We start from the raw sequence: 57671 nt of genomic DNA, 5'->3' as shown, positions 1-57671 counted from the left end.
TTATTAATAAGGGAGACGTACTCGTAGTTAGCACAGCAGATGGAAAATATGTATCACGTGCTTAATTTAATAGAAAGTTGAAAAAACAGTCCAAACGGGCTGTTTTTTTTAGTAGAAAGGAAAAATATATTTCTTTTGAAAATGAGCTCTTGTTCGATGTATCCGATTGTCATAAATTCGATTCATAGACATACATTTTACTATAAAGCCTTAATTAATAAAGTGGGGACATGCTATGAGAGAGATATTACGTTTATTTCCAGAAGAAATACAGCAAGCCGTACAGGTAAAACTATTAAATCGTTGGGATAAGCTACAGGAAATTCGATTACGCTTGAATCAACCAATAGAATTAATATTTGATGATGGCATCGAATGGTTACTAACATCTAAGCCAACCAGAAAAGATGGCATGTACTTAATTAACCAATTAAGTGAGTTCTCATTATATCGTTTAGAGGATGAACTTCGTGAAGGGTATATTACAATTGAAGGTGGGCATCGAGTTGGTTTGTCGGGTAAGGTGAACACTTTAAACGGGTCTGTTAAAGCGATTCAGCACATTTCCTTCATGAATATTCGAATTGCAAAAGAAAAAATAGGTGTAGCCAAATCGATCATACCGTACCTATATGATAACGGATACTTGAATACATTATTTGTCGGTGCTCCTCAAACGGGTAAAACAACACTAATACGAGATGTGACACGTATCATGTCAACTGGCTGGGGGGAAGTCGCTGCCCAAAAAGTTGGAGTAATAGATGAACGTTCAGAAATTGCAGCATCAATTAAAGGTATCCCGCAACACAATTTAGGTCTACGAACTGATGTGATGGATGCTTGTCCAAAAGCGGAGGGCATGATGATGATGATTCGCTCGATGTCGCCTGAAATTCTAGTTGTAGATGAAATAGGAAATGAAAAAGATGTTGATGCGTTATTAGAGGCTATAAATGCGGGAGTAGTCGTTGTCTGTACGATTCATGGACAGACCTTGGACGAGTTAAAAAAGCGTCCTTCTTTACAACCTTTATTGCACCAAAGTGTATTCCAGCGGGTAATTTTATTAGAATCTAACCGTCCAGGAACAATTCACAGAATATATAACGAAAAGGAAGAGAATATAATACGACAACCTGGGGTGCTAACCAGATGAAGTGGATAGGAGCTCTTCTTTTTATAGGTACGACAACCTGGCTTGGTTTTGAGTGGAGTCAAAATTTAACAAAACGCCCAAAACAGATTAGACAAATGAAAAATGCACTTCAAATATTAGAGGCGGAAATCTTATATAGTCAATTACCATTGCAAGAAGCTTTCGAGACGATTGCTAAACAAATTCCAGAACCGAGTAAGACACTTTTTAAATCCATGTCTGTATCAATGGAACAAAGGAATATCGAGTTCGTTACAACATGGGAAAAAGCGGTAGAGGAATTAATAAATATCTCTTCTTTAGGGAGTAATGAGCAAGAAATCTTAAATCAGTTTGGTCGAACGTTAGGACAACATGATTTTACACAACAGCAAAAACACATCCAACTTACGATTAGTCATCTAGAAAGAGAGCTACAGGATGCTATAGATGATCAAAACAGGTACAGTAAAATGGCGAAAAGTCTTGGATTTTTATGTGGTCTATTTATCGTATTATTGCTTATTTAAAAAGGAAGGGGCATTTTTATGCAAATGGATGCATCCATTTTATTTCAAATTGCAGGGATAGGAATTATTGTGGCATTAATTCACACCATACTGAAACAAATGGGGAAGGAAGAAATAGCCCAATTTGCCACTTTAGTCGGGTTCATTATTGTATTAGTTATCGTCATTAATGGTCTCTCTGATTTATTTCAACAGATAAGATCCGTATTTCTCCTCCAAGGGTAGTTCAATATGGATATTATTCAAATTGTTACCCTTGGAATTATTGCGAGCATCCTATATATCGTACTTAAGGATCTGCATGGCCCCTTTGCTTTTGTCATTATACTAGTTACAGGTTTAATCATCCTATTAGTTGTTATGAAACAACTCGGATCGATCATACAGCTTATAGAATCTCTTGGAGAAAAGGCTGCAATCGATGGGATGTATATTAATACGATTCTAAAAATCATTGGCATCGCCTATCTTACAGAATTAGGTGCAAACATAACCAAGGACGCTGGTTTAGGCGCAGTTGCAGCAAAGATAGAATTAGCTGGGAAAATCTTCATTTTATTGTTAGCGATCCCGATTATCACAGCAGTAATCGAATCCATATTGAATTTTTTACCATCAACATAGTGACTACTTGAAAGCTTGTAAAGAAGAAGGGAGTAAAGGGTGTGAATGAAACGATTTAGTAGAATAAGCCTTTTGGTTATCCTATTTTTCTTTATTGTACAAGCTGATGTATCTGCAGATGAACTAGAAGATGGGGAGCCGATAGAAGATCAAATATTAGAGGAAGTATCCTTTGAGGGTATGCAAAACCATTGGAATACTCTAGTAAATGATTATGGTGGTTACTTACCAGAGTTACAGAAGACAAATGTCTATGAATTTATCAAAAATAAGGATTCGTTTTCCATCAAAAATACGATAAAAGGAGCCCTAGAATATCTTTTTCATGAAATTCTTCTAAATGGGAAGTTACTTGGCACTTTATTACTATTAACCCTTTTTTCGGTTTTCTTACAGACAATGCACGGAGCATTTGATCAAGGAGCTGTCAGTAAAATTGCCTATTTTGTAGTTTATATTGTATTGATTTTTATTGCGCTAAATAGTTTCTATTTAGTTGTTTCTTATACAACCGAAACAATAGAAGCCATGAGTGGGTTTATGATCGCGCTCATCCCTTTGGTGTTAGGATTGATGGCAACCTTTGGAAATGTTATTTCCGTGGCCTTTTTTAAACCAATCATTATATTTTTAATTAATTTAAGTGGTGTAATCGTCTCAAAATTTATACTTCCTTTATTACTTCTTTCTGCAATGCTTCTAATTGTTAGTAGTTTAAATGAGAATTATAAAGTTACCCAGTTAGCAGATTTATTTAAAAAAGTTAGTTTGGGAGTGCTTGGAGCCTTTCTTTCTATATTTTTAGGGGTTATGTCTGTTCAGGGAGCTGCGAGTGCAATTCAAGATGGTGTTGCGATGAAAACGACGAAATTTATTACAGGCAATTTCATTCCTGTTGTAGGAAGGACAATTACAGATGCAGCAGATACCGTTTTAAGTGCTTCGTTACTACTAAAAAATGCTGTTGGTATTGTTGGTGTTGCGATTGTTATTTTCATATCTTTATTTCCTGCAATAAAGATATTTGTCATTGCTCTAATTTACAAAATAGCAGCTGCAGCAATGCAACCAATTGGTGACGGACCATTAATTACATGCTTGGACACAATTAGCAAATACATTATTTATATGCTGGCTTGTCTATTGGTTGTTTCCTTAATGTTTTTTTTAGCTATCGCGATAATAGTAATCTCAAGTAATATAACGCTGCTTCTTCGATAGGATGATGCAATATGGATCTACTTATTCAATGGGTTACCCAAATTATAATCTTTATTATTCTGGCTACAATTATTGACTTATTAATCCCTGCTACTTCGATGAAGAAATATATTAAATTTGTAGTTGGATTGATCCTTATTCTAATTTTTTTAAAACCTTTCTTTAGTTTATTTAATATAGATCTACAACACGCATTTGATACGCCTATAGAAAGTATTTTCGAAAGTGATTATGAAGAATCAGATATAGAAAATTTAATTGATTTGCAAAAAAGTGAAATAGAATCATCACAAAATGCATATATATCTGAACAGATGGCTGTCCAATTCATAGATTTAGCGAATCCCCCTCTTAAAGAGGAATATCAACTAGAGATTTCAACCATGGATTTCACTTTTCAAGCTGAATCAAACTACTCATTTGAAAATCTGGAAGAGGTCATTGTCTATATCCAAGAATCTGAAGCAGGGGAGGGAACAGTAAATGCAGTCGATGACGTAGTAATCAACACAGAAGATCCAGTAGTTAACGAAAATAATGCAGACCTAGAAGGAGTAAAACAATTTTTAACTGAGGTTTGGGAACTAGATGACAAGAAATTAAGCTTAAATTGGGAGGGAGGGTCATCTTGATTAATAAACTACAAGAGTTCTTTCAATCAAGGATTAGTTCATCAAAAAAGACTTCGTATTTAATAATTATTGGTCTAGTTAGTTTACTACTACTTCTTGTTGGAAATATATTCAGCACCTCATCCCAGGAAGATACACCAAAACAAAATATAGAGATGCAATTAGAACAGCAGTCAAAGAGTACCGAATCGGAAGTAGAAACCTCTACTACATCTGATATCGATGAGTTAGAGCAAAGCTATAAAAGTGATCTAGAACCATTGTTAGAACAAATTAGTGGGGTATCTGACGTAGAAGTGATGGTAAATCTTGACTCTACAAATGTTAAAGTCTATGAAAAGAATCTAATTATTGGACAGCAACATACTGATGAAAATGACCAAAATGGTGGAACAAGACAGATTGAAGAAAATACGGAAGAGGCACAAGTAGTGTCAATTAGGCAAGGAGACCGAGAGGAACCGTTACTCGTTCAAACGAAACGGCCAGAAGTAAGAGGAGTATTAGTAGTTGCTAATGGGGTAGACCATGCATCTGTCAAGCAATGGGTAGTAGAAGCTGTTTCTAGAGTGTTAGATGTTCCTACACACCGCGTTTCCGTAATGCCTAAAAATTAAGGAGGATGAAAAAATGTTAAAAAAACAAACTGTTTGGCTTTTGACTATGCTTAGTTTAATGATTGTGTTAAGTGTTTATTATATGACGTCACCGGATAATGATGATTTAGCTTATATCGATACTGGACAAGAAGCAACAGAAAATGAGACAGAAGAGGCGACATCTGATTCTGCTGATACTACTACAGAGGAAACAGAAGTTGGAGATATTACGAATATGGGTAAAGATGAATTATTTACAACAATTCGTATGGATTTACAAGATGAACGCAGTGCACGTATGAGCCGATTAGAAGAAATTGTTGCCTCAAGCAGTGCTTCAACTGAAGAGAAAAATAAAGCGTTAGAAGACATCGATGTAATTGAACAAATTAGTACAAAAGAAACAATTATTGAGGAATCTATCCTTGCAAATGCGGAATACCAAGATGTTTTAGTTCGCAATGACGGTGATGTTGTACATGTACATGTACGTGCAGACGAACTATCAGAAACTGAAACTGTAAATATTATGCGTATGGTGCATGATGAGTTTGGAGACATCAGAGTAGACGTTAATTTTCAACCAACAACTGAAAGCTAATCGATCTTTTCATAATAAGCTGGCCCAAATTGGCGCGACTCATTAGATGGTCTTTCCAATGGTGGGGCAGCTTTTTATAGTTTATTCGGATACCAAATGTTAATTGAAGCAATGTTAAAAGGCTATTTATCATGATAGTTTTTTATCTGTTATAATAAATGTAACCGTTTTAAATGATAACGGTTGATGTTTACCCTGTATTTATCGTAAAATGTTAAGAGGAGTTATTAAGACCTAATAATAAATGTTTTATGTAAAGGGGTGCTAGCTATATGTTAAAAGTACAAGAAATTCGCGAACTTATTAAATTAATAGATCAATCTACTATTAATGAATTTACCTATGAAACAAACGGAACAACCGTAAGTATGAAAAAATCTACGGAAATGGACACTGTACAAGTAACGCCTGTTCAACCCGTACAAGAAGTTAAGGAAGTAAAACAATCTGTTGAAAAGCAAGAAGCTCCTATTCAAAATAAAACAGAATCCAAGCAAGAATCCTCTGAAGATACTACTTCGAAACAAGTAGAATTTGATTACGAAATAACATCGCCAATGGTTGGAACACTTTATCGCGCACCAAACCCTGAAAGTGATCCTTTTGTTAACATTGGAAGTAACGTAAATAAAGATACCGTTGTTTGCATCGTTGAAGCAATGAAACTATTTAATGAAATTGAAGCCGAGGTTTCTGGTGAAATTGTTGAGGTTTTAGTGGAAAATGGTGAACTTGTTGAATATGGACAGCCACTATTTAGAGTAAAGAGTAAATAAGGGGACGGTATCATGATAAAAAAACTGTTAGTTGCAAATCGAGGAGAGATTGCTGTTCGGATTATACGAGCGTGTAAAGAACTGGATATTGAAACAGTAGCTGTATATTCTGAAGCTGATAAAGAATCATTGCATGTTCAATTGGCAGACGAAGCTTATTGTATCGGTCCTACATTAAGTAAAGATAGCTATCTCAACTTTACGAATATTATGAGTGTCGCTACTTTAACAGATGTTGATGCAATTCATCCAGGGTATGGTTTTCTAGCGGAAAATGCTGATTTTGCAGAGATTTGTAAGGCGTGTAATGTTACTTTTGTTGGGCCAAGCCCACAATCTATTCAAAAAATGGGCATTAAAGACGTTGCAAGAGAAACAATGAAACAAGCAAATGTTCCAATTGTCCCGGGATCAGAGGGGATTATTGAAAGTGAAGAGCAAGCAATTGAAATAGCAGAAGAAATCGGATACCCGGTGATTATTAAAGCTACTGCTGGTGGTGGAGGTAAAGGAATACGTGTCGCTCGTTCGGAAGAGGATTTAATCAAAGGGATTCGTGTTACACAAAAAGAAGCCGAAACAGCTTTTGGTAACGCAGGGGTATATATTGAGAAGTTTATTGAGGACTTTCGCCATGTTGAGATTCAAGTTCTTGCTGATAATCACGGAAATGTTGTGCATCTTGGAGAGAGAGATTGTACAATACAACGTCGATTACAAAAATTAATTGAAGAAACTCCTTCACCTGCTTTAAATGAAGACATTAGAGCGAAAATGGGTGAAGCAGCAGTAAAAGCTGCTAAAGCTGTTGACTATCGAGGTGCAGGTACCATTGAGTTTATTTTTGATCGTAAGTCAAAAGACTTTTATTTCATGGAAATGAATACGCGTATTCAAGTGGAGCATCCTGTAACGGAAATGGTAACAGGAATAGATTTAATTAAAGAACAGATTAAAGTTGCGAACAACGAAAAATTATCCTTCACTCAGGAAGAAGTTACATTTGAGGGATGGGCGATCGAGTGTAGAATAAATGCCGAAGACCCATTTAAAAACTTTATGCCTTCCCCAGGGGAGATTGAAATGTATTTACCACCTGGTGGTTATGGTGTTCGAGTGGATTCTGCTGCATATCCCAAATATCGGATTCCGCCGTACTACGATTCCATGATTGCCAAATTGATTACGTATGCTCCTACTCGTGAGGAAGCAATTAGTCGGATGAAACGGGCACTAAGTGAGTTTGTCGTAGACGGAGTGCATACAACCATCCCATTCCATGAGAAGATTATGAAGCATGATGTATTTGTACAAGGAGATTTTAATACAAATTTCTTAGAAGAGCATCCGATTGTGGAGAATGAATAAAAAAGCTTATAATCTTAACTGTACGATCTTTTAATTTTGATAAGGAGTGAGGAAATGGCTGATCAACCTTTAGTTAATGTGAGTGAAAATACTGGGTTAGGTACTGTAGAAATAGCTCCAGAGGTAATTGAGGTAATTACCGGTATTGCAGCTTCGGAAGTAGATGGACTGTATACAATGCGAGGAAATTTTGCTAGCGGAGTTGTTGAACGTTTAGGAAAAAAAACGCATAGCAAAGGTGTTAAGGTTGAATTAACAGAAAATGGCATCGTAATCGATTTATTTGTTGTACTAAACTTCGGAGTTTCTATACCAAAAGTAGCACAAAAGCTTCAAGAAAATATCAGACAAACATTAAAAACCATGACAGCTTTAGAAATAGCTGAAATCAATGTTCATGTCGTCGGTGTTCAAATGGATAAAGAAGACACGGAAGAGACGAACGAATAGAAAACAAGTCAGAACATAATGTTCTAGTCATAGAAAAATCTGAACCTTTTTGGTTCGGATTTTTCTTTTAGGTAGATATTGAAGTTTTCGAGAGCCTAATAGTCATTATCATGTTGTTGGAGGGAAATAATGCATTCGTACATAATAATAACGAAAAATTAGAGTAAATCGGTAAAAGCAAAATATGATAAGCACCTATGATTAAATCGTTCGTTTATAGAGTTAGACATCCCATTTTGTTTTTTTTTAAAGTTAGAATAGAAAGACTTTATTTAAGATGTCCGAATGCAGGATTAGACATTACTTTTTTGAACAAGTTACATAGCATTAGTTACTGACGATAAATAGTAAAGTTGTTTGTAGCTTTTGCCTGTATAATCATGTTATTATTTGGTGTAGATAAGATAAAAGGAGTAGTTATATGAAACGTCATGCAGCAAGAGAAAAAGCTTTCCAACTATTATTTCAACTTGATATGAATCCATCAACTTCAAATGAGTCCATTAGTGAGCAATTGCTAGGAGAAGAAAAAGATGAATTTCTTCGTTCGTTGGTTGAAGGAGTTGTAACGAACCAAAAGGAGGTTGATCATACGATAGCTACACATTTAGAAAAATGGACTATCCAAAGACTGGCCTCAGTAGAAAGAACGATATTACGAATTGCAACCTTTGAGATTACGTATTTAGAGGATGTTCCTACTAATGTTTCCATCAATGAAGCAATAGAACTTGCACATATGTACGGTGATGAAAAATCGGGGAAATTTATTAATGGGGTTCTATCCAAAATTATTTCCAAATAATTTAATTTAGCATAGGGATGGTAAAGGGAGGAATCGGAGTATGTCTGCTAACATTATTAATGGGAAGGAATTGGCTCAAGAATTAAGGCTAAACATGAAGGAAGAAGTATATCAGTTAAATGATCAGGAGATTTCGCCTAATCTAACGGTAATACTTGTTGGTGATAATCCAGCATCCAAATCATATGTTAAGGGGAAACAAAAAGCGTCTGCTGAAGTAGGAATTAAATCAAATGTGATCGAATTACCGGATACGACAACAGAAGAAAAACTGCTGAACGTTATTCGGGAACTAAATAAGAATGATGAGGTGCATGGTATCTTAGTACAACTCCCACTTCCAGCTCACATTAATGAACAACTTGTAATCGAAACAATTACCCCATCCAAAGATGTCGATGGCTTTCATCCGATAAATATTGGTCGGATGATGACAGGACAGGACACATTTCTTCCTTGTACACCTTTTGGTATCTTAACAATGCTTAAGTCTAAAAATATTCCATTAGAAGGAAAACATGCAGTGATAATTGGTCGTAGTAATATCGTTGGGAAACCAATTGGACAGTTATTGCTAAACGAAAATGCTACGGTTACATATTGTCATTCTAGAACGATAGACCTTAAGACATATACAAAGGATGCTGATATTTTAGTTGTTGCAGTTGGTAGAGCACACGTAATTGACGATACCTATATAAAAGATGGTGCCATTGTGATAGATGTGGGTATCAACCGATTAGAAGATGGTTCTCTAACTGGAGACGTAGACTTTAATAAAGCGGTTGAAAAAGCTGCTTATATAACACCCGTGCCAAGAGGTGTTGGTCCGATGACAATTGCCATGCTATTACATAATACAATTAAAGCAGCTAAAGGACTGACTTAAGTGAGCGAAAAGTACCTAACCGTTACAGCCTTAACAAAGTATATCAAGCGAAAAATTGATACAGATCCACACTTAAGAGATGTTTGGCTAAAAGGCGAGATATCGAATTTCAAACATCATAGTCGTGGCCATATGTATCTTACAATTAAAGATGACCAAACAAGGATACAATCCGTAATGTTTGCAGGTAATAATCGATATTTGAAGTTTACACCAGAAAATGGAATGAAGGTTCTGATTAAAGGTGAAATAAGCGTTTTCGAAATGAACGGCCAGTATCAATTATATATAAAGCAAATGGAACCAGATGGAATTGGGTCACTTTATTTAGCAATTGAGCAATTAAAAGATAAGTTACGTAAACAGGGATATTTTGAAGAAGTATATAAAAAAGAAATTCCTGCATATCCAACTTCTATCGGTGTTATTACATCTCCAACTGGTGCAGCGGTAAGGGATATTATTACGACGATTAAACGTAGATATCCAATTGTCCAAACAACGGTTATTCCTGTCCTAGTTCAAGGAAAAAATGCAAGTAAATCGATTCGAAAAGCGATTGAATTTGCAAATGAAAAAAATATATTTGATGTATTAATTGTTGGTCGTGGTGGAGGTTCTATTGAGGAATTGTGGAGTTTCAATGAAGAAGAGGTTGCGAACGCTATTTTTCAATCTCAAACACCTATAATTTCGGCTGTTGGTCATGAAACCGATACTACAATTAGTGATTATGTAGCTGATTTACGAGCTCCTACTCCAACTGGTGCTGCTGAGCTTGCTGTGCCCTCCATTTACGAACTAAGAGATAAACTTTTAATTAAAAAGCGTGCACTATCTAGAGCAGTTCATAATCAGATGGAACATCAGCAGAAAATGTTAAACCGGATTACACAGTCTTATGCTTTTCGATACCCTAAGCAATTGCTTCAGCAACGGGAGCAGGAATTGGATCGATTGCAAGAAAGCCTTTATAAGTTTAGCCGTAGTAATCTACAACAAAATTTTCATTTTTATAAACAAATTAATGTGCGTTTAATGAATCAACATCCTCAAAAACAATTAGAGCAATCTAAAAAAGAATTGAAGCAATTACAGAAACAAACTGTTCGTATCATTACAGAATACGCGGAACGAAGTAATTTACAATTGAATCAGATGATAGAAAAGCTGTCATTACTTAATCCGCTAGAGATTATGAAACGAGGTTTTGCAATTCCATATACTTCTGATGGAAAAATAATTAAATCGTCTAAGCAAGTTGCTGTAAATGATAACATTTCTATTGACGTGGAAGATGGCAAGCTAAATTGTCGCGTACTCAGTATAGAGGAGGGGGAAAAGTAAATGTCTGAAGAGAAGAAGGAAGTAAGTTTTGAAGAGGCCATGCAACAATTAGAAGAGATCGTTGAAAAATTAGAACAAGGGGACGTGCCTCTTGAAAAAGCTATTTCTTATTACCAAGAAGGTATGAATCTTTCTAAAATTTGTAGTGATAAATTAAGTGACGTACAAGAGAAAATGGTACAAATTATGAATGACGAGGGAGAACTCGAGCCTTTCGAGTTACAGGAGGATAAATAACGTGAAAGAAAGTTTACGTGATTATTTAGTATCAAAGCAAAAGTTGATTGAAAAAGAAATAAATAAATCCGTGCAATCACTGAGAGTTCCACCAAAACTAAAAGAGTCCATGCTGTATTCATTAGAGGCAGGTGGCAAAAGATTACGTCCTATATTGTTAATGGCTAGTTATGAAACGTATGGGAAGGAGAGTGCAAAAGTAATTTCTTCTGCAATCGCGTTGGAATTGATTCATACATATTCATTAATTCATGATGATTTACCAGCCATGGATGATGATTCCTATCGGAGAGGAAAGTTAACCAACCATAAAATGTTTGATGAGGCAACAGCTATATTAGCAGGTGATGCCTTATTGACTTACAGCTTTGAGATCGTATCGAATGATCCTTTGTTAAGTGATAAAGAAAAGGTTGATATCATAAAAAAATTATCAGAATGTAGCGGCCCAAATGGCATGGTTGGAGGGCAGATTCTTGACATGGAAGCGGAAAATCGTAATGTTTCCTTGGAAGAATTGGAAAAAATTCATGAACTTAAAACAGGTGAGTTATTAAAGTTTGCCATTACATCAGGGGCTTTATTAGGTAATGCATCACCGAAGCAATTAGAAGCATTAGAAGAGTTTTCGTATTATTTAGGCTTAATTTTCCAGGTGCAGGATGATATTTTAGATGTTATTGGCGACCAAGAGAAGATTGGAAAAACAGTGGGTAGCGACGAGTCCAATCAAAAAAGTACCTATCCAAAATTATTGGGGTTAAAGGGAGCACAAGACAGAAAAATGGACTATGTAAACAAGGCTAAACATGCTTTAAAGAAAGCAGATGCGGATGTATCCATGTTAAGTGCATTGACGGATTACTTTAGTGAGAGAGATTATTAGATTGTATATAAATTATTCTATAAATGTGTTATAATAGTTTCAAAAGGAATGGTGCAGTATTCTAGTCAATCCTCCGTTCCTGAAGGCGGGCCTAAAAATCCGCCAAAGGGCACATCGATGAAGTTCCTTGTGTTGGCTTGAGGCGCCCAGCCTTGGGTCGATGCTGGGAGTTAAGGTTTTCGGGCGATCCACAAAGGCATGTGGGCGTTGACCCGATTACCGCGGAGGCCCATCTCTGTAGTGGTAACTAAGCCTAGGAGCCATTATGGAATGGGGTATGAACCTGCATGAAGTGGTTAGGGGAACCTAACGTGCAGCGTAGCCTGCCTTGAGTGGTATCCGAGGGGATTAGAGGCTCAAATAGCTACTATAGATGGCCACTATTGTAGACTATTTTTTCTCTATGAAATCGATACTGCAAAAGAGGCTAGGGAACGGCTAAAGATTGCTGAGGAAATCTCCTAGACTGTTCTATGGACATTTAAATGGGATTATAGTGTGGACTAAGTGGTAATCCAGTCTAGCATACGGTGACGTAGCTAAGATGGGTTTAAAGGGGAACCGCCTATCGTGGTAACACGGGGTACCTATCTGGGAAAACCTACTGGACCTAAGCCACAGTTTTTACCATTTAAATGACCATTCCTTCATACATATTATTTACGAACATGATAAAGCTTATAATATATAAAATCATTATGAGGTAAAGAATGAATCCACAAATAAAACGTTCAATTAAATTTAGTATAACTATTGCCGTTATCACTTTTGTGTTAGCGGCTATTTTTTCAATTATAAGTTCATCTGTGTTGAATCAAGTAACATGGATAACAGGAATTGTTGTCGTATTAATCATTGTATTATTGGGAGTTGTCTTTGATACACTAGGTATCGCAGCAACAGCAGCAGATGAAGTACCTTTCCATGCGATGGCTGCTGAAAAAGTCCCGGGAGCAAAACAAGCAGTAATAATTACCAGAAATGCTGATCGGTTTGCTAGCTTCTGTAATGATGTTATTGGAGATATTTCAGGTATTGTTAGTGGTACTGCATCTGCAATCGTTATTCTTAATATAGCGAATTTAATGGGACAAAGCGATGGATCGACATTTGAAATTACATTAAATGTTTTGTTCACTAGTCTAGTTGCTGCTTTGACAGTTGGAGGAAAAGCTGTTGGGAAATTTTTAGCTATTAATTTTTCTACGCAAATTATTATTTTTGTAGCCAAAATTATTGCATTTACAGAAAATACGTTTAAAATTAAGTTGCTTCCATATAACAATGGAGATAAAAAGAAAAATAATAAAAAATAAAGGATTCATGCAAATGAGCAAAAAACGATTAGATGTATTACTGGTGGAAAGGGATTTGATTGAAACCAGAGAAAAGGCGAAACGTGTTGTTATGGCTGGATTGGTTTTTTCTGAGCAAACCCGTCTAGACAAGCCAGGTATGAAAGTTGATGATGATATACCTATAACGGTTAAAGGAAACGTCATTCCTTATGTCGGTAGAGGTGGGTTAAAACTTGAAAAGGCCTTAAATTACTTTCCGATTGAAGTACGTGACAAAACAATGGTTGATGTTGGGTCTTCTACTGGGGGCTTTACGGATTGCGCCTTGCAAAATGGAGCAAAGAAATGCTATGCAATCGATGTTGGATATAATCAATTAGATTGGAAATTGCGTAATGATCACCGAGTTATTGTTATGGAACGGACAAACTTTCGCTATGTAACCAGGGAAATGTTAACAGAAGGTTTGCCTAATTTTGCTACGATTGATGTTTCGTTTATTTCGTTAAAATTAATTTTACCAGTACTGAAGGAATTATTGATGGACCAAAGCGAAGTGATTGCGCTAATCAAACCACAGTTTGAAGCTGGCCGCGAGCAAGTGGGAAAAAAAGGTATTGTTAGGGATAAAAAAGTGCATCGAGAGGTACTAAAAAAGATAATCACCTTTGCTATCGATGAAGGTTATGAATTTTATGGGCTAACTTTTTCTCCCATCACTGGTGGTGAGGGAAACGTAGAATTCTTAGCTAATTTTGGTTGGAAAAAAGAAAAAGCAGGAATATCTATATCTGATGTCGAAATAGAACAAGTAGTCGAAGAAGCTCATCAAAAATTAAAGGCATCAAATGGTAAGTAAGAGTGGGCTGCAATTTATTGTAGTCCATTTTTTCTGTTAACCATGTCGGGAAAAGGAGGTATATTATGAGTAAAATTCAACGGCATATAAAGATTAGGGAGCTAATTACCGAGAATGAAATCGAAACACAAGATGATTTAGTAGATGAATTAAAGCGATTAGGTTATAACGTAACACAAGCTACGGTTTCTCGTGATATTAAAGAATTGCATTTAGTGAAAGTTCCAACAAATAGTGGTAAGTACAAATATAGTCTTCCAGCCGATCAACGTTTTAACCCATTAGATAAGCTGAAACGATTGATAATGGATGCATTTGTGAAAATTGAGCATACAAGTCATTTTATTGTATTAAAGACGCTGCCAGGAAATGCTCATGCGATTGGGGTTCTTATTGATAACTTAGATTGGGATGAAATTATGGGGACAATTTGTGGAGACGATACATGTCTTATTATTTGTCGGACGGAACAGGATTCTACAAATATTAAAGACCGGTTTTTAGGGATGCTTTAATTACAATGTAATGGGGTGTGAAATCACATGCTAACCGAATTATCTATTCGCAATTTTGCAATTATCGATGAAATCAGATTAACGTTTCATGACGGTTTAACTGTATTATCAGGTGAAACTGGTGCAGGGAAATCAATCATCATTGATGCTGTCCAATTACTAGCTGGCGGACGTGCTTCGGTTGAGTTTGTCAGACATGGTCAAGAGAAAGCCGAGATAGAAGGGTTATTTATTATCGATTATCATAACCACCCGATCTATGCGGTAGGAAAGCAATTTGGGGTTGAAATACAAGATGGACAAATCGTGCTACAACGTATTATAACCTCTAGTGGTAAAAGTATATGCAGGGTAAACGGTAAATTAGTTACATTAGCGATTCTTAAGGAATTTGGGAAAACCTTAATTGACATTCATAGTCAGCACGAGACACAATCATTAATGGTACCGGATAACCATATCGATTTATTGGATTTATACAATCAAGATAAAATAAATCAAGTAAAGGAAGAGTATTCCTATTTATTTAACAAATACCAAAACTTGAAAAAGCGATATAAGGAGTTAAGTGAGAATGAACAGGAGATGGCGCATCGCTTAGATTTATTAGAATTTCAATTTAAGGAAATAGAGCAGGCAAATTTATTACCTGATGAAGATGAGAAGTTAGAAAAAGAGCGTCATCAATTAGCAAACTTTGAACGGTTATATAAAGGAGTCCAAGATGCTTATTTTGCATTAAATGGGGAACGAAAAGGTATCGAATGGCTTAATATCGCACAGCAATCGTTGCAAGACATTACTTCTTACGATGACTCCATCCAAGAAAAAGCAGAGGAATTATCTAATTATTATTTTTTAATAGAAGAAATCAGTATGGAATTACGTAATTTCAATGAATCCATGGAGTATGATCCAAATCGGTTAAATGATGTAGAAGCAAGGCTGAACGAAATCAGCCGACTTAAGAAAAAATATGGATCAACTGTGAATGAAATACTGCAGTATATGGGCAGTATAGAAGAAGAGATTGAACAAATAAAAAATAAAGATTCGCATTTAATAAAACTGGCCGATCAAATAAAAGAACTCGAACAAGATGTATATTTAGAAGCGAAACAATTGCATGATTTGAGGAAAAAAGCTGCAAAATCTTTAATCGGTGAAGTACATAAAGAGTTAACTGGTTTATACTTAGAAAAAACGACCTTTTCCATATCGTTTGAACCAGAAATTCATCATTTAAGTGAATTAGAAAATGATAAAACAGTAAACCTCCATAAAAACGGATTCGATCACGTTAAATTCTTAATTTCTACAAATTTGGGTGAACCATTAAAGGAACTGAATAAAGTTGCATCTGGTGGAGAGTTATCGCGAATAATGCTCGTTCTTAAAAAGATTTTTGCCAAACATCAAGGTGTCACAAGTGTTATTTTTGACGAAGTGGATACAGGAGTGAGCGGTAGAGTCGCGCAAGCTATCGCAGAAAAAATATACCAGATCTCAAAAGAATCCCAAGTTTTGTGTATCACGCATTTACCACAAGTTGCAGCGATGGCAGATACACATAATTTAATTGTTAAAGAAGAACACAATAACCGTACAAAAACCACTGTTAGTGAATTGTCTCTTGATGATCAAATTAATGAAATAAGTAGAATGATGACAGGGACAAAATTAACAAATACTGCAAAGGAACACGGAAAAGAATTACTTGATTTAGCCTCAGAATTTAAAAAACAAATGCTTTAAGAATTTTAACTAGAGCCAGTAAGTCTGGCTTTTATTTTATCAGCGAGATCAGGGTATTGCGATTCATTATACATTTGTACTCAAATTTTAATCAGGAATTCTTACCATCTTTTCTAATCTCTCACCAGTTTAAAAAATGCCCAAAAGGTAAAATTAGAAGTACGGAAATAAAAATGGTATGGGTTAGGAACGAGGAGAGTGAATTGCGTGAAAAAGACAAATAATATACGAACAATATTGGGCATATTGCTCCTTATTGCATTGTTTTCAGTTCCTTTTATGCCCCCAATTCAAAATTATATATCGATCCCCAATGAAATAGTTACTGTAAATAGTGATTCCCCTATTGATGTACCTGCGCTAGGCGGTTCTGTAGATGTTGGTTCATCAGATCACATGCAAGCAATTGATTCTACAATGTTTCATGCACAAGGCCCAGGCAATAGTGAGTTAACTTATTCTGTGGCTGGTATGCCAATTAAAAAAGTAGATGTTTCGGTTTTAGAGGATATTAAAGTAATTCCAGGTGGGCAATCGATTGGTGTACAACTTCATACTCGAGGCGTATTGGTTGTAGGTCATCACTTAGTAAATGGAGAGAGTGAATCTCAATCACCTGGTGAGGATGCAGAGATTGAAGTTGGAGACGTAATTTTAGAAATTAATGGAACAAAAATCAAAGAAATGAAGGAAGTAAAGCCTTTGGTGGAAAAAGCTGGAGAGAATGGTGAGGAATTAAACGTAAAAGTTAAACGTGGAGAAGAAACGTTGGATACCAAACTAAAACCATTATATGATCCAAAAGAAAAAGAATATCGAATTGGCTTATATATACGTGATTCAGCGGCGGGAATTGGTACAATGACTTTCTATGAACCGGAATCGAAGAAATATGGTGCATTAGGTCATGTTATTTCGGATATGGATACAAAAAAACCGATTGAAATCCATGATGGTACGATTGTTAGGTCTTCTGTTACTTCCATTGAAAAAGGGAATAACGGAACACCAGGTGAGAAACAGGCCAAGTTTTCTATGAAAGACAATAAAATTGGTTCCATAACAAAAAACAGCCCTTTTGGAATCTTTGGAGAGTTAGATGACAATATTAAAAATGGTAATTATGACGAACCGATGTCTATAGCACTTTCCCATGAAGTAAAGGAAGGTCCCGCAAAAATATTGACCGTAATCGATGGGGAAAAAGTGGAAGAATTCGATGTTGAAGTTGTGAGTAGTGTTCCACAAAAATCTCCAGCTACGAAAGGAATGGTTATACAAATAACGGATCCTGAATTATTGGAAGCGACTGGTGGAATTGTTCAAGGAATGAGTGGCAGTCCGATCATTCAAGATGACAAAATTATTGGCGCTGTGACCCACGTCTTTGTAAATGATCCAACTTCCGGCTACGGTGTTCATATCGAATGGATGTTACAGGATGCGGGTGTAGATATTTATAAAGGCGAAAAAGAAAAAGCTAGCTAAAAAATTACTTGTAGTGGAGACACTACAAGTAATTTTTTTACCTAAGTTTAAAAAGTATTATTTCAATGAACGTGTTATACTAAGAAGTACTAAATGAAATATTTTTCGACAAATCCAAGGTTGTTTTGTCATATAAAATCGAATGCTATCGAAAATTATAGTAAATCGAAGGAAATAGAAGAATTTATAAAAAAAACCAAAGTTTTTTTAAAAAAAGAAGGATATTTCGAAGTTATGTCGAATACATAGTATGGACAAAGACAAAGCTCGAATCATTAAAGGAGGAACTTTTTGTGGAAAAGATATCAGTATGTTTAGTTGACGATAATAAGGAACTCGTTCAACTAATGGAAGAATACTTTGACGAAAAAGAAGACATTGAAGTGATAGGTACTGCTTACAATGGCAAAGACTGTTTGGCGATGTTAAATGAGTTAAAACCAGATGTTTTAATTTTAGATATAATTATGCCTCACATCGACGGATTAGCAGTTTTAAATAAACTAAGAGACATGGGGCGCGATACGAATGACCCTAATGTCATTATGTTAACTGCTTTTGGTCAAGAAGAAGTGATGAAAAAAGCAGTAGATTTAGGTGCATCTTATTTCGTACTCAAGCCATTCGACTTAGACAACTTAGCAGATCAAGTGCGTCAGGTTAAGGGGAGTCCGGTGCTATCGAATAAATCAAGTGGCGCAAATAAAAAAGAAAGAAAGAAAAAAGATTTAGAAGCAAGTATAACAAATATTATCCATGAAATTGGTGTTCCAGCGCATATTAAAGGCTATATGTATTTAAGGGAAGCAATTACAATGGTGTATAATGATATTGAATTATTAGGGTCAATAACGAAAGTACTTTACCCTGATATTGCTAAGAAATATAATACAACTTCGTCTCGTGTGGAACGTGCCATTCGTCATGCGATTGAGGTAGCATGGAGTAGAGGAAATATTGATTCCATTTCGGCATTATTTGGCTATACCGTAAGTATATCGAAAGCAAAACCTACAAATTCAGAGTTTATTGCAATGGTGGCAGACCGTTTGCGATTGGATCATAAAGCGAGCTAGCATAAAAAAGATTACTGTAACCGTTACAGTAATCTTTTTTGATACACAAAACTATTGTTATTTATTGTTGCTGCGTAGTAGATGGATTATGTGACGTAACTAAAAATGTACTCAAAAATGAAGCGGATGGTGGAATACGTAATCCGCCAATGGGGGAAATAGGATCCATCTAACCGTCATTGGATCCAAATAGCGGAAGAACGATCCTCAGCGATGGCGAGATGGATCCTCATTCCGCTAAATGGCCGAAATAAGTCGTTTGGAGCATGGTTTTGGTTCCTCATTCCTTTATTCACCTATTTTTAGTAAAATTCACACTGATTGATGGATAATAGAGGAACGAGGATCCTCATACACCTTGTTTTGGCAGTGTTTTTGTCATTTAGCGGAACTACGATCCTCATCAAAACGAGGTGGATCCTCATTCCTTTATATATTGGATCAAGCAATCCGCGGAAAGCGTAGCATTCTGCCGTAGCGGTATTCTAAAACTACATCCATTCGTAATGGAAAGTCGAAACAAAATGTTACGTCGCATTAAATACATTACACGTAATACAATTTTTTCTTAGTCCTCAAAAAACACCTTATATAATGATTGAATGGCTGGTTTTATATCTGCTGCTTGAATACCAAACATCATGGAAACGTCTGAAGCGCCTTGGTTAATCATTTTGATGTTCACGTTCGCTTCGGTTAGTGCTGTTGTTGCTTTTTGTGCAATTCCGATCGTTTTCATCATACCTTCTCCAACAATCATGATCATTGCTAAATCGTGATGAATCTTTACAGTGTCTGGATTTAATTCCGCTTTTATTCGATTCATGATGATGGACTCTTTTTCCGGTGTTAATTGGTTATCACGGATAATAACCGATAAATCATCAATTCCAGAAGGAGAATGTTCAAAAGAAACCGATTCACTTTCAAGAATTTCAAATAATTTGCGACCGAATCCTAACTCTCTATTCATTAAGTACTTGCTTACAAATAAAGTAGAGAAACCTATATCACTCGCTATTCCTACTACACAGTTTTCTTGAGACTCTTTTTCTGCTACAATTAGCGTTCCGGGTTTATCTGGATTATTCGTATTTTTAATAGTGACAGGAATACTTTCCTTAAACGATGGAATTAGTGCCTCATCATGGAAAACAGAAAATCCAGCATATGATAATTCACGCATTTCTTTATAGGTTAAAGATGTAATTTCTTTAGGATTTGCTACAATATTTGGGTTCACGGTAAATACGGAATCTACATCCGTGAAATTTTCATATAAGCTTGCTTTAATTCCAGCTGCGATAATGGAGCCGGTAATATCCGACCCACCTCTTGAAAAGGTCATTAGTTTTCCATCGATTGTATAACCAAAGAACCCGGGGATGACTAAAATTTCTTCTCTATCCCTTAGAGTGTGTATTTTGGGATAACTATCTGGAAGAATTTGTGCATTACCTGGCTCATCACTTACAATGATTCCTGCTTCTTTAGGATTTAAGTAGCTAGCTGCTAATCCTAAAGAATTAAGATAGGAGCTTAGAATCTTTGCACTACTATCTTCTCCAATCGCTTTAATTGCATCTAATTTTTGGTTTATTGGTACCTCGCGCTGAAGCACTTCAACAATCGTTTCTTGGATGTTCGATAAGATATCAGTAGAAATTTCTAAGTCGATAATTATTTCACGGAATCGATCCAAGACGGTCGCAATTTGTTCTTCGTAATTTTCATTTTGTGCATAGGCATTTCCCATTTTGATTAATAGATCGGTTACTTTATCGTCATCGCCACTTCTTTTTCCTGGGGCTGAGACGACAATAAATTTTCTGCTAGGATCTTTTCTAATGATTTCTGCTACTTTTCTAAGCTGAGTTGCATTTGCTACAGAACTTCCTCCAAATTTTGCTACTTTCATGACTAACTCCAATCTCCCTATTGTTCATTTGTTGATTTTTTAGATCGTTGACGCTTGCGGTCCCTGTGGACGATAAAACCAGTTATGAAAACCAATCCAGCTAAAAACAAGATTAATCCAACTGTGAATTGAATTCCTGTATAAATAAAAATTGGATGGAATTCATTAAATAATGTATCCCTCATTAGTTTTATACCCATTGCAGAAATGATTCCTGGTATAAGTAAAAACAAAAAAGCGATTGCTCTAACCATTGCATTCTCCCCTAAATCTATACATCTATACTTTCCATAGTATATCAAACAATAAAGAAAATAGGTATTATAATAATTTGCTAATTTGTGCATGTTAGCGTATGATGAATACATGCATAATATTGCAAGGTGGGATAATGTGAAGCGTGTTTTAATTGTAGGGGCAGGTAAAGGTGGGACTGCATTATTTAAAATATTAAACCCTATCGACCGTATGAAGGTAGTTGCAGTAATTGACCGAAATAAGGAAGCTTTAGGGTTACAGTTAGCGAAACAACACGGTATTCCCATTGGTCATAAGTGGGAAGAATGGGTTCATGAAAATATAGATATTATAATTGAAGCTACTGGGAATGAAAGTGTATTGCAGGAAATACTAAAAACCCGAAGGCAGGAAACAGTAGTTATACCTGGTACAGTAGCCTACGTGATTTCTGAGTTATTAGATGAAAAAGAAACACTATTGGATAAGTTAACTGAACAAACCAATAATCAAGAGTTGATTTTAAACAACATAAGAGATGGAATGATCGTTATCAATGATCAAGAATCCATTCAATTTGTAAATAAAAGTGCCGAGCACATTTTGGGATATAAGAAGGATAACATAGTAGGTAAAAATATACATAAATTGATTCCGAATACACGACTCCCACAGGTTTTAAGGAATAGACGTAAAGAAGTAAACCAAAAATTACTTTTGAATAATGGAAAAATGGTAATTACAACTCGTTTACCGATAATTAATGCCAATAATGAATTGATAGGTGCTTTTGCAGTTTTTAAAGATATTACGGAAGTGCTTAATTTGGCGGAAGAAAATACCGATCTAAAAGAAATAAAAACGATGCTCGAAGCCATTATTCAATCCTCGGATGAGGCGATTAGTGTAGTCGATGAGAACGGGAATGGATTGATGATTAATCCAGCCTATACACGAATTACAGGTTTACAAGAAACTGATGTAATAGGTGAACCTGCAACAGTTGACATATCAGAAGGCGAAAGTATGCATATGAAAGTGCTGCAAACTAGACGACCAGTTCGCGGTGTTCGAATGAAAGTAGGTCCTAGTAATCGAGATGTGTTAGTAAATGTAGCACCTGTCATCGTTGATGGGAAGATAAAGGGTAGTGTAGGTGTATTACATGACGTTTCTGAAATTAAAACACTAACAAGTGAATTAAGGCGTGCACGACAAATAATTCGTAATTTAGAGGCTAAGTATACGTTTGACGATATAATTGGTTCTTCTTCTGAGATGCAGCTCGCATTGGAGCAAGCTAAAGTTGGTGCTAGAACACCTGCCACTGTACTTCTACGTGGAGAATCAGGAACAGGGAAGGAGCTTTTTGCTCATGCAATCCATAATGAGAGTGGTCGAAAACATAATAAATTTATTCGAGTAAATTGCGCTGCTATAGCTGAATCAATTTTAGAAAGTGAATTGTTTGGCTATGAAGAAGGTGCGTTTTCTGGAGCCAAACGAGGTGGAAAGAAAGGACTGTTTGAGGAAGCGAATATGGGAAGCATCTTTCTAGACGAAATTGGTGAGCTATCCTTACATATGCAGGCGAAATTATTACGTGTTCTTCAGGAAAGCGAGATTGTTCGTGTTGGCGGAACTGATCCTATTATGATCGATGTTCGAATTATTGCTGCAACAAATGTAAACCTTGAAAAAGCAATAATGAATAAGACCTTTCGAGAGGATTTGTATTACCGGTTAAATAAACTACCAATATTCATACCATCACTAAAGGAAAGAATCACGGATTTACACGACCTTATCGATCATATTATTCAGAAAATGAATCAAGATTATGGGAGAAATGTTCGAACGATTTCACCAGGTGCGATATCTATTTTACAATCCTATCACTGGCCAGGAAATGTTCGAGAATTAGAGAATGTAATAGGACGAGCTATGATTTATATGGAAATGAACGAAGAAGTCATAAAAAAGGAGCATATTCCCAGTTTGCAACCAGCAGCCAAGACTCCTGTTCAACACAGTGGAATTCAAGAGGATTTACCATTACAAGCTGCTCTTGAGCAATATGAGAAAGAATTAATTTCTAGTGTATATAAAGAAAGTAATTTTAACAAAACTAAAACTGCAAAAAAACTAGATATTTCAATAAGGAATTTATATTATAAGCTTGAAAAATACAAAATTGAAAAAAACGACCTGCAATAAATTGCATGCTTGCATATGTGTGCAGTATCTTAAACGGATAGATAAAGCGCTTTCAGCGAAATGAGTCGTTGGCACGATTTTTGCAAGTGAATAGATGAGAGGTGTTTTACATGAAGTCAATAGCAGCTTTGAAAAAGCAGGTGCTCCAGGAAGAAAAACAAACCGTATCGTTAGCAAATGCTGCAGATAAGGAGGTTCTATTAGCGGTAAGAACAGCGATAGCAGAGGATCTCTGTCGGTTTATATTGATTGGAGACGAGAATGACATTATGCAAATGTCGGACCAAGTTGGTTTGAATCTTGATTCTCCATTATTATCAATACAACATGAAACGGTTGATCCGAGCTTGGCTGCTGTTAAAGCGATTCACGATAAACGGGCACAAATACTAATGAAGGGGAATGTAGCTACAAAATCTTTACTTAGTGCAGTTTTAAATAAAGAGTTTGGTTTACGCACTGGAAATATATTATCTCATGTCGCGTTATTTGAAATCCCAAATCAAGATAGGCTGATATTTTTAACAGATGCTGCAATGAATATAGAGCCATCTCGTAAAGAAAAAGTGGAAATCCTTTCGAATGCGGTACGTGTAGCTCATGGAATTGGAATGGAACTGCCTAGAGTAGCTCCGATTGCCCCAGTGGAAGTTGTGAATGAAGCAATGCCATCTACAGTTGATGCAGCTATATTATCTAAAATGCAGCAACGGGGACAAATTAAAGGGTGTGTCGTTGATGGACCGTTGGCTTTTGATAACGCTGTGTCGCCAGAGGCTGCTCAACAGAAAGGCATTACTTCCGATGTTGCTGGTAGGGCTGATGTTCTACTGGTTCCTACAATTGATGTTGGGAACGCTTTATACAAATCCTTTATTTATTTTGCAGATGCTAAGGTAGCTGCGATTATCAGTGGAGCAAAGGCCCCAATTGTGTTAACTTCTCGCGCTGATTCGGCCGAGAGTAAATTATATTCATTGTCACTTGCATTGGTGTCATCAAAAACTTTTTAGGAGGAATACGATATGGAAATTTTCACTTATATGGAGAAGTATGATTATGAGCAACTTGTTTTCTGTCAAGATAAAAATTCAGGGCTAAAAGCAATTATAGCCATCCATGACACGACACTTGGTCCGGCACTTGGCGGTACAAGAATGTGGACATATAACTCAGAGGAAGAAGCTATCGAAGATGCACTTCGCCTAGCAAAAGGGATGACATATAAAAATGCGGCTGCCGGTTTAAACCTAGGTGGCGGTAAAACTGTAATTATTGGTGATCCAAGAAAGGATAAGAATACAGAAATGTTCCGCGCATTTGGACGTTATATCCAAGGCTTAAATGGTCGTTATATTACTGCAGAAGACGTAGGTACAACCGTGGAGGATATGGACATTATCCATATGGAAACTGATTTTGTAACAGGGATATCTCCAGAATCTGGCTCATCAGGTAACCCATCTCCTGTTACTGCCTATGGAGTCTACAAAGGAATGAAAGCATCTGCTTTAGAAGCTTTTGGGGATGATTCCTTAGAAGGTAAAACGATAGCTGTACAAGGAGTTGGGAATGTAGCTTATTCACTTTGTGAGTACCTACATAAAGAGGGAGCAAAGTTAATAGTTACAGATATCAATAAAGCGGCAGTTGATCGTGCAGTGAAAGCATTTGATGCAAGAGCAGTAGATCCAGATGATATTTATGATGTGGACTGTGATATTTACGCACCTTGTGCATTAGGCGCAACAGTAAATGATAATACAATCCCGCGCTTAAAAGCAAAAGTAGTTGCAGGTTCTGCAAATAATCAATTAGCGTCTACTATTCATGGTGATATTCTTCATGAAAAAGGGATTATTTATGCACCTGACTATCTTATTAATGCAGGTGGCGTTATTAATGTAGCGGATGAATTAAATGGATATAATGAGACGAGAGCTATGAAGAAAGTAGATACAATCTATGATAGTATCTTGAAAGTTTTTGAAATTGCGAAACGTGATAATATCCCTACTTATCTTGCGGCTGATCGTATGGCAGAAGAAAGAATCGAGTCCGTACGTAACTCAAGAAGTCAATTCTTATTAAATGGGCATCATACCTTAAGCAGAAGATAGAAACAACTTCTGTATTAATAAGGAAGTAAACATAATCGTATTGGCTATTATCTACCTAAGTATTAGGTCGTATTAGATGTATTATGCGTCATAATGATTTAGTTAAATTCCTATCATCTCGATCTTCCGATAGTGCTAAAATGTCGCTACGACAGAATACTTCGCTTTCCGTGGGCACGGCCTCAGCCAGGGAACTACTTGAATATGCTTCTTTGTTCCCTTGCGCCGAGGAATTGGCATCTAAGAGTGACTAGTAGACGTAGGCGCATCTTTGCGGGGTCTTCGGACTCGCGCTGTTCCCACAGGAGTCTACGCTGTCTCCGCTGATGGTTATTCCCTAGTTAAAGGGATGTGTTACTCTTGCACCAGCGGAGGAAATACATGAAGACTCCAGCGGGAGGAAAGGCATCGGTGAGACCCCACAGTGAGGGTACTACTTGAATAATCTTCTTTGCTCCCTTGCGTCGAGGAAAATTGCTTCGAAGCATTACTTGAATTCGCAGACGCACATGTTTTGCACGAGGAGGCTCACCAGCCGCCCGCGGAAAGCGAAATGTATTTCCGTAGCGAGTAATATGCACCCAACATTAATTTTTAGTTACGTCGCATTATATACATGATACGTTAGTCAATACGAAATGAATCTAATTAACACCTGTCGACATCTTGTTCAGCGCAAGTTTAGCGCTGGAATGATAGCTTTACTTTACTAACGGAGGTCAACTATTGTGCAACTACAGTATCGCATTTTAGTCATAAACCCAGGATCTACTTCAACGAAAATCGGTGTGTTTGATGACAATATATGTATTTTTGAGAAAACAATTAGACATGAAACAAAGGAAATAGCAAGATTTGATCATATAATTGATCAATATGATTTTAGGAAACAAGTTATTCTAGAGCAACTTGACCATGAGGGAATTAACGTCTCTAAGTTTCATGCAATCTGTGCCCGCGGTGGTTTACTTCGCCCAATTGAAGGTGGAACGTACAAAGTAAATGATACAATGCTTCATGATTTGCGTATCGGGTATAATGGTGAGCATGCTTCGAATTTAGGTGGAATTATTGCTCATGAGATTGCAAGTGGATTGAACATTCCAGCATATATTGTTGATCCAGTTGTTGTCGATGAATTAGACGAAATAGCCCGGTTTTCTGGAGTTCCTGAAATACCTAGAAAAAGCATTTTTCATGCATTAAATCAAAAGGCGGTTGCTAGGAAGGCTGCAAAGGATATGGGTAGATCATATGAGGATATGAGACTAATTGTTACTCATATGGGCGGGGGGATTACAGTTGGAGCACATCAAAACGGTAGAGTAGTTGATGTGAACAACGGATTGCATGGTGATGGTCCTTTCTCTCCTGAACGTGCCGGAACAGTTCCAGCAGGTGATTTAGTAGCGCTTTGTTTTTCTGGGCAATACTATCGAGATGAAGTCATGAAAAAATTAGTCGGTAATGGTGGATTAATGGCATATTTACAAACAAATGATGCTAGGGATGTAGAAGAAAAAATTGCAAGTGGTGACCAAGAGGCAAGGCTTGTTTATGAAGCTATGGCTTATCAAATTGCAAAAGAAATAGGTTCCATGAGTGCCGTATTATCTGGCAAGGTAGATGCTATTGTCCTTACTGGCGGTTTGGCCTATGGGAAGACTTTTATTGATATGATCTCAACTCACATCGATTGGATCGCTGATATATTAGTATATCCCGGAGAGGATGAATTACAAGCTCTTGCAGAAGGGGCATTAAGGGTATTGAGAGATGAGGAAATTCCTAAGGTTTATCCAAGAACAGATGGAAAGGAGCTGACGATATGACAAAGGAATATGATTTAGTGGTACTAGGTGGAGGTACAGGAGGCTATGTAGCAGCAATACGTGCTTCTCAACTAGGAATGAATGTAGCTGTAGTAGAAAAAGGTAAGCTTGGTGGTACATGCTTACACAAAGGATGTATTCCATCGAAAGCATTACTACGTAGTGCTGAGGTTTTTAAGCAGTCGAAAGAAGCAGATCAATTTGGTGTTGAGTTAGAAGGCGTGTCATTGAATTTTTCAAAGGTACAGGAACGAAAAAGCTCTGTGATCAATACGTTACACCAGGGAGTACAAGGTCTGATGAAAAAAGGGAAAATTGATGTATTTGAGGGCTATGGAAGAATTCTTGGTCCTAGTATATTCTCTCCAATGCCAGGGACGATTTCCATTGAATATGAGAATGGAGAGGAAAATACAATGATTGTTCCTAAAAATGTTTTAATTGCAACAGGTTCCAGACCAAAATCATTACCTGGATTAGAGATTGATGGTACCTATGTAATGAGTTCCGACGAAGCATTAGAAATGGAACAATTACCTGCTTCCATTGTAATTGTGGGGGGCGGAGTCATAGGAATTGAATGGGCTTCTATGTTAGCCGATTTTGGTGTAGAAGTAACGGTAGTAGAGTTCTTGGAGCAAATTCTTCCTACTGAAGATGAAATGGTAGCGAAAGAAGTTGAGAAGCTGTTAAAAAAGAAAGGAATTACTTTTGTGAAGGGTGCAAAGGTGCTTCCTGAAACGTTGGAAATCGATAATGGCATTTCAATTGAAGCAGATATAAATGGTAATTCCAAAACATTCCAAGCTGAGAAAATGCTTGTTTCCGTTGGAAGGGAAGCCAATACCAATAATATTGGGATTGAAAACACCGATATAGAGATTGAAAAAGGGTTTATTCAAACCAATTCATTTTATCAAACGAAAGAATCTCATATCTATGCAATTGGCGATGTAATAGGTGGAATGCAATTAGCTCATGTCGCATCACATGAAGGAATAATTGCTGTTGAGCATATGGCAAACCATAATCCTGAACCAATTAATTATGATAACATTCCTAGCTGTATCTATTCCAATCCAGAAGTTGCAAGTGTAGGGTTGACAGAAAAGCAAGCGAAAGAAAAAGGATTTGATATTGTTGTTGGTACGTTTCCTTTTAAAGCGATTGGAAAAGCGTTAGTACATGGTGAGTCAGATGGATTTGTGAAAATCATTTCGGATAAAAAGACAGAGGATTTGCTAGGGGTACATATGGTAGGACCACATGTTACTGATATGATTTCAGAGGCTGGTCTTGCAAAGGTTCTTGACGCAACTCCGTGGGAAATTTCTCAAAGTGTTCACCCACATCCAACTCTTTCCGAGATAATGGGAGAAGCAGCATTGGCTGTGGATGGTCTGCAAATTCATGGTTAGGAGTAAAAATTTCTAAATGATTAAGGGAGGGACTTATTTATGTCTACAAAACGTCATGAGTCATTAGGTTTATCGAATGAACAGGTTATTGAAATGTATAAGACGATGTTATTAGCTAGAAAAATTGATGAAAGAATGTGGCTATTAAACAGGGCAGGTAAAATTCCGTTTGTTATATCCTGTCAGGGACAAGAAGCTGCACAGGTCGGAGCATCTTTCGCTTTAAACAGATCAGAGGATTATGTAGCTCCATATTATCGTGATATGGGGGTTGTTCTTGCTTTTGGAATGACTGCTAAAGATTTAATGCTTTCTGCTTTTGCTAAAGCAGAGGATCCGAACTCCGGAGGACGACAAATGCCAAGTCATTTTGGTCAAAAGAAAAACCGCATTCTATCTGGTTCTTCGCCAGTTACAACACAAGTTCCACATGCTGTTGGAGTTGCTTTAGCAGCTAGGATGGAGAAGAAAGATTTCGTTTCGTTCGTAACATTGGGTGAAGGATCGTCAAACCAAGGGGATTTTCATGAAGGGCTAAACTTTGCGGGTGTTCATAAATTACCAGTTATTACAATGGTGGAGAATAACAAATATGCAATCTCCGTTCCTATTGAAAAGCAAATAGCAGCTGAAAAGGTTTCCGATCGTGCCATTGGATATGGTATGCCTGGCTTTACGGTGGATGGAAATGATCCATTAGCAGTATATGAAGCAGTAAAAGAAGCTCGTGATCGTGCGGTAAATGGTGAAGGGCCGACTTTAATAGAGGCTGTTTCCTACCGACTAACAGCTCACTCTAGCGATGATGATGATCGTACGTATCGAAATAAAGAGGAAGTTGATGAAGCGAAGAAAAAAGACTCGATCTTTACTTTTGCTACTTATTTACAAGAAGCGGGTATTCTTAATGATGAATTAGAAACTGAGATTAATGATGAAATAAATCGTATTGTTAACGAAGCAACGGATTATGCTGAAAATGCGCCATATGCAGAAGCAGAATCTGCGTTAAAATACGTTTATGAAGAGTAGGGAGGGGATTAGTTATGCCAGTAATGTCATATATCCAAGCTGTAACAGCGGCATTGAAAGAGGAAATGCAACGTGATGAAAAAGTATTTGTTCTAGGTGAAGATGTTGGAAAAAAAGGTGGAGTTTTCCGAGCAACTGACGGCTTATACGACGAGTTTGGAGAGTATCGTGTTCTTGATACACCATTAGCTGAGTCTGCTATTGCAGGTGTAGGTATTGGTGCAGCAATGTATGGAATGAGACCAGTTGCTGAAATGCAATTTGCAGATTTTATCATGCCTGCTGTAAACCAAATTATTTCCGAAGCAGCGAAGCTCCGTTATCGTTCGAATAACGATTGGAATGCTCCTATTACGATTCGTGCTCCATATGGTGGTGGGGTTCATGGTGCGTTATATCATTCTCAATCTGTTGAGGCAGTTTTTGCAAATCAACCGGGACTAAAAATTGTCATGCCTTCTACACCGTATGACGTAAAAGGCTTACTAAAAGCAGCGATTCGTGACAATGATCCTGTACTATTTTTCGAACATAAACGAGCCTACCGACTGTTAAAAGGCGAGGTTCCTGAGGAAGATTACGTACTACCAATTGGAAAAGCAGATGTGAAACGTGAAGGCTCTGATGTAACCATTATCACTTACGGTCTTTGTGTACACTTTGCCTTACAAGCAGCGGAAAAGTTGGCTGAAGAAGGTATTGATGCGCATATTCTTGATTTAAGAACGGTGTATCCACTTGATCAGGAAGCGATCATTGAAGCGGCTAAAAAGACCGGAAAAGTACTACTAATTACGGAAGATAATAAGGAAGGAAGCATTATTGGTGAAGTGGCAGCGATCATTTCCGAAAATTGCTTGTTCGATCTAGATGCGCCCATTCAACGTCTTGCTGGGCCTGATGTACCAGCAATGCCATATGCTCCGACGATGGAGAAGTACTTTATGATCAATCCAGATAAAGTAGAAAAGGCTATACGTGATTTAGCGGAATTCTAAGTAAGGAGGGATAATGATGGCTACTGAAAAAATAAACATGCCCCAACTTGGTGAGAGTGTTACCGAGGGCACGATTAGTTCTTGGTTAGTAAAAGTTGGAGACCATGTAAATAAATACGACCCAATCGCAGAGGTAATGACAGATAAAGTAAATGCGGAAGTACCTTCATCATTTACGGGAACGATCAAAGAGTTAGTGGCTCAAGAAGGAGATACGATTGCAGTCGGCGAACTGATGTGTTATGTCGATACAGAAGGTGGTTCGAGCAGTGAGGAAACGGCTGAGTCGCCAAAACAATCTACCGATACAACTGACACTAATGAGGAAACTACAAAAGATCAAACAATGAAAAAACGATATTCCCCGGCTGTTTTACGAATGGCTCAAGAAAACAATATTGACTTAGAACAAGTCGATGGTACGGGGCGAGGTGGCAGAATCACCAGAAAAGATATGGAGAAAATTATCGCTAATGGTGGTGTGCCGTCACCGAAACCAGCTGACAAAACGGTTGAAAAAGAAACGAAATCAACATCTGTTGAGGTGGAAGCAAAACCAAAGACTCCTACTAAGGAAGTACAAACACCACCAGTTGCTACGCAAGCTGGTGATGTTGAGATACCAGTCACAGGTGTTCGAAAAGCAATTGCTCAAAATATGGTTCGTTCCAAAACGGAAATCCCACATGCGTGGATGACCGTAGAAGTAGATGTAACGGATTTGGTAACCTATCGAAATTCAATTAAAAATGACTTTAAACAAAAAGAAGGGTTTAGTCTTACTTTCTTTGCTTTCTTTGTAAAAGCAGTTGCCCAAGCTTTGAAAGAATTTCCGCAATTAAACAGCATGTGGGCTGGCGATAAAATTGTACAAAAGAAAGATATCAATCTTTCTATAGCTGTAGCAAAGGATCAAGAATTATTTGTTCCAGTAATAAAACATGCAGATGATAAAACGATTAAAGGGATTGCTAGAGATATTTCTGAATTAGCGAATAAAGCACGTACAGGAAAGTTAACTTCCGAGGATATGCAAGGTGGAACATTTACCGTTAATAATACTGGTTCATTTGGTTCTATTCATTCCATGGGGGTTATTAATTACCCGCAGGCAGCAATCTTACAAGTAGAATCGATCGTGAAACGTCCAGTCATTATTAAGGATATGTTTGCTGCTAGAGATATGGTTAATTTATCTCTATCCCTAGACCATCGTATTTTAGATGGGTTGGTATGTGGTCAATTCTTAGCTCGTGTGAAAGAGATATTAGAAAATATGAATGAAGGTACAACATCTGTTTACTAGAAGTAATATAGATTGAATTTTATACTTGAAATTGATAAGCTTGATAGTAAGTAATGCTTATTAATAGGATTGTAAGGAGATGAGTATCGCATGGATTTTAACATGTTTATGAATGATGTTGTAGATGCAGCTCGTAAAGATATAACAGAAGCTGGGTATCAAGAGCTGAGAGAACCAGAAGAGGTAGATGCAGCGCTACAACGTGAAGGAACAACATTAGTAATGGTTAATTCTACTTGTGGATGTGCTGGAGGGGTTGCTCGTCCTGCTGCAGCAAATTCCATCCATTATGATAAACGTCCTGACCATTTAGTTACGGTATTTGCAGGTCAAGATCGGGAAGCAACGGAAAAAGCACGTGAATATTTTGAAGGATTTCCGCCTTCATCTCCATCTTTTGCGTTGTTAAAGGATGGTAAAATTGTGACAATGCTTGAACGCCATGATATTGAAGGACATAGTGCCATGGATGTTATGGAGAAGCTCCAACAAATGTTTGATAAACATTGTCAGGAAGTATAATAATACACATAGATGAGGCTGCCTCTTTTGGGTCAGCCTTATTTTTTCGCAGCGCGGAAAACTTTATAGGCTTGGTAAGTGCCAAGTTTTCTAAGAAATATAAGGAGTATGTTATTCGTGAAAATAGGCTACCGTACAATCAAGACAGCAATTGGAACTCCTATCGCGGTCTTACTTGCTCAATTTTTTGGTATTAGTAACTTTATTTCTGCGGGGATCTTAACAATATTAAGCATACAGCCTTCAAGGAAACGTTCTGTTTTAAGTGCATGGCATCGGTTTTTAGCGTGTGTTGTTGCAAGTATTTATTCTTTTTTCTTTTTTGAGTTTATTGGGTATAACCCAATCGTCCTAGGTGTCATGCTCATTTTATTTATACCTACAACTGTTTGGTTAAACGTGACACCAGGGATTGCCACAAGCTCGGTTATTACGCTCAATCTGTATAGTACTGGATCCATCACAATGTCATTTTTACTTGAACAATATTTAGTTATTGTTATTGGTTTAGGAGTTGGGTTATTAGTTAACCTATACATGCCGAGCTTCGATAAGGAATTAAAAGAAAAACAAGAAAAACTAGAACATTGCTTTCAAGTTATTTTGCAGGAAATTGCGCTATACATAAAAGATCAGAATACAGATTGGGATGGAAAAGAAATTGCAAAGTCTGAGGAATTATTAGATAAAGCCAGCAATTTAGTTGTATTAGATAGGGAAAATCATATGTTACGATCAAAACATCCGTATTATGATTATTTTATCATGCGTTCCAAACAGCTAGAATTACTGAGGAAAATGTTGCCACTCGTGTCAAAATTACCGAAAACTGATAAAATATCATTGCAAATTGCTACTTTTTTTGAAAAGTTAGCGGATGTTGTTCATCCCGGGAATACAGCAGCACTTTATCTAGAGGAATTGGATGAACTGAAAAAAGAGTTTAATCAATTTGAATTACCAAAAACCAGAGATGAATTTGAAACAAGAGCAAATATGTTTCGGCTCCTTATCGAGATCGAAAATTATTTACTAATTAAAAAGCGATATAAAAAGAGTGACATTGTAAAAAAGAATACGAAAAAGACTGGGACTACATAAAAGCCCAGTCTTTGATTATACGTGCTATTTTTTGACTATTATAAAAACATCACTAATCCTGCAGTGAGTGAGGAAAGAAGCATGGATATTATCATGATCCAAACGATAATTTTCACTCTACGCTCTCGTTTTGATTTCTTTCGTGGTGCTGGTGTACTAGATTGTTTTGTAGCCATTTTACGTCCTCCTTATTATCCCATTGCTATTTGTATTTTAACGTTAAAATTAATATTGGACAAGTATAAAAAAATATTTAAAAATAGAGATAGAGTAAATTCATAATTTTACACCAATTATAATGCGAAGTGGAGATGAGAATATGGATGAAAAATATACGAGGCCAAAACAAAAATGGCTAGACTCTGTAGAATCGACAATAAAGCGCTTTCCTGAGCGGAAGAATACATTTACTACCTCTTCTCATATAGAAGTGGAGAGAATATATGATTCTCGTGATTTAGATTATGAGAAAAAACTAGGATACCCTGGGGAATATCCATATACTCGTGGTATACAGCCGACCATGTATCGGAGTCGTTTTTGGACAATGCGTCAGTATGCTGGTTTTGGTTCAGCACAGGAGACGAATAAACGATTTAGATATTTGCTAGAACAAGGACAAACTGGTTTATCCGTAGCATTTGATCTTCCGACACAGATTGGTTATGACTCTGATGATCCAATGTCTGAAGGTGAAGTTGGAAAAGTAGGGGTAGCTATTGATTCATTACATGATATGGAAAAATTATTTGACCAAATTCCTTTAGATGAGGTTAGTACTTCGATGACAATTAATGCACCAGCTTCAGTCCTTCTATGCATGTATATCGCAGTCGGAGAAAAGCAAGGGGTTCCTATTGAGAAATTAACTGGTACGATTCAAAATGACATTCTAAAGGAATATATTGCTAGAGGTACGTATATTTATCCACCAAAAGCTTCGATGCGACTGATTACAGATATTTTTGCTTATTGTCAGCAAAACGTTCCTAAATTTAACACGATTAGTATTTCGGGATACCATATCCGAGAAGCTGGTTCAACCGCTGTGCAGGAGGCTGCGTTTACGATAGCGAACGGAATGGCCTATGTGGATGCAGCAATTGAATCGGGGCTTGAGGTTGATGATTTTGCTCCTAGATTAGCTTTTTTCTTTAATGCTCACAATAATTTCTTTGAAGAGGTGGCGAAATTTAGGGCCGCAAGAAGGGTATGGGCCAAGATAATGAAAGAACATTATAAGGCTAAAAATCCAAAAAGTTGGAAGTTGAGATTTCACACCCAAACAGGTGGTTCTACATTAACCGCGCAACAACCAGATAATAATATTGTGCGTGTAACTTTGCAAGCGCTCGCTTCCGTAATGGGAGGGACTCAGAGCCTCCATACGAACTCTCGTGATGAGGCATTATCTTTACCAACAGAGGATTCTGCTCGAATAGCATTACGAACACAACAAATTATTGCGAATGAAAGTGGAGTAGCAGATACGATTGATCCATTAGGGGGATCGTATTTCGTGGAAGAGCTTACGGACCAAATGGAGGAAGAGGTAAATAAATATCTCGATCGTATTAAAGAAATCGGTGGTGCCGTTCAAGCTGTAGAAGAAGGGTATATGCAACGTGAGATTCAACATAATGCATATGAAACACAGAAACGAATTGAAAATGAAGAAGAAATTATCGTTGGGTTAAATAAATATACATTGGATGAAGAAGTCAATCCAGATTTATTAAAAGTGGATGAAGCACTGGAAAGGGAACAAATAAACTTCATTCAGCAGATACGTAATGACAGAAATGAAAATGCCGTAAATCAATCATTAGAAGCACTCAGATCTGCAGCCAAAACAGATGAACAGAATCTGATCCCTTTTATTTTAGAATCAGTGAAAGCGTATGCAACTATTGGTGAAATTTGTAATGTCTTGCGGGATGAGTTCGGGGAATATATTGGCTAACACTTTAATAGATAAGGAGAGAGAGAGATGGGGAAAATACGCGTATTAATTGCAAAGCCAGGTCTAGACGGGCATGATCGAGGGGCATTAGTTATTGCGCAAGCCTTAAGAGACCATGGAATGGAGGTCATTTATACGGGGCTTCGTCAATCACCAGTACAAATTGCTCAAGCAGCTATACAAGAAGATGTAGATGTTATTGGACTTTCTTCACTATCCGGTGCTCATAATACACTATTTCCTAAAGTAATTGAGGCACTGGAAAAAAGGAATGCGGGGGATATACCGGTAGTGGCTGGTGGGGTCATACCGAGCGAAGATATCCCGTTTTTACTAGAGAAAGGAATAAAAAAGATTTTTACTAGTGGATCATCAACAGAGGATTTAGCAGTCTATATTAAACAACTTGTTGGACCCAAAGACGTAGAATTAAGTCCTCCAAATAAAATTGCACATATTGGGATCGCTGTTCATTCCATAGATAATGTTCTTTCTTTTTATACCGATTCTCTCGGTCTGACACTCGAAACTATAGCTGAAGTAAAAGCAGAGCGAGTAAAAATAGCCTTTTTAAAAATTGGTGAGAGCCGCTTAGAATTGCTAGAACCTACAGATGAATCATCTCCAATTCAAAAGTTTTTGTCCACTAAGGGAGAAGGGGTTCACCATATTGCTTTAGAGGTTGAAGACATTCAACTTCGAATGGAACAACTAAAAGAATTCGGTATTCCTTTACTTAACGACGAACCGAAGCAAGGAGCTCATAATAGTCAAATAGCATTTCTACATCCAAAGGCTGCTCATGGGGTTTTATTTGAGCTGTGCCAGCCTAGAAAAGGAAGTGATTCCTAATGGATATTTTTGATAAAATTAATGAGCTATATGACAAACGGAGGCAAGCCGAACTAGGTGGTGGAGACGAACGTATTGAAAAACAACATGCCAAAGGAAAGTTAACAGCGAGGGAGCGGATTGACTATCTATTAGACGACCAGTCATTTGTTGAATTAAACACTTTTATTGAACATCGAGGTACAGATTTCGGGATGAACCATGCAGATGCAAAAGGAGAAGGTGTTGTTACCGGGTATGGTAAGATTAATGGGAAGCCAGTTTATTTGTTTGCACAGGATTTTACGGTATACGGTGGAGCCCTTGGAGAAATGCACGGAAAAAAAATTGCTGCTGTAATGGATTTGGCTGCGAAAAATGGCGTTCCATTTATCGGGTTGAATGATTCTGGAGGGGCGAGAATTCAAGAAGGTGTATCATCTCTAGATGGATATGGTCATGTCTTTTACAGAAATTCGATTTATTCTGGAGTGATCCCCCAAATTTCTGTTATTATGGGACCAAGTGCGGGAGGAGCGGTTTATTCACCAGCAATTACTGATTTTGTGATTATGGTAGAAAAAACTTCTCAGATGTTCATTACTGGCCCTAAAGTGATAGAAACTGTAACTGGTGAAAAGATTTCTTCGGAAGATTTAGGTGGAGCACATATTCATAATTCAAAAAGCGGAAATGCGCACATCAAGGCTAAATCAGAATACGAAGCCTTAGATGCTGTTAAAAAGTTATTAACTTATTTACCAAAAAATAATATGGAGAAACCAGCTATTTTGGGAAATGTTGAAGGGGACCATTTACGTTCGTATTTAACGGATATTGTTCCATTTGATTCAACAAGACCCTATGACGTTACAGATGTTATCACGGAAGTTGTTGATGAAGACAGCTTTTTTGAAATCCACTCGGAATTTGCAAAGAATATAGTAGTGGGATTTGCTAGAATTGATGGACGCGCTGTTGGACTAGTATGTAATCAACCTAAATATTTAGCTGGAGGATTGGACATTGACTCTAGTGATAAAGCAGCAAGGTTTATTCGCTTTTGTGATTCGTTTAATATCCCATTAGTAACCTTTGAGGATGTAACAGGATTTTTCCCTGGAATTAAACAAGAGCATGGTGGTATCATACGACATGGAGCGAAAATCCTATATGCATATTCCGAGGCTACGGTTCCGAAAATAACTGTAATTACTAGAAAAGCATATGGTGGTGCATATGTAGCATTGAATAGTAAGTCAATCGGTGCAGATTTAGTATATGCTTGGCCAAATGCTGAAATAGCTGTTATGGGTCCTGAAGGGGCTGCCAATATTATTTTTGCTAAAGATATTGCCGAAAGTGAAGACCCAGATAAAACAAGGCAGGAAAAAATTGATACCTATCGTGAAAAGTTCGCGAACCCATATATCGCAGCTGGGTTAGGGATGGTGGATGATGTGATCGATCCACGGGAAACGAGAATGAAACTCATCCAAGCACTGGAAATGCTTGAACAAAAACGGGAACAACGCCCAAGTAAAAAACATGGTAATATACCATTATAATTACATAGGAGGAGCAACAGCAATGACAAGTATTAATAAAGAAAGATTAATTAACGAATTTATGGAACTAGTACAAATTGACTCGGAAACAAAATATGAAACAGAAATTGCTGCCGTGTTAAAAGAAAAGTTTACATCATTAGGCCTTGAAGTAATTGAAGACAATAGTAAAGAGCAAACTGGTCATGGTGCAGGGAACTTAATTTGTACATTAAAAGGTTCAAAAGAAGGAGTTTCTTCCATATATTTTACCTCTCATATGGATACGGTAGTACCTGGTAAAGGTGTCAAGCCATCCATAGAAGGTGACTATATTGTATCTGATGGAACAACGATACTAGGTGCAGATGATAAGGCTGGTTTAGCTGCAATACTAGAGGCGATCCGTTCATTGAAAGAAAATAATGTCGAGCATGGTGATGTTCAATTTGTTATTACTGTAGGTGAAGAATCGGGATTAGTTGGTGCAAAAGCATTAGATAGCTCTCTAGTTAATGCTGATTTTGGATATGCAATTGATAGTAATGGTGAGGTGGGCGATATTATAGTGGCTGCCCCAACACAGGCAAAGGTTTTTGCAGTTATCAAAGGGAAAACAGCTCATGCAGGTGTGGCTCCAGAAAAGGGCGTTTCTGCTATTACGCTAGCTGCAAAAGCAATTTCTAAAATGCCATTAGGCCGGATTGATGAAGAAACTACAGCAAATATTGGCAGATTCGAAGGTGGCAAGCAAACCAATATTGTTGTTGATCATGTAGAAATATTAGCAGAAGCTAGGTCATTGGTTCCAGAAAAAATGGAGGAACAGGTAAATAAAATGAAAGAGGCCTTTGAATCAACTGCTAAAGAATTCGGTGGGGAAGCGGAAGTTGAGATTAAAATTATGTATCCTGGTTTCAAGCAACAGGCTGGAGATCAAGTCGTAGAAGTTGCAAGGAATGCGGCTAAATCCATCGGGCGTGAAAGCAAACTTCTAAAAAGTGGTGGTGGAAGTGATGCAAATGTAATTGCTGGCTTTGGAATTCCGACCGTCAATTTAGCCGTTGGCTATGAAGAAATTCATACCACTAACGAGCGAATCCCAGTTGATGAACTTGTTAAAATCACAGAATTAGTTGAGGCTATTATTCAAGAAGTAGCAAATAATTAAGGATAAGAGCTCGTAGCCTAAGGGCTTATGAAAACGAACCTGATTCAAACGCTTTTTTGAACTGGTTCGTTTTTTTTGTCAACAGAAGAAGATGTATTGCAGGCATAGACTTATGCACCCTTTCTAATGGATATGGTATAATATAAGGTAACCATTGTTCGAAGGATGTAGTAACATGGCACCAGAAACAAAAAAACGAAGAATTATTTTTCATATCGATATGAATTGCTTTTATGCTTCCGTTGAAATGGCATATAATCCTAAATTAAAAGGTAAGCCAGTTGCCATTGCTGGGAATCCAGAAGAGCGGAAAGGAATCATTGTAACGAGCAGTTACGAAGCAAGAGCCAAAGGTGTTAAGACAACGATGCCATTATGGCAAGCAAAGAAATTATGTCCGCAACTAATTGTGATGAAACCTAATTTCGAACGATACCGCAGTGCTTCGAGAGAAATTTTTAAAAAGATGGCTGATATTACCCCATATATACAACCTGTATCTATTGATGAAGGGTATATGGACATAACCAATGTTACGAATCTAGGTAGCGCTGTAGAAATTGCAGAAAGCTTACAGAAGCAAATATTAGATGATCTTGACCTTCCCTGTAGCATTGGAATTGCCCCAAATAAATTTCTGGCAAAAATGGCATCCGATATGAAAAAACCCCTTGGTATTACGATATTAAGGAAAAGAGAAATAGCTACAAAGCTTTGGCCACTTCCTGTTAGTGAGATGTATGGAGTAGGGGAGAAAACGGCGAAAAAATTGAAGGCTTTAGATATCCATACGATTGAAGATTTAGCCAATAAAGATGTATACCAGCTAAAGCAGGTCTTAGGTATTAATGGAGAAAGATTAAAAAACAGAGCGAATGGAATTGATTTAAGCCCAGTAGATCCGGAAGCAGTAAATGAATTTAAAAGTATAGGAAGCTCACAAACCTTACCCCAGGATACAACAAATGAAAATGAAATTAGTCGATTAATACAAGTGTTAGCAGATAATGTCGAGCGCCGGTTAAAGAGAAAACAGGCAGTTGGTAGAAGTGTTCAATTAACGATTCGCTATCATGATCGAACAACTATTACAAGAAGTAAAAAACTTCAATTTTATATTGATCAGAAGAAGGATATTGTTGATATTGCCGAGGATCTTTGGAATACGCATTGGAACCAGGATCCTATCCGCTTGTTAGGTATTACCGTTCAAGATATTCATGATAAACAAGGAATAGCGGAACAGTTGGATTTATTTACGTATGAAAAAGAAGCAAGTAAAGAAAAATTATATTCCGCAATCGATGATTTAACTAGCAAGTATGGAAAGAATCCATTTAAACAATGGAAACAACAAGAAGTAAAAGACCATCAGCCAAGAACTAGTTTCCAAAAGGACTTTTTAGATGATTATAAAAAATAAGAGCCTCTCATACGAAGGCTCTTATTTTAATGTTATTTCATTAATTTCTTTACGAAGGAATGGGCGACTTTACTTCTGGGATAACGGATTGGGATATCGAATGTTGTAGTTTGTTTTAGAATGCTTTTCTTATGTGAAAAAGTATCAAAGCTATATTTTCCGTGATACGCTCCAATACCGCTAGTTCCAACTCCTCCAAATGGTAAATGGGGATTCGCTAAATGATACAATGTATCATTTATACAGCCACCTCCAAAGGATAACTGATGAAATACGAGTTGTTGGTACTTTTCTTTTTCCCCGAAATAATACAATGCGAGAGGTTTGTCTTTCTTTTTAAGTGTCTCTACTACTTGTGTTAGGTCCGTAAAGGTAATAATAGGAAGTAGCGGACCGAATATCTCTTCCTGCATTATTGGATCTTTCCATGTAACATCATCTAATATCGTTGGTTCGATCGAAAGTTTTTCTATATCAGTTTGTCCTCCACAATATACCGTCCCATTTGTCAAAAATGCTTGTAATCGATTGAAATGTTTCCTCGTAACAATTCGCACATAGTCCGTGTTATGTAACGGCTTTTTACCATAGAACATTTTAATATATTTTTTCATATATTTAAGAAGTTTTGGTTTTACATTTTTATGTACGTAAACATAATCAGGGGCTACACAGGTCTGTCCAGCATTGGTGAATTTTCCCCAAACGATCCGTTTAGCAGCTAATTCAATCTTAGCATCTTTATTCACAATGACGGGGCTTTTGCCACCTAGCTCTAATGTGACAGGGGTGAGATGCTCACTAGCTTGTTTCATGATCTTTTTGCCGACTGCAGTACTTCCAGTGAAAAATATATAATCAAAACGTTGCTCTAACAATTTCTTACTAATCTCTGCATTTCCTTCCACTACGGTAACAAAATCAGAATCAAACGTCTTCCTCACCATTGTTGCGAGTAGAGAGGAGGTCTCATTTGTAAATTCCGATGGTTTAATGATCACCGTATTTCCGGCTGCGATTGCACCAATAGCAGGGGCAATCGCTAAGTGTAATGGATAATTCCAAGGAGCAATTACAAGTGTCACACCAAACGGCTCCTTATGGATATAGCTTTTTGATCCTTTATGGGTGATTGGTGTGTCTACTTTTACTGGTGCCATCCACTCTTTTAAATGTTTAATTGTAAAATCAATTTCCATAAAAAGAAATCCAATCTCGGTAGTTAATGCCTCATAACTAGATTTATTTAAGTCGTTTTTTATAGCTTTGTAAATTTCTTTTTCGTAGTTTTTAAGCATTTTCTTCAAGGCTTTTAATTGCTTGATACGGAATTGGTACGCCATTGTATTTCCGGATAAAAAGTAGCTACGCTGTTCTTGAACCAATTGTTCTACATTATGCATCTATATTCACTCCTTTTGTGGAAGGCTTTTCTGATAAAAGTCATGAGCGATCTCCGTATTCGGAAATATTTCTTGTGCTTCTTGTAATAGCCGAGGTATATCATCATCCTGAAATCGTGATGATAGATGGGTAAGAATTAGTTCTTTGGCAAAACTATTTTTCGCTAATAGTGCAGCTTGAGTAGTTGTGGAATGATAGTATTCTCTTGCTAGATTTTCCTTTTCATTGTCAAATGTAGCTTCATGAATAAGAACATCAGAATTCTCTACAAAGGATTTATTTCTTTCTGTTGCCCGTGTATCACCTAGAATAGAGATTACTCTTCCCCTTTTTTTAGGACCAATGTAATTCTTTTGAAAAATTTCCAATCCATCTTTGGTAACTACCAGATCATTTTCCTTTATTTGTTGATAAATTGGTCCCGGTTGGATTCCATCTGCTTTCAGTTTATCTACTAGTAATTGGCCGGCACGATCATGTTCAACAATACGAAATCCGTAGCTAGGAAGGCCGTGTTCCAATAGTTTGCAGTATACCGTAAAGTTGTCATCACTAAAAAGTTTCCCTTCCTGTAATTCTACGATGGAAATAGGGTAGGTAAGATGCGTTCCACTTACATGTAAGCAGGTTTCAATGTATGATTTAATACCCTTTGGACCATAGATTGTTAATAAATCAGAGCCACCTTGAAAGGAGCGACTACTTAATAGTCCTGGTAAACCAAAAATATGATCTCCATGTAAATGTGTAATAAATATTTTATTAATTTTTCTTGGTTTAATGGAAGTATGTAATATTTGGTGTTGTGTGGCTTCCCCACAATCAAAAAGCCATATACTATTTATTTCCTGCAATAGCTTTAAAGCTATTGCAGAAACATTCCGTTCTTTGGAAGGAACGCCAGAACCAGTTCCTAAAAATTGTAATTCCATGTTTTTCCTCCCTTTTACTTCCAACCACGGACATATTGTTTTGGAGCTTTTAATTCATGCTTTAATTCATCAGCAGCTTGCTTTGCCCAATATGGATTTCGTAGCAATGCCCGAGCAATAAAGATTAGATCTGCTCGATCATTTTGTAAAATCTCTTCGGCCTGAATTCCTGTTGTTATAAGTCCAACTGCTCCTGTTGCGATGTTTGCCTGTTGCTTAATGGCCTCAGCACGTCTAACTTGGTAGCCAGGGTACGTGTTAATTGAAGCTGGCACGACACCACCTGAGCTACAATCGATTAAGGTGATCCCTTGTTTTTTCATTTCGTGTGTGAAGTAAAAGAAGTCTTCTAGGCTATTTCCTTCTTCGTGATATTCATCGGTTGAAATACGTACAAAAATCGGTCCATCCCATTCGAGTTTTACAGCATCAATGATGTCGCGTAAAAATTGATAACGATTAGTTCTACCTCCACCATACTTATCTGTTCGTTTATTTGTCAGTGGTGAAAGGAATTGATTGATTAAGTAACCATGTGCAGCATGCAATTCAATAATGTCAAAACCTGCTACTTTTGATCGTCTTGCAGCATCTTTAAATGCCGTAATTGAGCTTTCAATATCCTCAGAAGTCATTTCCGCAGGGGATTGAAAAGCATCATTGAACGGTATGGAAGAAGGGGCGTATATGGTAGAATCGAGTTGAGCTTTTCTTCCAGCATGAGCTAATTGAATAGCAGATTTTGCTCCATAACTATGTAGTTGATCATTAAGTTCTTGAAAGCCTGTAACATGATCATCGCTCCAAATCCCAAGATCTTGAGGTGAAATTCGCCCCTCTGGTTGTACTGCTGTAGCTTCGACCATTATTAATCCTACTTGGCCTGCAGCACGCGAGACGTAATGTGTCATATGAAACGGTGTGAGCATCCCATCTTCGTTCATCGAGGAGTACATACACATTGGTGACATTACAATCCGATTTTTAAGAGTGACTCCTTGAAAGTCAATAGATGAAAATAGTTTTGCCATGTTTAACATCCTCCTAGTTTGACGCTAATTTTCGAACCTGTTTTGCAATATTTGGAACATCTGTGATTATTCCATCACATCCTTGTTTTATACAGTTAATCATTCGAGGTGCTTTGTTTATCGTGTAGACTCGAATAGCCATATTTTCCTGGTGACATTTTTCAACTAATCGTTGTTGAAGTAAACGGTATTTCACATGTAAGGCATTTCCTCCAATTTCCTTCGTGAGTTGGACGACGTTTTTGTATCTTCTTGATGTTAGAAATGCAATTTCCACCTCACTTCGAAACTTTTTCATGCGTTTAATACTATTAGGATTAAATGTGGATATGGTGCTTCGGTTTACGAGTTGAAAATGCTGTAACATTTCAAAAACAATGGATTCAATGTTCTTATATTCTATTTTATTATTTTTAAGCTCAATATTTAAATATAAAGGCTTGTAAACGGCCCATTGTAAAAATTCTTCGAGAGATAAAATGGAAACACCAGAATAAGTCTGGCTATACCATGAGCCAGCGTCTAATTGTTTTAGTTGATGAAATGTATAATCTTTAACAAGTCCCGTTCCATTGGTCGTTCGTTTAACATTCTCATCATGGATTAGAACGGGAACGTTATCTTTTGTCAGTTGGATATCAGTTTCAATTCCTTCAGCTCCCATGTCTTCGGCAAGTTTAAAAGCTGGGAGTGTATTTTCTGGTGCGTACTTACTAGCACCTCGATGTGCGATTACCTTTGTCATCATGTAATTCACCTCTATACTAGATTTTGTTGCAACCTCTAACAAAAGTCAATGAAAGGTTAGGATATGTACTAATTATATATATTCTTTAGTTGCAGCAAGTGACTCCAAGCAGTTAAAATAGAAACCTTAAGTTTCATTAAGATGGGGAAGATGTGTGACAATTAGGATGTTAAGGTGTAGAATAGAAAGAAATAATGAATCGCCATTCATTTTTAGGGGATGAAAACGTTGAAAATATTAGATCAAAAAATTAGCCAACTTACAATTCCGACTCCGTTTGCTGTTGGGGATACGCATGTATATTTACTAAAAGGTGATATGTTATCACTCGTTGATGCAGGTGTGAAGACAAAGGAAGCTCGAGAAGCTTTTATGATTCAACTAAAGGAGTTAGGATATAAACCAACTGATATTGAACAAATTATATTGACTCATCATCACCCAGATCATATTGGTCTAATCGAAGAATTTCCACGTGCACGTAGCATTGTTGCACATGAAAATGTTGATTTATGGTTAACCCGGAATGAATCCTTTTTTCAGCACTACGAGTGTTTTTTTAGGGAACTATTTGTGACTTCAGGCGTTCCAGAACAATTTATGGGGTTTCTTGATAAGCTTCGTGTACCATTACGCTATGCGGGAAAAGGTCATGTAACGAATGTTATTTCTGAGGGGGATGTGTTACCAGGTCACCAAGAATGGAAAGTGATAGAAACGAAAGGTCATGCTCAGAGTCATTTATCATTCATAAACAAGAATGATGGTTCCTTTATTGGCGGGGATCATATTCTTTCCCATATATCCTCAAATCCATTAATCGAACCACCAATAAACGAGGAAGAAGCACGACCAAAGCCAATGCTCCAATACCGAAGTAATTTGCAAAAGTGTTTAGATTTAGGAATATCAAAAGTATATCCTGGGCATGGAGACATCTTTTCTAATGTGGAAACATTAGTACCTTTACGACTGGAAAAACAAGAACAACGCGCAGGTAAGGTGTTAACGTTGCTCAAAGAGTATCCACAAACAGCTTTTCAATTATGCCAACAAATTTTTCCAAGGCAATATAAGAAGCAGTTGGATTTAACAATGTCAGAAACAATAGGGCAGCTTGATTATTTGGAGGATTCGAATTTGATATCGAAAACGTACGAAGGCGGATTGTTATATTATCATGCAGGATAAATTAAAAAACAAAAAAATTATTGTAACAGGTGCATCAGGGGGGATAGGTGCAAGAATCGCTTGGCACATTGCGCTTAATGGTGGAATTCCGATTCTGTTGGCACGGTCCATGGAGAAATTAACTGAAATTCAATCAAAAATATCCCGCGAATTACAGCAAGAATGTTTTGTAGTTCAAGTCGATTTAACCGAAGCGAATTCGGTCATAAAAACATTTGATCGAATTCTTTTGGAACACGGAAAGGTGCATGGATTGATTAATAATGCGGGCATTGGGATTTTTAAAGAAGTAAGTGAACTTTCTTGGGAACAGATAGAAAAGATGTTCCAGGTAAATGTGTTTGCTTTAGTTAAGGGAACAAAGGTATTATTGCCCCATTTTCTCTCACAGGAAGAAGATCATAATCACATTGTCAATATTGCTTCACAAGCAGGTAAAATGGCTACCCCGAAATCCTCTGCTTACGCTGCAACCAAACATGCAATTCTTGGATTTACGAATGCCTTACGTATGGAAGTTAAAAACAGTAAAATATTTGTTACTTCTGTTAATTTAGGGCCGGTACGCACTGGTTTTTTCGATGTTGCAGATCCAGACGGAACGTACCAAAGGAATATAGAAAAATATATGCTGGATCCTGATATTGTTGCACAGAGAGTTGTTCATCATTTATTTAGACAAAAACGTGAAATTAATCTACCATGGTGGATGGAAGTGGGAAGTAAGATTTACAATTTATTTCCCAAATTCATGGAGAGTGTACTGAAAAATCAGTTTCACAAAAAGTGACTTTTGTAAGGGGTATTAGGAGGTGGATAAAATGGAACTAACTGTTACAAATAACGCAATTGAAAAAATGAAGGAGATAGATCCGTCTCAATCTTACAATTTACTACTTTGGTATGATACGGATGAATGTGGTTGTGGTGTAAATGGGATGCCTACATTTCGGTTAACAAAAGATCCGAAGAACAATAATAAAAAGGTAAATAGTAATTATACGATGCCAACATATATATCCGAGCAACAAGCCGTATTCTTCTCGAAGGACATGAAGCTGGATTATCAAGGTTCAACATTTCGTTTGATAAGTAAAGAAGGGATACTAAATCCGTTTATTTCTACTACTAGTATTGTTGTTGAAGGATAAATGTAATAAACCTAGCTATTGCAAGTTAATTAATGAAAATATATTGAAAGGGTGGTCTATATGTTCATAGGCCACCTTTTACATGATGATTTGTAAAATCACAGAATTCTGTATATCGTCATATTAAACGTGCTGTTGATAATTCATTTCCTTCGTTAGTTGCTTTAACCAATTATACAGGTTTTCATTTAGCTTCTCATCAGAACCTAATTCAACATTTTCGCGAACTTGTTCAACAGAACTTGCACCAAATACAGCTGTTGCCACTGCTGGATGTTGTAATACAAATTTTAATGCGAGTGCATTGAGTGTTGGTACCTGTTCCAAATTATTGGAAGCATCTCGAATGATATCCGTAAGCTCTTCCTGTGAATAGTCAAGGAATCCTTCTTTTGCTTTCTTGTCAATTTGTTCTAATGCACGATTGCTTAACATTCCTTTGGCAAGCGGACCACGAGCAAGAAGGCTAATTTGGTTTTCCTGCAATAGATTCAATATTTCTGCTTCAGGTCGGCGGTCGAAGAGGTTGTATTGCATCATAATACCGTCTATATTAGAACGCTTTACATATTCACGTATTACATTTGGACGGATGGAAGAAATTCCGTATGCACGTATATATCCTTCCTTTTTTAATTGTTCAAATGCTTCAATTGACTCATCAACTGGGTCATCTATCGTTCCACCATGTAGCATATAAAAATCAATATAATCAGTTTGGAGACGACGCAAGCTATCTTTTAAGCCGTTCATGATGTGTTCCTTAGATGGGTCCCAATACCAATCCTTTTTATCTTTGGAAAAATGATTTCCAACTTTGGTGGTTAGTATGATATCCTTCCTTTTTCCTTTTATTGCGTTACCGACAATCTCTTCATTTAACCCAAAATCGTATAAATCAGCAGTGTCGAGGTGGTTAATGCCATAATCTAATGCGTGATCAATAATGTTTGCAGCCTCTTCTTTATTGGTACCAAGCGACATACACCCCAGTGTTAATTCAGATATTTGGATTCCAGACGTACCTAATTGATTTTTTTTCATGGTTCTACCCCCAAAAATATATTGTGTTATTCCCATTTTAAGAATACAAGTTATGAAATACAACTAATTAAATTCCAAGGCGACATCTGTTGTACATATGTTAAATTATAGTATAGTTAAGATAATTAATTTAAGATTTTTCTAAGTAGCAGTTTTTACTAAATTCTTATAGATGGTTGATCGTATTCCTTTTTATGATACGAGAAGAGCTTTAATAGAAGGGTGATTTTAATGAAGAAGTTTGAAGAGAAAACAATCCATACAGAAAAGATATATGAAGGAAAGGTTGTTCATGTACAAGTAGATCAAGTGAAGCTACCTAATGGGAAAGAATCGACTCGAGAATTAATTAAGCATCCTGGTGCTGTTTCCATTATTCCAATCACGAAGGAAAATAAAATCATATTTGTGGAACAATACCGAAAGCCGCTTGAAAAATCACTTGTTGAAATTCCAGCTGGAAAACTGGAACCTGGGGAAAATCCAGAGGTTACAGCAATTAGAGAATTAGAGGAAGAGACTGGTTATACAACAAAAGAGCTTTCTTTTGTATCTTCCTTTTATACCTCCCCAGGATTTGCAGATGAGCTAATGCATATTTATATGGCAAAGAATTTAGAGATAGTTGATCAGCCATTACTTCCAGATGAGGATGAATTTGTAGAGGTTGTGGAATTGTCCTTAGAGGAAGCGAAAGCCTATGTTCGAGAGGAACGAATCCATGATGCAAAAACGAATTATGCTATTTTATATTTAGAAATGCTAGAGAGGATGTAATCATGCTAAACCCCTATTTTGCAGATATGCATATCCATATTGGTAGAGATATGTATGGAAAAGCTGTCAAAATCACAGGCTCGAAATCATTAACATTAACCAACATTCTAAAAGAGTCAAGTCGAAATAAAGGAATCCATATGGTAGGAGTCATTGATAGTCAATCACCTGCCGTACAGGAGGAATTGAAAAAACTAATAATCAAAGGTGATGCTTATCAACTAGAGGATGGAGGCGTTCGTTTTGAAGAGGTAACGTTAATTTTAGGGACAGAAATTGAAATCTATGATGAAAATTGTAAAGGTCCAATTCATGTTCTTTGTTATTTTCCTACATTGGAAAAGATAGAAGCTTTCTCAGAGTGGCTAATAACAAGAATGAAGAATATCACGTTAAGCTCACAACGTTATTATGGAACTGCTAGGGAGCTACAATATAAAGTAAAAGAGTTAAATGGCTTATTCATCCCTGCTCATGTTTTCACTCCATTTAAAAGTTTGTATGGAAAAGGGGTACAGCGTTCTTTACGAGAAGTTTTTGATCCTGATCTTATTGATGGAGTAGAACTAGGACTAAGCTCTGATACCGAGATGGCAGATCAGATCGAAGAACTTCATGATTATACGTTTGTTACCAATTCAGATGCGCATTCCTTGGCAAAGATAGGACGAGAATACCAAGAGATAATGATGAGGGAACCTTCGTTTAAAGAGTTTGAATGGGCATTACATAATGTTAACGACAGAAAAATTAGTAGAAATTTTGGTATGAATCCTAAACTAGGTAAATATCATACGACTGTATGTGATACATGTTTAAATCAATTATCACCAGATGTACGAAAATGTACAAATTGTGGTTCCACCAAGGTGATAAAGGGGGTATTTGATCGTATCAAAGAATTAGCAGACGCATCGAAAGATAATACAAACCGTCCTCCATACTTATATCAAGTACCTTTAGAATACTTACCTAAACTGGGACCGAAAACATATGAAAATTTACTACAACATTTCCAAACAGAAATGAATATTATTCACCTAGTACCATTAGAAGATTTAATGAAAGTAATTCCAGAAAAACTAGCATTGTCTATTATTCAAATGCGAGAAGGAAAGTTAATGATAAAAGCTGGTGGTGGTGGAAGATATGGTAGGATAAGCTCGAGTTAGACACTGAAATTTCGGATAAAGATAGAATAGTTGGTATTATTCTTTGGTATTCTTCATAGATTTTAAATATAAAGCAACTCGTGAATGGAGGATTCCAATGAATAATAATGGCTTTAAAATGGTAGATCATATAAAAGAACATGCCACAATCTATACGTTTATGACGATCTTATTTTTAACCGGAATAATCTTTGGAGCGGTCATTGTTAATAGTATGAATGTGGGACAAAAAACTGATTTGTTTTTCTATTTAGAACGGTTCTTCGGTCAAATTACAGATGGGCAAGCAATTGAAACGAAAGAAATACTAAAAGAAAGCTTTTTCTATCACGTAAAGTACTTGTTATTATTATTTATCCTAGGTCTCTCGGTGATTGGCCTTCCTATTATATGGATTTTACTCTTCATCAAAGGCTTAGTAGTTGGTTTTTCGGTAGGATTTATTGTAAATCAACTAGGTATGGACGGATTTTTATTAGCTTCCCTTTCTATTGCGCCGCAAAATATAGTGATTATCCCGATCTATATAATAGCTGGGAGTTTATCAATGGTTTTCTCACTAACACTCTTGAGTAAGTTATTCTCGCAAAGAATGTCTCAGTCTGCATTCCAACCTTTAGCAAGATATGTTACAGTATTCGTTGGATTGATTGTATTATCTTTTGTAGCAGCTTGTTTAGAAGCCTATGTTGCAAATGAGGCGATGGTATCCCTAATCCAATCATTTTAAAAAAAGACGAAATTATGTTATTAATAATAATTATAAACTAATAACAATAATAGGATGCAAATAATACTCGTTTTATTTTGACACTGCTTTTAACAGTGCCTATAATAAAGGTGGGATATGAGGGAGGGGATCTTCTGTGGAACATCGAATTGATCGTATAAAAAAACAGCTCCATTCACAAAGCTATAAATTAACCCCGCAGCGAGAAGCAACAGTTCGGGTGTTATTAGAACGTGAAGAAGACCATTTAAGTGCTGAAGATATTTATCTCTTAGTGAAAGAGAAGGCACCTGAAATTGGCCTGGCAACCGTTTATCGTACATTGGAATTATTATCAGAACTTAAAATTGTCGATAAAATAAATTTTGGAGATGGTGTCTCAAGATATGATCTTCGAAAAGAAGGTGCAGAACATTTTCATCACCATTTAGTTTGTATAGAATGTGGCTCAGTAGAAGAAATAATGGATGATTTACTTGGTGATGTAGAAAAGCTTGTAGAAAAAGGTTGGGGATTCAAGGTTAAAGACCACCGATTAACATTCCATGGACTTTGTAAGCAATGCCAGAAGACAGTTCCAGTGGATACCAAGTAAGAACTTAGAGTGAATGTCTTTTTTCAATGTAGAGAAAAGGCATTTTTGTGTTGAAGAAGATTAATTCACTGGATAATATTTTACAAAGATAGATAAATAAGTTATTTTGTAAATAGAGAGTGGAGTAGTTATCTTTACTATTTTCATGGCTAGAATTATAGTTATATGTATAAACCCTACCTTTTTTGGCATATCTTTTAGTATAATCATTTTTATGAAAAGAGGAGCAATGCCAAATGAAGCGAGTGGTGTGGGATACTATAAAGGTTTTTGTTATATTCATAGCATGTACTTTCTTATTTTATTTTGGCCTACAAATGATGCATGCAGAATATGAACAATTCCATCGCTATGACCCTCCAGAAGGACCATCTGTTAAAGTATTTAATAATGATGAAAGCATTATAGATCGATTAAACATATTTTTTCGATTGGGAGAGTAACGCTATGTTGAACCATGCATTTGGGGATTTTTTTCATTACTTAAAAATAGAGAGAGGTTTGTCTGATAACACAATATATTCCTATAAGAGAGACTTGAATAATTATTTGAAGTATATACAAAAGGTAACGGAAAAAGATTCTTGGGATCTTGTAACGAGAGCCGATATTATTCGGTTTTTGCATAGCTTAAAGGATGATGGGAAATCCTCTTCTACTATCGCTCGAACGATATCATCAATTCGTCTTTTTCATCAATTTCTAATACGGGAAGATGTCGTTCACCAAGATGCTAGTTTACATATTGAAACACCTAAGATCAAACGAAAGCTCCCAGATATATTGTCAATGGGCGATGTTGATAATCTATTAAATATAGATGCTAGTAGCCCGTTGAAAGTTCGGAATAAGGCGATGTTAGAATTACTTTATGCGACGGGGTTACGAGTAAGTGAGTTAATTAATTTGAAAACAAGCGACTTACATTTAACGATGGGGTTTGTTCGATGCTTTGGAAAAGGTAGTAAAGAAAGAATCGTACCACTTGGGAATGCGGCACATCAAGCTGTTGAAACATACATAAATAGCGGTAGGAGAACATTACTAAAAAATAAAAAAGATGAACATTTTTTATTTCTAAATCAACATGGGAAGCCGTTGACAAGACAAGGTTTTTGGAAAATACTTAAAGCGATTGCAAAAGACGCAAATATAAAGAAAGAGATTACACCCCACACACTTAGACATTCGTTTGCAACACATTTATTGGAGAATGGTGCTGACTTACGTGCTGTTCAAGAGATGTTAGGACATGCAGACATTTCTACAACGCAAATATACACACATGTTACGAAAGCTAGATTAAAAGATATGTATAAAACGTATCATCCTAGAGCATAGGAGATACTTTTCTTTACAGTTGTCTGACATCATACAACCTTACTCTAATCGTGTAGTACTTCTAGATAGAGGTTTGGTGAAGGAAAGAATTAGTTGGAAAATTTGCAGTTACGGCATGAGTAGTAGAAGTCAGAATATTTTTCGAATCAAGGATTCGTACAACCATAACTTATAACGATTGCTAGTGTATTCTTTTGGTAAACGTAATACTTTTTGCGCATATTAGGAAATATAAAATACAGGAGGTATGAAAACATGAAGAATTTTAAGCGTATTTTTTTGATTGTAATGGATTCTGTAGGAATTGGTGAAGCTCCAGATGCAGAGAAATTTAATGATAAAGGAGCAGATACCTTAGGTCATATTGCAGAGCGTATGAATGGTCTGCAAATGCCGACGATGGGGAAATTGGGATTAAGTAATATTAGAGAGATTAAAGGCATTGAAAAAGCAGAAAAGCCAATGGCATATTATACAAAAATGCAGGAAGCTTCTAATGGGAAGGATACAATGACTGGCCATTGGGAGATTATGGGCTTACATATCGAGCAGCCATTTAGAACGTTTCCAGACGGATTTCCTCCGGAGTTAATTCAGGATCTTGAAGAAAAAACAGGTCGTAAAGTAATCGGTAATAAACCCGCTTCAGGTACTGCCATTCTAGATGAACTGGGCGAGGAACATATGAGTACAGGAGCTCTCATAGTGTATACTTCTGCAGACTCTGTATTACAAATTGCAGCACACGAAGAAATTATTTCGATTGAAGAGCAATACCGCATTTGTGAAATTGCTAGAGAGCTAACCTTAGATGAAAAATATATGGTTGGACGAGTGATTGCAAGGCCATTCGTTGGAAAACCAGGTTCGTTTGAACGCACATCTAACCGTCATGATTATGCACTAAAACCATTTGGGCGTACCGTTATGAATACCTTAGAAGATGAAAACTTCGATGTGATTGCTATCGGAAAGATATCCGATATTTATGATGGTGAAGGTGTTACAGAAGCCATTAGAACCGCAGATAATGATGATGGCATGACTAAAATAGTCGAATCCATGGACAAGGATTTTCATGGGTTGAGCTTTTTAAACCTAGTAGATTTTGATGCAAAGTATGGACATCGACGTGATCCTGAAGGCTATGGAAAAGCATTAGAGGACTTTGATGAAAGATTACCAGAAGTGTTAAACAAACTTCAGGAGGATGATTTATTAATAATTACAGCAGATCATGGAAATGACCCGGTTCATCATGGAACAGACCATACTAGGGAATACGTGCCATTGATTATGTACCATAAAGGTATAAATGAAGGGAAAGAAATCACCTTAAGAAAAACGTTTGCCGACATTGGTGCAACAGTAGCTGAAAACTTTAAAGTAGATTTACCTAAACACGGGATAAGCTTTTTGAAAGATATTTCTAAATAAAGGAATGGTGACACGACATGGATCAAAAATTAATCAAAGAAGCGAGTAATTTCATTCAAGAAAAATTATCAGTGAAACCAACATTAGGATTAATTCTAGGGTCTGGATTAGGGGTTTTAGGAGAAGAAATTGAAAATCCTACAAAGATATCCTACAAAGATATTCCTCATTTTCCTGAATCTACAGTGTCTGGGCATAAAGGGCAATTAGTGATCGGTACTCTAGAAGGAAAGCAAGTCATTGCCATGCAAGGACGTTTTCATTATTACGAAGGATATACCATGCAACAGGTGACATTTCCTGTTCGAGTAATGAAAGAGTTAGGAATTGATTCTATCATCGTAACGAATGCTGCAGGCGGCATTAATGAAACGTTTGAGCCAGGTAATTTAATGGTAATAGCAGATCATATAAATAATATGGGGAGCAATCCACTTATTGGACCAAACGATGATCAATTAGGGGCTCGTTTCCCTGATATGTCAAAAGTATATGATAGGGAATATATAGAGTTAGCAGTTAATAGTGCAAAAGAACTCGGTTTGGAGATACAACAAGGCGTTTATGTTGGGAATACTGGTCCTGTGTATGAAACCCCTGCTGAAGTTCGGATGTTACGGACATTGGGAGGAGACGCGGTAGGAATGTCAACTGTTCCCGAGGTCATTGTTGCAGGTCATGCTGGAATTAGGGTATTAGGTATTTCTTGTATTTCTAATATGGCTGCCGGAATCTTAGATCAGCCTCTAACCCACCAAGAAGTAATCGAAACAACAGAGCAAGTTAGGGAAGATTTCCTAAGGTTTGTTAAAAAGATTATAGCCAATATTCCAAATTAATGATAGAGGATGATTTGAATGAGGATGTATGACATCATTGAAAAAAAGCGTGATGGGCAAGAACTAACGGAACAAGAGATTGAATTTTTTATTGATAAGTATACTAGTGGAGAAATTCCAGATTATCAAGTAAGCGCATTGATGATGGCTATTTATTTCCAAGACATGACGGAAAAAGAAAGAGCTACATTAACTACAGCAATTGTTCAATCCGGCGACCAAATTGATTTATCCCAAATAGAAGGGATAAAAGTTGATAAACATTCAACTGGTGGTGTTGGTGATACAACAACGCTAATTTTAGCCCCTCTCGTCGCATCAGTAGGGGTACCAGTAGCAAAAATGAGTGGTAGAGGACTTGGACATACGGGTGGAACAATTGATAAATTAGAATCTGTTCCAGGGTTTCATGTGGAAATTTCAAGTGACGAGTTTATTGATCTGGTAAATAAAAATAAAGTCGCTGTTATTGGACAATCCGGCAATTTAACACCTGCTGATAAAAAGCTATATAGTTTACGTGATGTTACAGCAACCGTAAATTCAATTCCATTAATAGCTAGTTCAATTATGAGTAAAAAAATCGCTGCAGGAGCAGACGCAATTGTTCTAGACGTAAAAACAGGTGCTGGAGCATTTATGAAGGACTTAAATGAGGCAAAGGAACTTGCAAATGCAATGGTTTCTATTGGTAGTCTTGTAGGAAGAAAAACAATGGCTGTTATATCTGATATGAGCCAGCCTCTAGGTAATGCAATTGGTAATGCTCTAGAAGTTAAAGAAGCAATCGATACTTTACAAGGAAATGGTCCAAAAGATCTGACAGAACTATGTCTAACATTAGGAAGTCAAATGGTTGTTTTAGCAAATAAGGCTAATGATTTAGAAGCAGCAAGAGTTAAACTAGAGGAAAGCTTACAAAACGGAAAGGCGTTTGAGCAATTTAAGATCTTCCTACGTTCACAAGGGGGAGATGATAAGGTTGCTGATGACCCTAGTCTTTTACCAAAAGCTTCGATTCAAAAAGAATTACCTGCTAAAACTAGTGGTACCGTATCGTCTATTATTGCCGATCAAATTGGGACCGCAGCAATGATGCTTGGAGCAGGGAGAGCAACGAAAGAATCTCAAATTGATCTATCAGTTGGTGTTGTTCTACACAAAAAGGTTGGTGATGTAGTTGAACAAGGCGAGTCTTTATTAACTATACATGCCAATCAAGAAGATCTCGAGGCAGTTTCAGAAAAACTATATGACAGTATTGAAATTGTAGATGGAAATGTTGAAGCACCAGTCCTAATAAATGATATTATTACAGAGTAATTTGCTTCCAATTTTTATAAGGTTAACTATTATATGAAAAGATTTTAAGATAAATAATCTCTAAGTCCAACTGAAACTCCGAACTGATTCAATTCTCACATGTGGATTCGAACCAGTTCGGAGTTTTTTGCAATGCAGCACTTTGTAAACTTATTGAAGATAATTTATATAATGCGACGTAACTTTATGTTGGTAATTATTAATTTTTCACTTATTAGCGGTACCGTTACGGAAGAATAATATATCGGCCATTTAGCGGAATGATGTTCCACCTCGTTATATAGGAGGATCGTAGTTCCGCTAAATCACAAAAATACCGCCAAACTAGGTGTATGAGGATCCTCGTTCCTCTATCAGTCATAAATCAGTGTGAATTTTACTAAATATAGGTGGATAAAGGAATGAGGAACCATAACCATGCTCCGAATGAATGATATCCGCCATTTAGCGGAATGAGGAACCACTTCGTTATTGATGTGGATCGTGGTTCCGCTAAATCAAAAAATACCGCCCAAACTAGGTGTATGAGGATCCTCATTCCTCTATCAGCCATGAATCAGTGTAAATTTTACTTAATATAGGTGAATAAAGGAATGAGGAACCAAAACCATGTTCCAAATGAATGATATCGGCCATTTAGCGGAATGAGGTTCCACCTCGTGATTTAGGAGGATCGTAGTTCCGCTATTTGGATCCAGTGACGGTTAGATGAATCCTACTTCCCCTATTTGGATCCAGTGACGGTTAGATGAATCCTACTTCCCCCATTGGCGGATTAAGTATTCCACCATCAACTTCATTTTTGAATACATTTTTTACGTCGCATAATATACCATGTACGAAAGAGCCAATTTAATAAATTTATAATATGTTAAAGTGAAAAATGTTTGTTGAAATCCAAGCTTTTCCTTCCATCTCTGAGCTAAGAATAGGCCTTATGTAATTATTCACCACTTTATTAAATTTGGTTATAAAAATGTCTATACTTGGCAATCCTAGAATTATATTGATTGCTGGAGGTATAAAGAATGAAAAAATATGTTCTAATGATTATGGTAATATTATTGGCGATGTCAGGAATGAATGTAACTGTATTTGCCGAGGAGAACAACTCTGAAGAAACAGAAGACTCGTTAGATCTTGCCTCAGATGCGAAATCGGCTATATTGATTGAACGGGATACTGGAAAGGTACTTTATGATAAGAACGCATCTGAACAATTACCA

59 protein-coding genes (2 of these 59 running past the window's edge) are annotated in these 57671 nt (G+C 36.8%); 51 read left to right on the top strand and 8 right to left on the bottom strand.

Annotated elements, in window-relative coordinates:
* The 23 genes from efp to spo0A form a co-directional block, all read left to right on the top strand.
* Nucleotides 1-65, top strand: partial view of an elongation factor P gene (gene efp / locus BMX40_RS04095; RefSeq protein ID WP_090867112.1) — the 3' end only. It extends 493 nt beyond the left edge of the window; 65 of the gene's 558 nt are visible here — the last part of the coding sequence; its start codon lies beyond the left edge, outside the window; its stop codon occupies nucleotides 63-65.
* 170 nt (nucleotides 66-235) lie between these two features.
* Nucleotides 236-1159 (top strand): stage III sporulation protein AA, encoded by a 924-nt coding sequence (gene spoIIIAA, locus BMX40_RS04090; RefSeq protein WP_090867110.1) that lies wholly within the window; start codon nucleotides 236-238, stop codon nucleotides 1157-1159.
* Complete coding sequence (spoIIIAB, locus tag BMX40_RS04085; RefSeq protein ID WP_090867108.1) at nucleotides 1156-1668, top strand: stage III sporulation protein SpoIIIAB; 513 nt, start codon at nucleotides 1156-1158, stop codon at nucleotides 1666-1668. The genes spoIIIAA and spoIIIAB overlap by 4 nt, the downstream gene beginning before the upstream one ends.
* Before the next feature lie 18 nt (nucleotides 1669-1686).
* A complete protein-coding gene (spoIIIAC, locus tag BMX40_RS04080; protein WP_090867103.1) occupies nucleotides 1687-1893 on the top strand; it encodes a stage III sporulation protein AC in 207 nt (68 codons plus the stop codon).
* 6 nt (nucleotides 1894-1899) lie between these two features.
* Complete coding sequence (spoIIIAD, locus tag BMX40_RS04075; protein WP_090867102.1) at nucleotides 1900-2292, top strand: stage III sporulation protein AD; 393 nt, start codon at nucleotides 1900-1902, stop codon at nucleotides 2290-2292.
* Between the two features lie 45 nt (nucleotides 2293-2337).
* Nucleotides 2338-3513: a stage III sporulation protein AE gene (gene spoIIIAE, locus BMX40_RS04070; RefSeq protein WP_090867100.1), complete on the top strand. Its 1176-nt coding sequence runs from the start codon at nucleotides 2338-2340 to the stop codon at nucleotides 3511-3513.
* An 11-nt stretch (nucleotides 3514-3524) separates the two neighbouring features.
* On the top strand, nucleotides 3525-4145 hold the full coding sequence (gene spoIIIAF, locus BMX40_RS04065; RefSeq protein ID WP_090867098.1) for a stage III sporulation protein AF: 621 nt from the start codon (nucleotides 3525-3527) through the stop codon (nucleotides 4143-4145).
* The gene (gene spoIIIAG / locus BMX40_RS04060) at nucleotides 4142-4762 is read left to right on the top strand and encodes a stage III sporulation protein AG (protein ID WP_090867096.1); all 621 of its coding nucleotides are present in this window, start codon (nucleotides 4142-4144) and stop codon (nucleotides 4760-4762) included. The genes spoIIIAF and spoIIIAG overlap by 4 nt, the downstream gene beginning before the upstream one ends.
* A 13-nt stretch (nucleotides 4763-4775) precedes the next feature.
* Nucleotides 4776-5345, top strand: coding sequence for a SpoIIIAH-like family protein (locus BMX40_RS04055; RefSeq protein ID WP_090867094.1), 570 nt, complete (start codon nucleotides 4776-4778; stop codon nucleotides 5343-5345).
* 272 nt (nucleotides 5346-5617) lie between these two features.
* Complete coding sequence (gene accB / locus BMX40_RS04050; RefSeq protein WP_090867092.1) at nucleotides 5618-6121, top strand: acetyl-CoA carboxylase biotin carboxyl carrier protein; 504 nt, start codon at nucleotides 5618-5620, stop codon at nucleotides 6119-6121.
* A 12-nt stretch (nucleotides 6122-6133) separates the two neighbouring features.
* Entirely contained in the window at nucleotides 6134-7489 is a 1356-nt protein-coding gene (gene accC, locus BMX40_RS04045; RefSeq protein ID WP_090867090.1) for an acetyl-CoA carboxylase biotin carboxylase subunit, read from the top strand.
* Nucleotides 7490-7543: 54 nt separating this feature from the next.
* A complete protein-coding gene (locus BMX40_RS04040; protein WP_090867088.1) occupies nucleotides 7544-7939 on the top strand; it encodes an Asp23/Gls24 family envelope stress response protein in 396 nt (131 codons plus the stop codon).
* A gap of 421 nt (nucleotides 7940-8360) precedes the next feature.
* Nucleotides 8361-8744 (top strand): transcription antitermination factor NusB, encoded by a 384-nt coding sequence (gene nusB / locus BMX40_RS04035; protein ID WP_090867086.1) that lies wholly within the window; start codon nucleotides 8361-8363, stop codon nucleotides 8742-8744.
* Between the two features lie 40 nt (nucleotides 8745-8784).
* Nucleotides 8785-9633 carry a bifunctional methylenetetrahydrofolate dehydrogenase/methenyltetrahydrofolate cyclohydrolase FolD gene (folD, locus tag BMX40_RS04030; protein WP_090867084.1) on the top strand — a complete coding sequence of 283 codons (849 nt, stop codon included), beginning with the start codon at nucleotides 8785-8787 and terminating at the stop codon, nucleotides 9631-9633.
* Entirely contained in the window at nucleotides 9634-10980 is a 1347-nt protein-coding gene (gene xseA / locus BMX40_RS04025; RefSeq protein ID WP_090867082.1) for an exodeoxyribonuclease VII large subunit, read from the top strand.
* Complete coding sequence (locus BMX40_RS04020) at nucleotides 10981-11217, top strand: exodeoxyribonuclease VII small subunit (protein ID WP_090867080.1); 237 nt, start codon at nucleotides 10981-10983, stop codon at nucleotides 11215-11217. It abuts the gene before it with no gap.
* A gap of 1 nt (nucleotide 11218) precedes the next feature.
* Nucleotides 11219-12103 carry a polyprenyl synthetase family protein gene (locus BMX40_RS04015; protein WP_244513335.1) on the top strand — a complete coding sequence of 295 codons (885 nt, stop codon included), beginning with the start codon at nucleotides 11219-11221 and terminating at the stop codon, nucleotides 12101-12103.
* Nucleotides 12104-12813: 710 nt separating this feature from the next.
* Nucleotides 12814-13419, top strand: coding sequence for a hypothetical protein (locus BMX40_RS04010; RefSeq protein WP_090867076.1), 606 nt, complete (start codon nucleotides 12814-12816; stop codon nucleotides 13417-13419).
* A gap of 7 nt (nucleotides 13420-13426) precedes the next feature.
* Entirely contained in the window at nucleotides 13427-14260 is an 834-nt protein-coding gene (locus BMX40_RS04005) for a TlyA family RNA methyltransferase (protein ID WP_090867210.1), read from the top strand.
* Between the two features lie 65 nt (nucleotides 14261-14325).
* Entirely contained in the window at nucleotides 14326-14775 is a 450-nt protein-coding gene (gene ahrC, locus BMX40_RS04000; RefSeq protein WP_090867073.1) for a transcriptional regulator AhrC/ArgR, read from the top strand.
* A gap of 27 nt (nucleotides 14776-14802) precedes the next feature.
* Nucleotides 14803-16530 carry a DNA repair protein RecN gene (recN, locus tag BMX40_RS03995; protein ID WP_090867072.1) on the top strand — a complete coding sequence of 576 codons (1728 nt, stop codon included), beginning with the start codon at nucleotides 14803-14805 and terminating at the stop codon, nucleotides 16528-16530.
* A 207-nt stretch (nucleotides 16531-16737) separates the two neighbouring features.
* Nucleotides 16738-18018: a SpoIVB peptidase gene (gene spoIVB, locus BMX40_RS03990; protein WP_090867070.1), complete on the top strand. Its 1281-nt coding sequence runs from the start codon at nucleotides 16738-16740 to the stop codon at nucleotides 18016-18018.
* 293 nt (nucleotides 18019-18311) lie between these two features.
* Nucleotides 18312-19094, top strand: a complete 783-nt coding sequence (spo0A, locus tag BMX40_RS03985) for a sporulation transcription factor Spo0A (RefSeq protein ID WP_090867068.1) — start codon at nucleotides 18312-18314, stop codon at nucleotides 19092-19094.
* Between the two features lie 568 nt (nucleotides 19095-19662).
* Here spo0A and BMX40_RS03980 read toward each other — a convergent pair.
* On the bottom strand, nucleotides 19663-21012 hold the full coding sequence (locus tag BMX40_RS03980) for an aspartate kinase (RefSeq protein ID WP_090867066.1): 1350 nt from the start codon (nucleotides 21010-21012) through the stop codon (nucleotides 19663-19665).
* Between the two features lie 17 nt (nucleotides 21013-21029).
* Entirely contained in the window at nucleotides 21030-21266 is a 237-nt protein-coding gene (locus BMX40_RS03975; RefSeq protein WP_090867064.1) for a DUF2627 domain-containing protein, read from the bottom strand.
* Nucleotides 21267-21405: 139 nt separating this feature from the next.
* Here BMX40_RS03975 and BMX40_RS03970 point away from each other — a divergent pair, with 139 nt between their 5' ends.
* The 10 genes from BMX40_RS03970 to BMX40_RS03925 all read left to right on the top strand — a co-directional run bounded on the left by BMX40_RS03970 (nucleotide 21406) and on the right by BMX40_RS03925 (nucleotide 33795).
* Complete coding sequence (locus BMX40_RS03970) at nucleotides 21406-23466, top strand: sigma 54-interacting transcriptional regulator (protein WP_090867062.1); 2061 nt, start codon at nucleotides 21406-21408, stop codon at nucleotides 23464-23466.
* A 110-nt stretch (nucleotides 23467-23576) separates the two neighbouring features.
* A complete protein-coding gene (gene yqiS, locus BMX40_RS03965; RefSeq protein WP_090867060.1) occupies nucleotides 23577-24479 on the top strand; it encodes a phosphate butyryltransferase in 903 nt (300 codons plus the stop codon).
* A 12-nt stretch (nucleotides 24480-24491) separates the two neighbouring features.
* A complete protein-coding gene (bcd, locus tag BMX40_RS03960; protein ID WP_090867058.1) occupies nucleotides 24492-25586 on the top strand; it encodes a branched-chain amino acid dehydrogenase in 1095 nt (364 codons plus the stop codon).
* A 728-nt stretch (nucleotides 25587-26314) separates the two neighbouring features.
* Nucleotides 26315-27418: a butyrate kinase gene (gene buk, locus BMX40_RS03955; protein ID WP_425287840.1), complete on the top strand. Its 1104-nt coding sequence runs from the start codon at nucleotides 26315-26317 to the stop codon at nucleotides 27416-27418.
* Nucleotides 27415-28836, top strand: coding sequence for a dihydrolipoyl dehydrogenase (lpdA, locus tag BMX40_RS03950; RefSeq protein ID WP_090867054.1), 1422 nt, complete (start codon nucleotides 27415-27417; stop codon nucleotides 28834-28836). The genes buk and lpdA overlap by 4 nt, the downstream gene beginning before the upstream one ends.
* A gap of 39 nt (nucleotides 28837-28875) precedes the next feature.
* Nucleotides 28876-29868, top strand: coding sequence for a thiamine pyrophosphate-dependent dehydrogenase E1 component subunit alpha (locus tag BMX40_RS03945; protein ID WP_090867052.1), 993 nt, complete (start codon nucleotides 28876-28878; stop codon nucleotides 29866-29868).
* A 14-nt stretch (nucleotides 29869-29882) separates the two neighbouring features.
* Nucleotides 29883-30866, top strand: a complete 984-nt coding sequence (locus BMX40_RS03940; RefSeq protein WP_090867050.1) for an alpha-ketoacid dehydrogenase subunit beta — start codon at nucleotides 29883-29885, stop codon at nucleotides 30864-30866.
* Between the two features lie 16 nt (nucleotides 30867-30882).
* Nucleotides 30883-32172, top strand: coding sequence for a dihydrolipoamide acetyltransferase family protein (locus BMX40_RS03935; RefSeq protein WP_090867048.1), 1290 nt, complete (start codon nucleotides 30883-30885; stop codon nucleotides 32170-32172).
* A 90-nt stretch (nucleotides 32173-32262) separates the two neighbouring features.
* Nucleotides 32263-32694 carry a BrxA/BrxB family bacilliredoxin gene (locus BMX40_RS03930; RefSeq protein WP_090867046.1) on the top strand — a complete coding sequence of 144 codons (432 nt, stop codon included), beginning with the start codon at nucleotides 32263-32265 and terminating at the stop codon, nucleotides 32692-32694.
* Between the two features lie 117 nt (nucleotides 32695-32811).
* Nucleotides 32812-33795: an aromatic acid exporter family protein gene (locus tag BMX40_RS03925; RefSeq protein WP_170840652.1), complete on the top strand. Its 984-nt coding sequence runs from the start codon at nucleotides 32812-32814 to the stop codon at nucleotides 33793-33795.
* Between the two features lie 38 nt (nucleotides 33796-33833).
* On the opposite strand, the gene prli42 is transcribed toward BMX40_RS03925, so the two are convergent.
* Nucleotides 33834-33971, bottom strand: coding sequence for a stressosome-associated protein Prli42 (prli42, locus tag BMX40_RS19925; RefSeq protein ID WP_139177906.1), 138 nt, complete (start codon nucleotides 33969-33971; stop codon nucleotides 33834-33836).
* Nucleotides 33972-34114: 143 nt separating this feature from the next.
* On the opposite strand from prli42, the gene BMX40_RS03920 reads away from it, so the two are divergent.
* From BMX40_RS03920 to BMX40_RS03900, 5 genes are all read left to right on the top strand, one after another.
* Nucleotides 34115-35758 (top strand): acyl-CoA mutase large subunit family protein, encoded by a 1644-nt coding sequence (locus tag BMX40_RS03920; protein WP_090867042.1) that lies wholly within the window; start codon nucleotides 34115-34117, stop codon nucleotides 35756-35758.
* Between the two features lie 27 nt (nucleotides 35759-35785).
* Nucleotides 35786-36610, top strand: a complete 825-nt coding sequence (gene mce / locus BMX40_RS03915; RefSeq protein ID WP_090867040.1) for a methylmalonyl-CoA epimerase — start codon at nucleotides 35786-35788, stop codon at nucleotides 36608-36610.
* Nucleotides 36610-38157, top strand: coding sequence for an acyl-CoA carboxylase subunit beta (locus BMX40_RS03910; protein WP_090867038.1), 1548 nt, complete (start codon nucleotides 36610-36612; stop codon nucleotides 38155-38157). Before mce ends, BMX40_RS03910 begins: the two co-directional genes overlap by 1 nt.
* A 22-nt stretch (nucleotides 38158-38179) precedes the next feature.
* Nucleotides 38180-39307, top strand: a complete 1128-nt coding sequence (locus BMX40_RS03905) for a M20/M25/M40 family metallo-hydrolase (RefSeq protein WP_090867037.1) — start codon at nucleotides 38180-38182, stop codon at nucleotides 39305-39307.
* A gap of 175 nt (nucleotides 39308-39482) precedes the next feature.
* The gene (locus BMX40_RS03900; protein WP_090867035.1) at nucleotides 39483-40730 is read left to right on the top strand and encodes a DNA polymerase IV; all 1248 of its coding nucleotides are present in this window, start codon (nucleotides 39483-39485) and stop codon (nucleotides 40728-40730) included.
* 32 nt (nucleotides 40731-40762) lie between these two features.
* Here the strand turns inward: BMX40_RS03900 and BMX40_RS03895 are convergent, their stop codons facing one another.
* Genes BMX40_RS03895 through BMX40_RS03880 form a run of 4 tightly spaced genes read right to left on the bottom strand, consistent with a single transcriptional unit; the run spans nucleotide 40763 to nucleotide 44842 of the window.
* A complete protein-coding gene (locus BMX40_RS03895; protein ID WP_090867033.1) occupies nucleotides 40763-42133 on the bottom strand; it encodes an aldehyde dehydrogenase in 1371 nt (456 codons plus the stop codon).
* A gap of 6 nt (nucleotides 42134-42139) precedes the next feature.
* Entirely contained in the window at nucleotides 42140-43066 is a 927-nt protein-coding gene (gene rnz / locus BMX40_RS03890; RefSeq protein WP_090867030.1) for a ribonuclease Z, read from the bottom strand.
* Between the two features lie 14 nt (nucleotides 43067-43080).
* Nucleotides 43081-44097, bottom strand: coding sequence for an NADPH dehydrogenase NamA (namA, locus tag BMX40_RS03885; RefSeq protein ID WP_090867028.1), 1017 nt, complete (start codon nucleotides 44095-44097; stop codon nucleotides 43081-43083).
* A gap of 13 nt (nucleotides 44098-44110) precedes the next feature.
* Complete coding sequence (locus tag BMX40_RS03880) at nucleotides 44111-44842, bottom strand: glycerophosphodiester phosphodiesterase (protein ID WP_342028666.1); 732 nt, start codon at nucleotides 44840-44842, stop codon at nucleotides 44111-44113.
* Between the two features lie 231 nt (nucleotides 44843-45073).
* Here BMX40_RS03880 and BMX40_RS03875 point away from each other — a divergent pair, with 231 nt between their 5' ends.
* From BMX40_RS03875 to BMX40_RS03865, 3 genes are read left to right on the top strand one after another with little or no spacing between them, the layout of a single operon-like run.
* The gene (locus BMX40_RS03875; protein ID WP_425287839.1) at nucleotides 45074-46036 is read left to right on the top strand and encodes an MBL fold metallo-hydrolase; all 963 of its coding nucleotides are present in this window, start codon (nucleotides 45074-45076) and stop codon (nucleotides 46034-46036) included.
* Complete coding sequence (locus BMX40_RS03870; RefSeq protein ID WP_090867024.1) at nucleotides 46026-46826, top strand: SDR family NAD(P)-dependent oxidoreductase; 801 nt, start codon at nucleotides 46026-46028, stop codon at nucleotides 46824-46826. Before BMX40_RS03875 ends, BMX40_RS03870 begins: the two co-directional genes overlap by 11 nt.
* 31 nt (nucleotides 46827-46857) lie before the next feature.
* Complete coding sequence (locus BMX40_RS03865; protein ID WP_090867023.1) at nucleotides 46858-47187, top strand: iron-sulfur cluster biosynthesis family protein; 330 nt, start codon at nucleotides 46858-46860, stop codon at nucleotides 47185-47187.
* 123 nt (nucleotides 47188-47310) lie between these two features.
* Here BMX40_RS03865 and BMX40_RS03860 read toward each other — a convergent pair whose 3' ends face one another.
* On the bottom strand, nucleotides 47311-48231 hold the full coding sequence (locus BMX40_RS03860; protein WP_090867021.1) for an aldo/keto reductase: 921 nt from the start codon (nucleotides 48229-48231) through the stop codon (nucleotides 47311-47313).
* Nucleotides 48232-48462: 231 nt separating this feature from the next.
* Between BMX40_RS03860 and BMX40_RS03855 the strand changes: the two genes are divergently transcribed.
* The 10 genes from BMX40_RS03855 to BMX40_RS03810 all read left to right on the top strand — a co-directional run.
* Nucleotides 48463-49008: an NUDIX hydrolase gene (locus tag BMX40_RS03855; protein ID WP_090867019.1), complete on the top strand. Its 546-nt coding sequence runs from the start codon at nucleotides 48463-48465 to the stop codon at nucleotides 49006-49008.
* A 2-nt stretch (nucleotides 49009-49010) separates the two neighbouring features.
* Entirely contained in the window at nucleotides 49011-50180 is a 1170-nt protein-coding gene (locus tag BMX40_RS03850; protein ID WP_090867017.1) for an endonuclease Q family protein, read from the top strand.
* Between the two features lie 97 nt (nucleotides 50181-50277).
* A complete protein-coding gene (spoIIM, locus tag BMX40_RS03845; protein WP_090867014.1) occupies nucleotides 50278-50910 on the top strand; it encodes a stage II sporulation protein M in 633 nt (210 codons plus the stop codon).
* A gap of 136 nt (nucleotides 50911-51046) precedes the next feature.
* Nucleotides 51047-51505 carry a ferric iron uptake transcriptional regulator gene (gene fur, locus BMX40_RS03840; RefSeq protein WP_090867012.1) on the top strand — a complete coding sequence of 153 codons (459 nt, stop codon included), beginning with the start codon at nucleotides 51047-51049 and terminating at the stop codon, nucleotides 51503-51505.
* A gap of 236 nt (nucleotides 51506-51741) precedes the next feature.
* Nucleotides 51742-51948, top strand: coding sequence for a DUF4227 family protein (locus tag BMX40_RS03835; RefSeq protein ID WP_090867010.1), 207 nt, complete (start codon nucleotides 51742-51744; stop codon nucleotides 51946-51948).
* A 4-nt stretch (nucleotides 51949-51952) separates the two neighbouring features.
* A complete protein-coding gene (xerD, locus tag BMX40_RS03830; protein ID WP_090867008.1) occupies nucleotides 51953-52846 on the top strand; it encodes a site-specific tyrosine recombinase XerD in 894 nt (297 codons plus the stop codon).
* Between the two features lie 255 nt (nucleotides 52847-53101).
* Nucleotides 53102-54283, top strand: a complete 1182-nt coding sequence (gene deoB, locus BMX40_RS03825; RefSeq protein WP_090867006.1) for a phosphopentomutase — start codon at nucleotides 53102-53104, stop codon at nucleotides 54281-54283.
* 17 nt (nucleotides 54284-54300) lie between these two features.
* On the top strand, nucleotides 54301-55122 hold the full coding sequence (locus BMX40_RS03820) for a purine-nucleoside phosphorylase (protein ID WP_090867004.1): 822 nt from the start codon (nucleotides 54301-54303) through the stop codon (nucleotides 55120-55122).
* 18 nt (nucleotides 55123-55140) lie between these two features.
* Nucleotides 55141-56445 (top strand): pyrimidine-nucleoside phosphorylase, encoded by a 1305-nt coding sequence (locus tag BMX40_RS03815; protein ID WP_090867002.1) that lies wholly within the window; start codon nucleotides 55141-55143, stop codon nucleotides 56443-56445.
* 1028 nt (nucleotides 56446-57473) lie between these two features.
* Nucleotides 57474-57671, top strand: the 5' end (the start) of a protein-coding gene (locus BMX40_RS03810; RefSeq protein WP_090867000.1) for a D-alanyl-D-alanine carboxypeptidase family protein. Its footprint extends 987 nt past the window's final position; 198 of the gene's 1185 nt are visible here — the first part of the coding sequence; the start codon lies at nucleotides 57474-57476; its stop codon lies beyond the right edge, outside the window.

It is taken from the genome of Oceanobacillus limi, from assembly GCF_900111445.1.
Taxonomy (GTDB): domain Bacteria; phylum Bacillota; class Bacilli; order Bacillales; family Amphibacillaceae; genus Ornithinibacillus; species Ornithinibacillus limi.
Note: the sequence above shows the minus strand (reverse complement) of the source record. Positions and strands in the feature narration are given on the sequence as shown.

Excerpts from the sequence above, each read along its gene's own strand:
- BMX40_RS03900 (WP_090867035.1), top strand. The coding sequence starts at position 39,483 with ATGGCACCAGAAACAAAAAAACGAAGAATTATTTTTCATATCGATATG.
- BMX40_RS03860 (WP_090867021.1), bottom strand. The coding sequence starts at position 48,231 with ATGAAAAAAAATCAATTAGGTACGTCTGGAATCCAAATATCTGAATTA.
- nusB (WP_090867086.1), top strand. The coding sequence starts at position 8,361 with ATGAAACGTCATGCAGCAAGAGAAAAAGCTTTCCAACTATTATTTCAA.
- BMX40_RS03905 (WP_090867037.1), top strand. The coding sequence starts at position 38,180 with ATGACAAGTATTAATAAAGAAAGATTAATTAACGAATTTATGGAACTA.
- BMX40_RS03880 (WP_342028666.1), bottom strand. The coding sequence starts at position 44,842 with ATGACAAAGGTAATCGCACATCGAGGTGCTAGTAAGTACGCACCAGAA.
- BMX40_RS03855 (WP_090867019.1), top strand. The coding sequence starts at position 48,463 with ATGAAGAAGTTTGAAGAGAAAACAATCCATACAGAAAAGATATATGAA.
- bcd (WP_090867058.1), top strand. The coding sequence starts at position 24,492 with ATGGAAATTTTCACTTATATGGAGAAGTATGATTATGAGCAACTTGTT.
- BMX40_RS03870 (WP_090867024.1), top strand. The coding sequence starts at position 46,026 with ATGCAGGATAAATTAAAAAACAAAAAAATTATTGTAACAGGTGCATCA.
- BMX40_RS04040 (WP_090867088.1), top strand. The coding sequence starts at position 7,544 with ATGGCTGATCAACCTTTAGTTAATGTGAGTGAAAATACTGGGTTAGGT.
- spoIIIAA (WP_090867110.1), top strand. The coding sequence starts at position 236 with ATGAGAGAGATATTACGTTTATTTCCAGAAGAAATACAGCAAGCCGTA.
- spoIIM (WP_090867014.1), top strand. The coding sequence starts at position 50,278 with ATGAATAATAATGGCTTTAAAATGGTAGATCATATAAAAGAACATGCC.
- BMX40_RS03835 (WP_090867010.1), top strand. The coding sequence starts at position 51,742 with ATGAAGCGAGTGGTGTGGGATACTATAAAGGTTTTTGTTATATTCATA.
- yqiS (WP_090867060.1), top strand. The coding sequence starts at position 23,577 with ATGAAGTCAATAGCAGCTTTGAAAAAGCAGGTGCTCCAGGAAGAAAAA.
- BMX40_RS04020 (WP_090867080.1), top strand. The coding sequence starts at position 10,981 with ATGTCTGAAGAGAAGAAGGAAGTAAGTTTTGAAGAGGCCATGCAACAA.
- mce (WP_090867040.1), top strand. The coding sequence starts at position 35,786 with ATGGGGAAAATACGCGTATTAATTGCAAAGCCAGGTCTAGACGGGCAT.
- BMX40_RS03865 (WP_090867023.1), top strand. The coding sequence starts at position 46,858 with ATGGAACTAACTGTTACAAATAACGCAATTGAAAAAATGAAGGAGATA.
- lpdA (WP_090867054.1), top strand. The coding sequence starts at position 27,415 with ATGACAAAGGAATATGATTTAGTGGTACTAGGTGGAGGTACAGGAGGC.
- accB (WP_090867092.1), top strand. The coding sequence starts at position 5,618 with ATGTTAAAAGTACAAGAAATTCGCGAACTTATTAAATTAATAGATCAA.
- rnz (WP_090867030.1), bottom strand. The coding sequence starts at position 43,066 with ATGGAATTACAATTTTTAGGAACTGGTTCTGGCGTTCCTTCCAAAGAA.
- spoIIIAC (WP_090867103.1), top strand. The coding sequence starts at position 1,687 with ATGCAAATGGATGCATCCATTTTATTTCAAATTGCAGGGATAGGAATT.
- spoIIIAE (WP_090867100.1), top strand. The coding sequence starts at position 2,338 with ATGAAACGATTTAGTAGAATAAGCCTTTTGGTTATCCTATTTTTCTTT.
- BMX40_RS03850 (WP_090867017.1), top strand. The coding sequence starts at position 49,011 with ATGCTAAACCCCTATTTTGCAGATATGCATATCCATATTGGTAGAGAT.
- BMX40_RS03920 (WP_090867042.1), top strand. The coding sequence starts at position 34,115 with ATGGATGAAAAATATACGAGGCCAAAACAAAAATGGCTAGACTCTGTA.
- BMX40_RS03935 (WP_090867048.1), top strand. The coding sequence starts at position 30,883 with ATGGCTACTGAAAAAATAAACATGCCCCAACTTGGTGAGAGTGTTACC.
- BMX40_RS03940 (WP_090867050.1), top strand. The coding sequence starts at position 29,883 with ATGCCAGTAATGTCATATATCCAAGCTGTAACAGCGGCATTGAAAGAG.
- prli42 (WP_139177906.1), bottom strand. The coding sequence starts at position 33,971 with ATGGCTACAAAACAATCTAGTACACCAGCACCACGAAAGAAATCAAAA.
- spoIIIAF (WP_090867098.1), top strand. The coding sequence starts at position 3,525 with ATGGATCTACTTATTCAATGGGTTACCCAAATTATAATCTTTATTATT.
- spoIIIAD (WP_090867102.1), top strand. The coding sequence starts at position 1,900 with ATGGATATTATTCAAATTGTTACCCTTGGAATTATTGCGAGCATCCTA.
- xerD (WP_090867008.1), top strand. The coding sequence starts at position 51,953 with ATGTTGAACCATGCATTTGGGGATTTTTTTCATTACTTAAAAATAGAG.
- BMX40_RS03980 (WP_090867066.1), bottom strand. The coding sequence starts at position 21,012 with ATGAAAGTAGCAAAATTTGGAGGAAGTTCTGTAGCAAATGCAACTCAG.
- BMX40_RS03910 (WP_090867038.1), top strand. The coding sequence starts at position 36,610 with ATGGATATTTTTGATAAAATTAATGAGCTATATGACAAACGGAGGCAA.
- BMX40_RS04010 (WP_090867076.1), top strand. The coding sequence starts at position 12,814 with ATGAATCCACAAATAAAACGTTCAATTAAATTTAGTATAACTATTGCC.
- BMX40_RS03820 (WP_090867004.1), top strand. The coding sequence starts at position 54,301 with ATGGATCAAAAATTAATCAAAGAAGCGAGTAATTTCATTCAAGAAAAA.
- deoB (WP_090867006.1), top strand. The coding sequence starts at position 53,102 with ATGAAGAATTTTAAGCGTATTTTTTTGATTGTAATGGATTCTGTAGGA.
- BMX40_RS04005 (WP_090867210.1), top strand. The coding sequence starts at position 13,427 with ATGCAAATGAGCAAAAAACGATTAGATGTATTACTGGTGGAAAGGGAT.
- accC (WP_090867090.1), top strand. The coding sequence starts at position 6,134 with ATGATAAAAAAACTGTTAGTTGCAAATCGAGGAGAGATTGCTGTTCGG.
- folD (WP_090867084.1), top strand. The coding sequence starts at position 8,785 with ATGTCTGCTAACATTATTAATGGGAAGGAATTGGCTCAAGAATTAAGG.
- BMX40_RS04055 (WP_090867094.1), top strand. The coding sequence starts at position 4,776 with ATGTTAAAAAAACAAACTGTTTGGCTTTTGACTATGCTTAGTTTAATG.
- BMX40_RS03895 (WP_090867033.1), bottom strand. The coding sequence starts at position 42,133 with ATGCATAATGTAGAACAATTGGTTCAAGAACAGCGTAGCTACTTTTTA.
- ahrC (WP_090867073.1), top strand. The coding sequence starts at position 14,326 with ATGAGTAAAATTCAACGGCATATAAAGATTAGGGAGCTAATTACCGAG.
- spoIIIAB (WP_090867108.1), top strand. The coding sequence starts at position 1,156 with ATGAAGTGGATAGGAGCTCTTCTTTTTATAGGTACGACAACCTGGCTT.
- BMX40_RS03815 (WP_090867002.1), top strand. The coding sequence starts at position 55,141 with ATGAGGATGTATGACATCATTGAAAAAAAGCGTGATGGGCAAGAACTA.
- BMX40_RS03975 (WP_090867064.1), bottom strand. The coding sequence starts at position 21,266 with ATGGTTAGAGCAATCGCTTTTTTGTTTTTACTTATACCAGGAATCATT.
- BMX40_RS03930 (WP_090867046.1), top strand. The coding sequence starts at position 32,263 with ATGGATTTTAACATGTTTATGAATGATGTTGTAGATGCAGCTCGTAAA.
- namA (WP_090867028.1), bottom strand. The coding sequence starts at position 44,097 with ATGGCAAAACTATTTTCATCTATTGACTTTCAAGGAGTCACTCTTAAA.
- recN (WP_090867072.1), top strand. The coding sequence starts at position 14,803 with ATGCTAACCGAATTATCTATTCGCAATTTTGCAATTATCGATGAAATC.
- BMX40_RS03945 (WP_090867052.1), top strand. The coding sequence starts at position 28,876 with ATGTCTACAAAACGTCATGAGTCATTAGGTTTATCGAATGAACAGGTT.